The following is a 57,671-nucleotide window of genomic DNA, read 5'->3' on the forward strand; positions in this document are numbered from 1 at the left end:
ATCAAAGAAATCTTGATTTCATTACTTCCACTTTTAATGTCAGAGCTGATAGTCAATAGACCAGCCCCGGCATAAAAATCATGACGAGTCAGGCTCTGTGGTCTATTGATTACAGAAATGATCTTGCTATTGTGTGAGTGACTTTTTATTTGTTTAAAGCTCTTTAGTTTTCCATTAACCGATTTGCTTTCCGTCACTGTGGTAGTGGTGCTCTGAAAGATAGTAGCCTTGACTAAAAAACCACTTGCTTGAGCTTTTCTTTTCTCTTCCTCAATGTCAAATGCTTGTGCTTTAATAGCGCCGATGCTTGAAGAAAAAACAAAAAGAAATAAGAAGGCGGTTTTTAAACGAAGTTTTTTATTAATTAGTAACATGTTTCTCTCCTAAATCAGTTAATTGATACGAAAATATATCCTTCTGGATAAAAATTAATTTTTCTGAAGGGATGATTAGTTCACCTACATAATACTTTGACTTGAAAAATGAGAAATAGTTCAAAAGTACCAGGTCAGGGAATGATGCGAAGGGACGCCTAAAAAAATTGCCGACTGCCTGCTGGCGGTAAAAGGGCAAAAAATGAACGTTTTTTGCACAGAAATCTGGACTGATTTTCAGGTATATCCATGCTCTGTTTTGTACATATTTTAACCAAGCTGATGTTCAGCTAAGCGCCTGATTTTCTTTTAGATTAATCGGGAATCGGGGGTTGCATTTTTCAGCAGCGTTGATACTATACGCAGCAACTTCAGGCGGTTAGCTCAGCTGGTTAGAGCGTTACGTTGACATCGTAAAGGTCGCTGGTTCGACTCCAGTACCGCCTACCATATAAGTGATTGATCTCACCAACGAAAAGCCCATTTTTTACAGTGGGCTTTTTTTGCGTCGTAAAAAAACGATCAAATCTCCAAACCTTCCAAGCTCAGTTCAGCTTCTACAGACTCGTATCTGATCTCGTGTCCTTCCTGGTATTCCGTCGTCATTTTTCCAGTTGAGTGGCCCATGTACATCTGAACATAGCTACTTTCAGGTCCCTGTTTTTCTGCCGGTCCGACTCGGAAACCTGGAGAACGCCATGAACGAAGAAGTCCAATATCTTCATGCTCACCACGGGAGTTGGAAAACACGATTGGTGTTACAACTCCGATTAAATGGTTACGGCTATTCAATAACGACAAAAAATACCAGGGACCAAGGAACTGAAAGAGTTAACGCAAGTCAAACAAGCACAATCAGCCGATCAGGAATAAATATTATGAACAGAATCACAAGCTCTTCTAGCCAATATTACCAGCCCGCTACTGAATACATGCAAGAGGACGAATGTACTATTTGTAAATTCTGTTTTGCAGGAAAAAAAGTATCGGTTACCAAATGCAACCATTATTTTCATACATCTTGTCTGGAAACCTGGCTACAGCGTGGAGATCAATGTCCTTTGTGTAGAACTCCCCTCAAAGATAGGACAATCCAGCAAGAGGACTCACCTGTTGATGCCTTGATGGCAGCTTATAGCTTCACACCTATCCAGCATCCGGAGGACCCTGACACTGATCACTCGCAAGCGCTAAATGTGTTGATTGGAGCTGATAACTTTAGATTTAACAGGCACCCGGAGGACCCTGACCTTAATCGCTCGGAAGGGCTAAATATGTTGATTGAAATTGGCCGCAGCCTGGGGAATGGCGGTAGAACGCAGGCCAGCGGACTTTAAGCTTTGAGATAAGAGCTTGCTCCTGTTGTTGTATCTCCTACTCATATATACTTTGAGTCGAAAAATGATGACTAGTTCAAAAGTACCAGTTCAGAGAGTGTTGATGCCAAGGGACGTCTCAAAGAATTGCCAACGAGATTATAAATGAGTTGGTCAGATAGTCTGGAGTGACATAAGTTCAGAGTTCAGTGAGTTTTTGAATACATCGAAAAACATTTATTTTCCAATGAACTTTAAAGAGAAGTAATGCTCTGATGTTATAAATTGAATTTGAATTATCAGGTATATAATGTGGACAGAATACCGACAAATTGTTTAAGACAAGAAATTTTATCATTGATAACCTGTCAAGAGCTGCTGAATTTATGTTGAAAAATGGGATTCAAAACAAGGATCTTTTTGATAATGATGTCGTGTATTTTTTCAATCAGGGAGTTTTGAAATTCATAGACTTTAACAGTGCATGTTTTGACATTCCTGCCGAGAAAAATGAAATCATGAAAAATATCGGATTAATTGTTCTTTATTGTAAATTGAAAGAATCTCATGAGTGCAAAGAGAGTGTTACTTATAAATGCAAAGCCTGCTATCAGGTTGATGACAAGCTTAAAGATAAAGTTGAACTTGATAAAATCATAGATGAAACAATGCGGGGAAGCGGTTCTTTAAATACATTGATCAAAAGCTTAATAAAATTTGACCCTGCTTCCCCAATAGACCCTTCACAAGTATACAGCTCACTTGGATTAAAAGAGGCTCTCCCGCAATTGACTCGCACCTGACGACTGGTTCAGGTGCGCACGGCGGCCTCCAGAATATGGGAACGAATTGAGACAAGGTGAAAGTTCAGCACTATCACTCCGACAGCCTCTGACCCTGTTTTTTGTCGTCACTGATATGGAAGATATCAATCTTACCCTGAATAATGAAACCGGTGAGGTTTGGGTGGAAAAAGTTGGTAAAAAACTTCATTGCAAAGTATCAGACAATATGGCTCAGTTTCTAACAATGCTGAGCCTTGCAAAGCGGCCAGCGTGCAATAAGGTTTCTTGAGTTGCTCTGATGTCAGATACCGAAGGAATCCAGGACTGCTTCAATGTCTTTCAGTGTTTAAAAATACACTCTGCCCTGAACTTTTTTATATATTGACGGTCAAAGTTATTGAGTGAGTTTCATTAATTTTTAGAAAGTTCCATTAATTGTTAAAGGGGGAGTTATGTCTGATTCGAGATATTTTATGCGTGCTTGTTCTGCTCTTCTGTCTTTCTTGTTGCTGGTTATTTCGGGGTTGGTTCTGGCGGATGAAGCTGTTCAGGACTATCGCAGTCTGTTGGCGGAATATCATATAGAGATCAACGACGATCTGAGTTACACCCGTATTGTAACCTTTGAGTATCAGGTGTTGACTCCTGCAGGTGCTGAGGAGTTGCAGGAATACCACTACAGTTATTTTTCCGAGAATGAATCCCTGAAGGTTCTGGAAGCTTCGATTACCCATCCGGATGGTAAGGTGTTCCCTGTTGAAAAAGATAATATTTATGAACAGGATCTGGGAGGGCGTGATCAGGAGCGGCGTTCCAGGGAAGTCGTGGTGATTTTCTCCCGGTTGACACCAGGCAGCACCATGAAACTGAAGTTTGAGCATGTGGTGAACAAGGACAGCCCCATGGGCTTTAACATGGTGCTGCAACCCGAATTGGAACTGGAACAAAAGAAATTGGCAGCTACCATTGTGCTGCCTGAAAACAAACCCATGAAATGGGGGAGCAGAGGCAATTTCTCTGTTAAAGAGCTTTGGAAAGGCAAGCGTAAAGAGTTGACGGTCAGCCTTGAAAACTTCCCTTATCAGGAGATGGAGCCAAATATGGTCAGCCCGGATGATGTGCTGCCCATGTTTGCGATAACCTCTCTGAAAAGCTGGGAAGAGATCGGCCAGATATACTACGAAAGTAGTCTGAACAGACAGGCTGACAGTGAAGAAATCCGTCAGTTGGCTGAAGAGATCACCCGCGGAGCCAGGCATCCACGGGAGGAGGCAGAACTCATCTATAACTGGGTGGCCCAAAATATTAATTACCTGTCTCTGAGCTACAACCTTGAAGATACGCTGGTCCCTCACCCGGTGGAAGAGATTCTTCTTCATGGTTATGGCGACTGCAAAGATCAGGCTCTGTTGTTGCAGGCATTGTTAAAAGCCCGTGGTATAGAGTCAAAGTCGGCATTGGTCAGCTGGGATAACAGCTATAAGGATTGGCCGGTACCGACTTCCATGCAGTTTAATCATGCGCTGTTATACATTCCTGAAATGAACACCTGGCTCAATCCCGTTTCACCCCTGTCTCCATTCGGATCACTGGATTACAGTCTTTCGGGCAAGCGAGTGGTGCTGGCCAGCCCTGAAGGTGAAACTCAATTTCTTCCCGTCATGCAACCGGATCAGAACCGTTATTGGGTAAAAAACCAGTCGGTGCTGTCCGGGAATGGATTTTTGAGAGGAGAGAGTAAAGTCACCGGGACTGGAACCATCGGAGAAGAGATTCGCGAGCTGCTGGCAGCCAGTGGCAGCGGTGAATGGAAGGCCAGTAATCTGCTGGCGGACACCCTGATCGGCGGTTTTGGCTCTATCTCTCAGGGTGCGTCTGCTTATGATCTGAAAACACAGCCCGCCTATAAGGGTAAATGGCACAGCCCTCACGCTTTTGAACTGGGCAAGGAAGGATTTATCACCACTGCACCAGGGCTGGATTTTCAAGATGTGCTGGCGCTGAGAACCTATCTGGTGGATGGAGAGCGCAAGTACCCGTTTACGGTCGGACCCCGGCATTATCATTGGGAGCACCGAATGAAACTCCCCAAAAATTATAAAGTCACCCGGCTTCCGGAAAATTTGAAGGTGGATAATCAGGCCGGCACTTACAGCAGTCATTACAGGATGGAGGGTAATACTCTGGTTGTGAAGCGGCAGATCGTCATTAAGAAAAACCTCTATCAACCCGGTGAATACCCTGAATTCGAGCGGTTGGCCTACCTGGCTATTAATGATCGCCGTGCCGTCATTGCTTTGAAGCGACGCTGAGCTTCAATCATAAGGTGCTGTCAGGCTGTTGCTCTGGACTGGCATCAATAAATGCATTGAGTTCATTACAGTGCTGGTGGATCCTCTGGATTTTTGGATAATCCCTTAATGGCACGTTAAACCGCAAGGCATTGTAGACCTGAGGTATCAGACAGATGTCGGCCAGGGTAGGGGTGTCTCCGATACAGAAAGGGTCATCCCCCAATTGCTGCTCACAGGCATCAAAACCTGTTTTTATCCAGTGCTGGTACCATTGGTTTTTTTGCTCGTCACTGATTGCAAATTCTGACTTCAGATATTTTAGTGTTCTCAGATTATTCAGAGGATGGATATCGCAGCTGATGATATTGGCCAGACTTCGAATCCGGGCTTTCTGCCAGGCATCACCGGGAATAATGGCTGGTTCCGGACAGGTTTCTTCAAGCCATTCCATGATAGCCATGGACTGAATCAGCCTGTTATTGCCGACTTCCAGTGCCGGTACCAGTCCCTGGGGTTGAATGTTTTTATATTTATCCTTTGTCTGTTCTGACTTCAACAGGTTAACCGGAACCAGTTCGTAATCCACCCCTTTCAGGTTCAGGGCAATCCTGACCCGGTAAGCCGCTGAAGATCGGAAGTAGCTGTATAGCTTCATTGTGTTATCCCTTTGCTGGCAGAAGAGTGGCCGAGACTTCACCAAAGCCGATTCTGGCCGTGCCTTCTTTCTCGCACCAGCCTCTCATGATCACGGTATCTCCGTCCTGCAGGAACCTTCTTTGTTCACCATTGGTCAGGTTTATAGCCTCCTTACCACCCCGGGTCAGCTCCAGCAGTGAGCCTGCTTCCTCTGGCCTGGGGCCTGACTGGGTACCCGTTCCCAGCAAATCGCCGGATTGCAGGTTACAACCATTACTGGCGTGATGAGCCACCATCTGGCCCACACTCCAGTAAGAATGTTTGAAGCTGGATTGAGACAGCTTTTCCATGCTTTGTTGAGAACCTTTCATGGCGGGTGTTTGCAGGAGGACTTCCAGCTGAATGTCCAGAGCGCCCAGACGAGTGTTTTCTTCCGAGCTCAAATAAGGCAGAGGTTGTGGATCATCGGCAGGACGAAGATAACTGGTTCGATATGGAGCCAGTGCTTCCAGCGTCACGATCCAGGGCGAAATAGTGGAGGCAAAGCTTTTGGCCAGAAACGGTCCCAGGGGCTGGTATTCCCAGGCCTGAATGTCTCGTGCAGACCAATCATTGAGAAGACACAGGCCAAATACATGCTGATCGGTCTTATCCAACGCAATAGGGTCACCCAAAGGGTTGCCCTGACCGATGAAAATGCCCATTTCAAGCTCATAGTCCAGTCGTTTACAGGGACCAAAGGAAGGTTGTTCTGCGTCCGGTGCTTTGGTTTGACCAACCGGACGGTGAAAAGTTTGTCCTGAAACCCCAATGGATGAGGCCCTGCCGTGGTAGCCAATGGGCACCCACTTATAGTTGGGTAGCAGAGGATTGTCGGGTCTGAACAGTGAACCTACGGCTGTAGCGTGATAGATAGAGGAATAGAAGTCCGTGTAATCCCGAATCTGGCAGGGCAGGGCGAATTCGGCTTTGTTCATGGTGATCAGACAGGGCTTCAGTTGGCTCTCCAGTTCCGAGCCTGTTCTCAGTGCTCTGGACAGGCTGAGCCTGAGAGCGCTCCAGTATTCAAAGCCCAACTCCATCAGGGGCGTTAAATTTTCCTGGGCACAGGCTGTCAGTGCCACGGCTGCCTTGCCGTCAAATGGCTTCAGTGCGTCCGTTGCCTTCAGGTCCAGAATCTGGTTGCCAATGGCTACGCCACAGCGGAAAGGCTCACTGCCTGTGCGAAAAACAGCAAAAGGCAGATTCTGAATGGTAAAGTCGGCATCCAATTTGTTGGCACAAATTACCCAGCTGGTTAGATTAACGTCATGGGTCTCGTTCATTGAAATCATTGGTCATCCTGAATGCATCAAGAAGCAGGGTACCAGCAACTGCAAACAGCCTATCTGGCACGCGTGATTTTTGTTGTTAATGACTGTCTGACTTAAGGCTTCTGACTGGGATCAAAATGCTTCTTCAGGCCAGACCAGCATTTAAGATAGTCTTTTTGTCGCAGGTTGCTCTCCATGGCAAATTTTGAGGGTACGTAGACATATCGGGATTCAAACATGAACGCCAGAGTGTTTTCATAACGCACGGGCTTCAGCTCCGCTTCGCTGGCTTTCCTGAATACCTCCGCCTCGGGACCGTGGGGTGACATACAGTTATGCAGACTGCTGCCACCGGGTACAAACCCTTTTTCCTTGGCGTCGTAAACACCCTGAATCAGCCCCATAAACTCACTCATAATATTGCGGTGATACCAAGGGGGGCGGAAGGTGTTTTCAGCCACCATCCAGCGGGGAGGGAAGATGACAAAATCCAGGTTGGCTACGCCGGGTGAGTGAGATTGGGAGGTCAGAACCGTAAAGATAGAGGGGTCCGGATGGTCATAGCTCACCGTATTGATGACATTGAAACGGGACAGCTCGTATTTATAGGGTGCCGAAGTTCCCACCCAGGCAACGACATCCAGGGGTGAGTGATCGAGCTCACAGGCATAAAGGTGACCAGCAAATTTAGCGATCAGTTCGAAGTTACCTTCTTCGTCTTCATACCAGGCAACGGGGTATTGGAAATCCCGGTCATTGGCGAAGCCATTGGCGCCTGCCGGGCCGCGTTCCGGCAGTGTCAGAGGGGCTCCATAGTTTTCGCAGAGATAACCACTGGCCTGACTCTCCAGAAGATCCACTCTGAATTTCATACCTCGCGGAATCACGGCGATATCTCCCGGGCTAACCTGTAATCGACCCAGTTCGGTACAGATCATCAGAGCGCCTGACTGTGGCACAATCAGCAGCTCGCCATCGGCATTATAAAAAAAACGCTTTTCCATGCTCTGGTTAGCGGCGTACAGATGAATGGCACTACCGATCTGTGTAATGGCTTTACCATTAGCCGCAAGGGTAGTCAGACCACTGATAAAATCAGTCGGTTGTTTCGGAGCGGGCAGTGGGTCCCAACGAAGCGGACTTGGCACAGGCGGCAGGTCTGTCAGGGGGGCGGTTTCCAGCAGGGGATTGTTCTCCCAGGGCTGGAAGTCTCCCTGAACAACAGAGGGGCGGATTCGATAAGTCCAGGTCCGGCGGTTCTGGTGTTTGGGGGCTGTGAAGGCCGTGGAGGAAAACTGTTCACAATAGAGCCCGTAAGCCACCTTCTGAGGGTTGAAGCAGGCCTTGGGCAGGGCACCGGGTAATGCCTCTGTTTCGTGTTCGTTACCAAAGCCCGTCTGGTATTCAAGATCGTCAGGTAATGTCATCAAACTGAACCTATCGTTTTTCTTATTTCCAAGCCTAATTGCCGGGTAAGGATGAAAGCTGTTTGTCGAGGTCCTGAATTGTTTCCATTTTTAGCCAGTCCTGAGAGTTTGTCCATAAGGATTCTGGATTTTTAATCTCCCGGCGCTGCTGCGACAGTGTTAAATCCGGCTCCTTCAGGGCTCTCTCTTTATCACAAGTCCTGTGAGCTTTTCTCTCCACGGCTTACCTTCATGACGACAGAAGTCGTGTGTGCAACAGGTCAATTAAACAAGGTGTGCAAATAATCCAAAGGGGCATAGAGTTTCTGCCATTGGTTACGGACTGTTTCGGTGAAACTTTCTTCAAGTGAGTAACCATAAACAGCATTGTTTGAAACGCCATTGATCAGAGCGATTGTCAATGCAGGAACCAGGGTAAAAGCGACGTTTTTCAATAAATGGTTTGAGTCCAGGTTTGATTTTTGACTCGACAGAAGAAACATGACGACGGCCCCGACTGTACTTCCGCAATCACCTGAATGCGGGATACTGGTTTCAATTTTTCCTAGAGAGAAGGCCAGAGTATAGAATGCGATAACGGACAAGACTGGGTCAGAGATCCAGAAAGCTACTGCTCCGATGGCTCCGATTGTGGCAACGGCCCTTGTTCCGGCTAATTCTTTGGTTGCGGTCAAAGCTTTTGCTCCTGCTTCCACCTCGACTGCATGAGCATCGTCTGAATTATATGTTGACATATAGATTTTTGACATCACTGAATGTGCCATCAAGTTAGACAGCACATAAGCAAAGATTGCATTAAGAGTAGAGCCTCTGGCGGCCAACCGCTCATAAACTATTGCCCCGACCATCAAGCCTGTGATGGATTTCAAGATGGCATATTCAAGAAGGGTAATTTTTTCAGGCTTGATTGAACGAATGTCACGGTCCCTTAAATCCTTTATGGTCTCAGCTTCGGCTACTGTTCTTGCCATTACCTCATGGGTAAAGTATGCGATTGTTATGGGTATAAAATAAGGGTCGTCAGTCGTGTATGCTCTGAAACCAACGAATCCTGTTCCTACATATCGCAGCGGTTGCCACAGGGGCCGCCGAAGGGACCAGTACGGCGATACGTGTCCGACTAAAGCAACCTCAGTGGAGGTAATAACGGCTGCCAGTTGATTACAAAAAGATGATTTGACCTCTTGTAACTCATTTTGCTGTGTGCCAGACAGGCCAGATCGGCCTGTGAGGGTAGATACCAGCTCGGGTGATCTGCAGATGCCGTACCAGAATCCGTAATTGATCAAAGTGGAAACGGCCAGCCCGGAACTGCTACTGACCAGTTTCAGGCTATCTTCAACTAACGAAGCATTATTGTAATGGCTCAATAAGTTAAATTGTTCTTCTTTCGATAGATCTGAATGAGCGACTGAACCTATAGATAACAAGCACGACAACAGTGCTGATATCTTACACAGTGTTTCCATTGTTCATATCCTTAATTGGGGTAACTGATTTATTGTCAGGAAATGTCAGGCTGAACCTTTTCGTACCGGGAATTAGTACCAAACGAACTTTCTAACTCCCTATTGCGCTGAAGAATTGAGCCTTAATCCTGCTTTGGCGATCGTCGCCATAGCTAAGGCTAAGACTCCTCACGCCGCCTTGTTTTAAGGCTCAAATCTCCATGCTCATCACGGGAGCTAGCAGCCTGTCGGACTTAAGACTGTCCTACTGCGGTTGCAATAAATTGGTCTAAAAATCCCTGTTTCTTCGTCAAATAGCTCGCTATTCTCCTCAGAAACAGAGATTTTTATCCTCAATTTCTTGCAATCCTCGCTACGGACGCTTAAGTCCGACAGGCTGCTAGAAAGCACGATTGGTATAACTGCTTTTTTGTGGTTGTTTTTTGCAGTTGTGTATACCTGACCAGTTCACAGAGGAAGCTATCACCAGGCCCCAGCCCTCTGGACTTTGCTGTTTCCACGGGAGTTTATAGTTCAGCAGTGGAATTTTCGCCATTTATTAGATTCATCGAGTGAGTGTATAACCCCGTATTCTTAGAGGTCGCCGCAAAGCTTGAGGTTTCTCCATTTTTAGCCAGTCCTGAGACTTTATACCAATCGAGCTTTCTAACTCCCTGTTGCGCTGAAGATTTGAGCCTAAATCCTGCGTTGGCGATCGTCGCCTTGTCTTAAGGCTCAAATCTCCATGCTCATCATGGGAGTTAGAAAGCACGATGGGTATTATTCGTACAGATGACCAATTTTTCCTCTCCCGGAGATATTGCGGCAATGTTAATATCTCTCAGAACCTGATTGACCGAATAGACAACATTTGAGAACTGACTTGCCAAACACCCAGCCTGTACGCAAAGGCTTTCTTCTTAGCCGACATAGCCAGGACCGCAGAGGACAGACGGAAGTTGTTTTGTGGGTTGTCACTGATGACGGCCCTGCAAAGCTGGTGGTTGAAGGAGAGCGTCCCGTCTGTTTTGTTGTTTCCTCCGGGTTTGAGCCACTACAGAGTGAGTTTTTCAGGAGTTATCCAACAATCGAGGCAAAGCCGCTGCCTCTGAAGAACTTTCGCCATGAGCCAGTCACGGCCCTTTATAGTCAAAACCTGAACCAATCGTTTCAGATGCATGATTATTTTCGTACCAGGGGTGTAGAGTTGCTGGAAGCCGATGTCAGGCTGGCAGACCGGTTTCTGATGGAGCGTTTTGTTTACGGTGGCATGGCATTCACGGGTGATTTGGTGCAGAAGTCAGGCTATCAGGAATACCGCAAGGTGCGAATTCGTCCTGCTGAGTTTAATCCCGACTTCAAGGTGGTCTCCCTGGATATTGAATGTTCCGAGCGAGGTGAACTTTACTCCATTGGACTTTTGGCCGGGGACTTTCAACGGGTCATCATGGTGGGCGATCAGGAGCCGGTTGACTGGATACATTGGGTTGCTGGTGAGAGAGCACTTCTGGAGGCACTTGAAGAGACGCTCGGAACTCTGGACCCCGACATAGTGATTGGCTGGAATGTCATTAATTTTGATTTTCGGCTGCTGCTTAAACGGGCAGAACGCCATGGCATGTCGTTGAAACTGGGCCGGGGGCAACAGGCAGCCAGCTGGAGAAGTCGCAGGGGTGATAGTGGGCAGGGGTTTATTACCCTGCCGGGTCGAATGGTCATTGACGGCATTGAGGCATTAAAGGCAGCCACTTATCAGTTTGACAGCTTTAGTCTGGAGTTTGTGGCACAGACGCTTCTGGGCAAAGGTAAGGCGACAGAAGACGTAGATAACCGGATGGCTATCATTAATCATGACTTCCTCCATAACAAGGAAAAACTGGCCCGTTACAACCTGCAGGACTGCCGACTGGTTGCAGAGATTTTTCAACACACCAACATTCTTGATTACCTGAGATTACGCAGTCATCTGACCGGGCTGGAGCTTGATCGCATGGGTGGCTCAGTCCAGGCATTCACCAATCTTTATATGCCCCGTTTGCACAGGGCCGGTTATGTGGCTCCGAATTTACCGGAAGGCGGAGGGCTGGCCAGTCCGGGGGGGTATGTTATGGATTCCATTCCCGGACTCTATCGCAATGTCATCGTTCTGGATTTCAAGAGCCTTTATCCTTCGATCATCAGAACCTTCAAAATCGATCCACTGGGACTGGTGGAAGGTTTGCAGAAACCAGAAGGGGCGATTCCCGGTTTTCGTGGCGGCCTGTTCTCCCGTGACCGGCATTTTCTTCCAGATATCATTGCTTATTTCTGGGCCCAACGGGATGAAGCCAAGAAGCAAAAGGATGCTGCCCGCTCCCAGGCGCTGAAGATTATTATGAATTCCTTTTATGGCGTGCTGGGCTCAGGCGGATGTCGTTTCTACGATACCCGGCTGGCCAGCTCCATTACCCTGCGAGGGCATGAAATCATGCAGCAGACGGCCCGCTGGATAGAAGAGCAGGGCTATCAGGTGATTTATGGCGATACCGATTCTACGTTCGTGCTCCTGAATGAAGCCTATTCCGATGAACAGGCCAGGTCCACCGGGAAAGAACTGGAGCGGCTGATTAATGAACGCTGGACAGCCAAATTAGAAGAGGATTATCAACTGGACTCGGCACTGGAGCTTGAGTTTGAAACCTGTTACCGAAGGTTTCTGATGCCGACCATTCGTGGCGCGGATACCGGCAGTAAAAAACGCTACGCCGGCATTACAGCCACTGCCAGCGGGCAGCAACTGGTATTCAAGGGACTGGAAACGGTCCGTTCTGACTGGACGGCACTGGCAAAATATTTTCAAACAGAGCTGTTCTCGTTGGTGTTTAACGATCAATCTCCGGTAAACCTGGTCAGGGAGACTGTGCAGAAAACACTGGCCGGAGAGTGGGATGACAAACTGGTGTACCGAAAGCGACTGCGGCGTAATCTCAGGGACTATGTTAAACACATTCCTCCTCAGGTCAGGGCGGCCAGAAAAGCCGATGAGATCAATCAGTCACTGGGAAAACCATTAAAGTACCAGCGAAAAGGCTGGATTCAATACCTGATCACCGTCAACGGCCCTGAGCCGCTGGAATATCGCACCAGCCCCATTGATTATCAACATTACATCGACAAGCAGCTAAAGCCGGTGGCAGAGGGTGTTCTTCCGTTTATAAATCTTGATTTTAATACCTTGATTGACGAACAGATGGGACTGTTTTGACGGTTCAACCCGTCGTGCCAGACTGGGCCTTAACCATCATCACCCATAAGTACCTAACCAGTTGGTTTCGCATATTCTGGACGGCGGCTTTTTCCACCCTTCTGCGTTCCAACTCTGGTTGCGTAGCTATGGCTACGCGCCCGTCGTTGCGCCTTGAAGGATGAAAAAATCCACTCGCCAGAATATGCGAAACCAACTGGCCAGGTACTTAGGTCGTCGCTCGCCTAAACTGCCTGTCAGTTAAACAAGGTACACAAATAATCCAAAGGATTATGAAATTTCTTCCATTGGTTACGGACTGTTTCGGTGAAACTTTCTTCAAGTGAGTAGCCATAAACCGCATTGTTTGAAAAGCCATTGATCAAAGCGAGAGTCAATGCGGGAGCCAGAGTAAGAGCAACGTTTTTCAATAAATGACCTGAGTCCAGTGCTGAGCGTTGATGACTGAGAAGAGCCAAGACCAGGTTTCCGGCCATCAATCCTCCCACCATTCCATCAGTGATGTCCCTTCCTCTGGTACAAGGAGAAATCAAAATCGCGGTGTAAACTACCATGGCGATGCTCGGTAATAGATCTTTTGATATGTGCGCGGCCCTTACGCCTCCGGATATGGCTGTAGCCCATGATCCAGCCAAGGCTCCGACTCCTGTTCCAGCCAAGACATCTGCTCCTGCTTCTGCTTCTGTCCAGACGCTATCATCACAGTTTGAATTGTATCTTGAAAGAGGGCTTATTGCTGATAATCCCTCTACCAATGCGTGGGATATTATGTAACCAAAGATTGCTTTTGCGTGTGAGCCATCTCTGGCGATCATCATGTCATAGACTATCGACCCGACCGTCATGGCAGCGACTGATGACAACATGGAATATTCACTTTCAGCATAATCCAGAGGATGGGTTGTGCTTCTGTCCTGATACCTTGAGCTCCGGATAGCAGTGGCTCCGGCTACCGTTCTTGCTACTACCTCATGGGTAAAGTAACTCGCAGTCACTATGGGCATAAGATAAGGATTGCTGTTAGTGTATGCTGCATATCCACTGTAGGCTGTTCCGGCATATCGCAATGTCTGCCACCAGGGTTGCTTAAGTGGCCAGGATGATACGTGCCCGGCTAAAGCGACCTCGGTGGAAGTGATAACGGCTGCGAGTTGATTACAAAAAGATGATTTGACCTCTTGTAGCTCATTTTGCTCTGTGCACGACAGATCAAAGCGACCTGCAAGGGCAGAGACCACCTCGGGTGATTTGCAGATGCCGTACCAGAATCCATAATTGATCACGGTGGAAATGGCCAGGCCGGAGCTGCTGGTTGCCAGCTTCAGGCTGTCTTCAACCAACGATGTATTACTGTAGTGGCTCAATAATTTAAATTGTTCTTCTTTTGATAGGCCTGAATGAGCGACTGAACATAAAAATAATAAGCACGAGAAAAGCGCTGTTAGTTGACCGGATATTTTCATTATTGAAATCCATAATCAGGGTATCTGATTTGCTATAAAGCAAATGACCAGTCAAACCTTAACTGTCAGAATTAATCTGCTTGTTTTTTATAGCATCCATAATGAGGTTCAAGGGTGACAGATGCTTAATATACGGCCGCATTTGGCTGGTCTTTGCAGATACGAGAGCTCGTTCAGCATATACAGGAGGCTGCAGTGCCTGACCTTTTATTGTTTACGGGAGAATTTATAGTACAGCAAATGAACTTTCGCTATTCAGTAACGGTCATTGTTTGGCGATTCACGAAATAAACTAGTCTCTCGCATCTAACCTAACCATTTGTTAATTAAACAAGGTGTACAAATAATCCAAAGGAGCATGAAATTTCTTCCATTGGTTACGAGTTGTTTCGGTCAAAGTGTCCTCAAGTGAGTAACCGTAAACCGCATAGTTTGAAATGCCATTGATCAGGACGATTGTCAGTGCAGGATACAGGGTAATAGCAATGTTTCTTAATAAATGGTTTGAGTCCAGCTCTAAGCTTTGTTTAAACAGAATTATCAGGACTGTGAGTCCGGTTCCAGCTCCGGCCATAGCTCCAAGTAGGACTTCGTCTTCAACTCCGGATAAAAATTCAGTTTTACTGAGTGACAAGGTCATATAACCCACTACGACTGTGGACAATGTCAGGTCAAAGAATCCAGCATAGAAGGCTCCGGTCAAGGCTAGGGCCATTGATCCAGCCAAGGCGCCGGCTAAGGTTTCTGCGTCTGCTTCCAGCTCGAATGCATGGGCACCGCCTGAATTAGAAGCTGAAAAATGGCTTTCGGGTAGTAATAATTCTATCAATGCAGAAAACGCAAGATAAGCAGAGATGGCTTTACCCGTTGAAGAGCCTGCGGCGAGAAACTGGCGATAAAACATTGCTCCAAACATCACGCAGGTGATTGATTTCACTAAGGCATATTCACTGCAGGTATAATTTTCGGGTTGGATTGGAGGTCTGTCCAGGGTCCTTAAAGCCAGTGTAGTCGTAGCTCCGGCTACCGTTCTCGCCACTATTTCATGGGTAAAGTAAGTCGCAGTCATTATGGGTATAAAACGAGTGTCGCATTTTGTGTATGCTAAATAACCAGTGTATGCGGTTCCAACAAATCGCAGTGGCCGCCACCAGGGCCGCTTAAGGGGCCAAAGCGATACCTGACCTGCTAATGCAACCTCAGTGGAGGTGGTGACGGCTGCGAGTTGATGACAAAAAGAAGATTTGAGCTCCTGGAACTCATTTCGCTCTGGGAGATTCAGGCCAGGGCGACCCGTGAGGGAAGAGACCAGCTCAGGTGATTTGCACAAGATGCCGTACCATAATCCATAATTGATCACAGTGGAAATGGCCAGGCCGGAGCTGCTGGTTGCCAGCTTCAGGCTGTCTTCAAACAACGATGTATTACTGTAGTGGCTCAACAATTTAAATTGTTCTTCTTTTGATGTGCCTGAATGAGCGGCTGAACATAAAAATAACAAGCAAGAGAACAGCGTTGTTAGTTGACCGGATATTTTCATTATTGAAGTCCCTAATCAGGGTAAATGATTTGTGATAAGCAAATGACCAGTCAAACCTTAACTACCAGAATTAACCTGTTTCTTTTATAGCTTCCAGCATTAGGCTTAAGGGCGACAGATGCTTAATATATGCCGTCTTTTGGGTGGTCTTTGTTGTGTCTCGCCCTGTAACGTTTCGTGAAGATTTTATAGTGCAACGATTGAATTTTCGCCATTCACTAGCGGAAATTGTATCAGCGATACACGAGCTGAAATCTAACTGGCTGTCTCTCGCATCTAACTATTTGTCAATTAAACAAGGTGTACAGATAATCCAAAGGAGCATGAAACTTCTTCCATTGGTTACGGACTGTTTCGTTGAAACTTTCTTCAAGTGAGTAACCATAAATCGCATTGTTTGAAAAGCCATTGATCAGAGCGAGAGTCAATGCGGGAGCCAGAGTAAGAGCAACGTTTTTCAATAAATGACCTGAGTCCAGTGCTGAGCGTTGATGACTGAGAAGAGCCAAGACCAGGTTTCCGGCCATCAATCCTCCCACCATTCCAACAATGGTGTCCCTTCCTCTAGAATAAGGAGAAACCAAAATCGCGGTGTAAACTACTATGGCGGCGCTCGGTAATAGATCAGATGTGTGCGCGACCCTTACGCCTCCGGATATGGCTGTAGCCCATGATCCAGCCAAGGCTCCGACTCCTGTTCCAGCCAGGACATCTGCTCCTGCTTCTGTCCAAACGCTGGCAACACCGTTTGAATTGTATTTTGAAAGAGGGTTTATTGTTGATAATCCCTCTACCAATACGTGGGATATTATGTAAGCAAAGATTGCTTTTGCGCGTGAGACATCTCTGGCGATCATCATGTCATAGACTATCGACCCGACCATCATGCCAGCAACTGCTGACAACATGGAATATTCACTTTGTGCATAATCCAGAGGTTGGGTTGTGCTTCTGTCCTGATACCTCAAGCTCCGGATAGCAGTGGCTCCGGCTACCCTTCTTGCCACTACCTCATGGGTAAAGTAACCCGCAGCCACTATGGGTATAAGATAAGGATTGCGGTTAGTGTATGCTGCATAACCACTGTAGGCTGTTCCGGCATACCGCAATGTCTGCCACCAGGGATGCTTAAGGTGCCAGGGTGATAGGTGCCCGGCTAAAGCGACCTCGGTGGAAGTGATAACGGCTGCGAGTTGATTACAAAAAGATGATTTGACCTCTTGTAGCTCATTTTGCTCTGTGCCTGACAGATCAAAGCGACCTGCAAGGGCAGAGACCACCTCGGGTGATTTGCAGATGCCGTACCAGAATCCATAATTGATCACAGTGGAAATGGCCAGCCCGGAGCTGCTGGTTGCCAGTTTCAGACTGTCTTCAACTAACGATGTATTACTGTAGTGGCTCAGTAATTTAAATTGTTCTTCTCTTGATATACCTGAATGAGCGACTGAACATAAAAATAACAAGCACGAGAACAGCGTTGTTAGTTGACCGGAAGTTTTCATTATTGAAGTCCTTAATCAGGGTAAATGATTTGTGATAAGCAAATGACCAGTCAAACCTTAACTACCAGAATTAACCTGTTTCTTTTATAGCATCCGGTATCTTCCTGGCCCTTTGGGGCTTACACGGCATTAGTTGTTCACTATTCTTGTTTATTTTCGGCATTCACTAGGAGCCTGACCGAGAATAGACTACCCTACTGCGGCGGCAGCAAATTGGTCTGAAAATCCGCTTTTGTTCGTCAAATAGCTCGCTATTCTCCTCACAAAACCGAATTTTCATCCTCAATTTTCTGCCGTCCTCGCTACGGGCGCTATTCTCGGTCAGGCTCCTAGCGGAAATTGCTCAGCGACACACGAGCTAAAATCTAATTAGCTGTCTCTCGCATCTAACTATTTGTCAATTAAACAAGGTGTACAGATAATCCAAAGGAGCATGAAACTTCTTCCATTGTTTACGGACTGTTTCGGTGAAACTTTCTTCAAGTGAGTAACCATAAACACGATGGTTTGAAAAACCATTGATCGCAGCGATTGCCAGTGCAGGACCCAGAGGAGCGATGTTTTTCAATAAATGTTTTGGGTCCAGTTGTGAGTGTTGCAGCATCATAAGTCCAATGATTTGTGTTCCGGCTAGCAATCCGACGAAGGCTCCAACACAGACTTCCGGAACTATGGGGACGGCTGAGACCAGAGTGACAAGTGTGATTCCTTCGAAGATTAAATTTGAGCGCTCAGCAGACATCATTATGGCTGCGGCTATGGCTGCAGCTAATGATCCAGCTATGGCTCCGGCTTCGGCCAGGTCTTCTGCTCCTGCCTCGATTCTATCAGTATCGTCTGAATTAAGTGTTGAAAAAGAGCTTCTTGTAAATATTCTCTTTGTCAATTCAGACGATATCAGGTAAGCACCGATCGCTTGCGCCGTTGTAAAACCTCCGGCGAGCATAGCGTCGTAGACTACTACCCCGACCATCAGACCCGCCATTGATGACAACAAAGTATATTCACTACGGACATAATCCAAAGGTTGGCTCGTGCCTCTGTCCTGCTGCCTTAAAGCCTGGATGGCATAGGTTCCGGCTACCGTTCTTACAACGACCTCATGGGTAAAGTATGCCGCAGTGACAACGGGTATAAGAAAAGGGGGATTGCAGGTAGTGTATGTTTTGTAACCAACGTATGCAGTTCCCGGAAATCGCAGCGGCTGCCACCAATCCAGCGCAAGGGGCCAGGCCGATACGCGTCCGGCTAATGCAACCTCAGTGGAAGTGATAACGGCTGCAAGTTGATAACAAAAAAGTGATTTAAATTTTTGCAGCTCATTTTGCTCTGTACCAGACGGATCAGAGCGACCCGCAAGGGCAGAGACCAGCTCGGGTGATCTGCAGAGGCTGTACCAGAATCCGTAACTGATCACGGTGGAAACGGCCAGCCCGGAACCACTACTGAACAGTTTCAGGCTGTCTTCGACTAACGATGCATTATTATTGTAGTGGCTTAATAAGTTAAATTGCTCTTCTCTGGTTAAGCTTGAATGAGCGACCAAACACAAAGATAATAAGCACGAAAATAATGGTATTAGTCTAACGGACATTTTCATTCTTCGTGTCCATAATCAGGGTAAATGAAACTGATGTGTTGCGAGCATTTCCTGTTTTCTCAGGATCCTATTTATAGAACAGCAATGGAATTTTCGCCAACCATTGAGTGGTTCCCGGGTTCAGGAAATAAAGTGTCCAATGCAACTTGCTGATGGTAAAAGGTATGACAAAGATGGTGCGATTGACTTCACTCTGTCAATGAAACAAGGTGTACAAGTAATCCAAAGGAGCATGAAATTTCTTCCATTGGTTCTGGGCTGTTTCGGTGAAACTTTCTTCAAGTGAATAACCAAAAACAGCATGGTTTGAAACGCCATTGATCAGAGCGAGTGTTAATGCAGGAGCCAGGGTAACAGCGACGTTTCTCATTAAATGCCTTGAGTCCAGTTCCCGGCTTTGTTGCAATAGAAATTGCAAGAGTACGGCTCCGACTGTCATTCCGACTTCGGCTTTAAGTCCAATAAAACTGTCTATGTGTCCAATTTCAGATTCAGGACTGGCCAGGGTTATGGTAACAAGTGTGTTTACTTTCAAGAATAGATCTGATCTGCACCAAACAGCCATGGCTCCGCTTATGGCTACAGCCATTGTTCCCGCTATGGCCCCGGTTCCGGCCGCTGCCATGGTTACTGCTTCTTCCACAACTGCATGACCACTGCCTGAGTCAAGAACTAAAAGAGAGCTTAATGTTGATATTGTCTTCATCATTGAAGCAGATATCATGTAAGCAAAGGCTGCTTTCACAGGTGATAATCCTATGTCGAGCATCTTTTTATAGACTATTGCCCCGACCATTAGGCCAGCGATTGATGACAACAATTTATATTCAATACGGGCATAATTTAGCGATTGTGTTGTGCCTGTGTCCTGATTCCTTAAAGTTCGGATGGTAAGGGCTCTGGCTAAGGTTCTGGCCATTACCTCATGGGTAAAGTAAGCCGAAGTCACTATCGCAACACGATAAGGATCCTGGTTAGTGTATGTTTGATAACCAACGTATGCTGTTCCTACAAACCGCAGTGGCTGCCACCATGGCAGCTCAAGGGGCCAGGGCGATATGTGCCCGGCTAAGGCAACCTCAGTGGAGGTGATAATGGCTGCAAGCTGGTTACAAAAAGATGATCTGACCTCTTGTAACTCATTTTCGTCAGAGCCTGACAGGCCAAAGCGACCCGTAAGGGGAGATATCAGCTCGGGTGATTTGCAGATGCTGTACCAGAATCCATAATTGATAACAGTAGAAACTGCGAGCCTGGAACTGCTGGTCACCAGTTCCAGGCTATCTTCAACTAAGGATGCATTATTGTAGTGGCTCAACAAGTTAAATTGTTCTTCTTTTGATCTGCCTGAATGAGCGACTGAACATAAAAATAATAAGCACGAGAAGAGTATTGTTAGTTTACCGAATGTCTTCATTATTGAAGTCCTTAATTGGAGTAACTGATTTGTTATAAGACCAGTCAAAGCTTAACTGTCCGAATTAATCTGTTTCTTTTATAGCATCCATTATGAGGTTCAGGGGCGACAGATCTATGTATACACCGCGCTTTAGAGAGGAATATTAATAAAAGTGGTTGAGTGTTTTTGTTGGTTCGTTATTCAAAGAGAAAAGTTAAACTCAACCCGCTGCTTCCCGAAGCATTCAAAGCAACTTGAGCAGGTTCAGAACCTGCTCACTCCTGTTGAATCTTTTTACACTTTGTTGTTTTTAAACAGGATTACAAAGTTGTTGCCAATGACTTTAACCGTTGGCTATCTCTCGCTTCAACTATCTGTTAATTAAAAAAGCTGTACAAATAATCCAGGGGAGCATAAAATTTCTGCAATTGGCTACGGGCTGTTTCGGATAAACTTTCTTCAAGTGGGTAACCATAAACGACATTGTTTGAAACGCCATTGATCAGAGCGATAGCCAATGCAGGAGCCAGGGAAATCGCAAGATTGCTTAATAAATGCCTTGAATCCAGTTTTGACCTTTGCAGCTTCTGAAGTTCAATGATTCCCGTTGAGACTGCTGTCCCGGTTACCAACCCGGCCAAGATTTTGTAATCAGCTGCAATTCCCCACATCGGAAAAGCCGTGGCCACGATGGCAAGAGTGATGAACTGATTAAGTGCGCTCCCAACCCACATCATTCCGGACATGGTTGTGGCAAATGACCCAGCTAAGACTGCGTTTCCAGCCAGGCTTTCTGCTTCTGCCCCTGTCCCGACAAAATCAAAAGAGCCTGAATTGAGTGCTGAAAAAGAGCTAATGGCTAATATTTTCAGTGTCAATGTAGCGGAGATAATGCAGGCAAAAGCAGCTTTTACCGCTGAAACATCTTTGGCAAGCATCTGTTCGTAAACGATAGTACCGACCATCAATCCAGCGAGTGTTGACAACATGGAATATTCCCTGCGAGCATAATCCAAAGGCCAGACTGTTCCCTGATTCCTTAAAGTTTGGATAGCAGCGGCTCCTGCTACTGTTCTCATCACTACCTCGTTGGTAAAGAAAGCCAAAGTTGTTAAAGGTACATGATAAGGCTCCTGTTGAGTGTATGCTTTATATCCAATGTAGGCCGTTCCCATGTATCGCAGCGGTTGCCACCAGGGCTGCTCATGGGGCCAGAGCGAAAGTTGTCCGGCTAAAGCAATCTCAGCAGAGGTAATAACGGTTGCGAGTTGATTGCAAAAAGATGATTTGATTTCTTGTAACTCAATTTCTTCTGTGCCGGACAGGCCAAAGCGACCTGCAACGGCAGAGACCAGCTCGGGTGATTTGCAGATGCTGTACCAGAATCCGTGATTGATCACGGTGGAAACGGCTACCTTGGAAGTGCTGCCAACCAATTTCAGGCTGTCCTCTACTAATGATGTATTGTCGTAATGGCTCAATAAGTTGAATTTTTCTTCTTTCGATATGTCTGAATGAGCTCCCGGGCATATAAATAATAAGCACGAGAATAGCGGTATTAGTTTAGTGAATGTTTTCATTATTGATGTCCTTAATTAAATTTTCTGGTTTGTTATAAGCTAATGACACGTCAAAAAATACCTGACAGAATTAATCAGTTTCTTAAATTAAATCCAGCATGAGATTCTTGAGTGACAGATGCTCTCTATATGCCCTCCTTTGGCTGACCTTAATAGTTGTAAGAACTTGTTTGTCATACAAATGAACCAGTGTTGCTGTTACTGACTCTTTGGGCTTTTCTGTCTGGATAGTTCTTTATAGTACAGCATTGGAGTTGTCTCCACTCATTATCATAATTAATTCTTCTGGTGTCTGACCTGAAAGAAATATTCACCCGGAACCAAAAAAAGTTTTTTCAGAAATAAGTGGGCGTGCGTATTAGTCAAAGCCGCCAGGGCGCTTTTATTGAATCGCTCAAACGAAGAAAAGTCAGCTGACTTTTAAAGTCATTCAGACGCAATGCGAGGAGTTCATAGTAACTCAAAAAGTTTCAGAGTCTGCTTATTCTACTCGTAAGACAGTCTGCCGGGTTGATCCAGTTATTGTCAATTAAATATGGTGTACAAATAATCTAAAGGGTCATAAAGTTTCTGCAATTGATTACGGGCTGTTTCGGATAAACTTTCTTCAAGTGGGTAACCATAAACTGCATGGTTTGAAAGGCCATTAATCAGAGCGATTGACAGTGCAGGTGCCAGGATAACAGCGGCGTATCTCGATAAATGCCTTGAGTTCAGTTCCCGGCCCTGTTTCCAGAGAAACACCTCGAAAATGGGCCCGACGAAGCTTCCGGCTATGGCGCTAAAATAGACTCTGTATCCAACTTTAGGTATAGAGCGAGTGAAGGTGCTAACTGCGGTTACAGTCAAGACAACATTTGATCTGCTCCTAACATGGCCGGTTAAGATTGCGGCTGTGGCCATTGACCCAGCTAAGGCCCCGGCCCCGGCTAAGGCTGCTGTTCCTGTATCGTTTTTATTGCCAACGCCTGAATTTAACGCTGAAAAAGAGCTAAATGATGATATTGTCTCTGCCAATATAGAAGATAACACGAAAGCAAAGATTGCATTCGCAGGTGTATAACCTCTATCGATTGCCTTGTCATAGGCTATCATGCCAACGATCGTGCCAGCGATTGATGACAACATGGTATATTCACTACGGGCATAATCCAAAGATTGGATTGTATCATTGCCCTGAGACCTTAAACCCCTGATAGCATGGGCTCCGGCAAATGTTCTTGTTATTATCTCATTGGTAAAGTATGCGAAGGGTGTTATGGCCGCAAGATGAGGTACCTCTTCAGTGCCTGCTTTATAAACACTGTATGCTGTTCCTGCAAATCGCATTGGCTGCCACCAGGGCGGCTCAACGGGCCAGGGCGATATGTGTCCGGCTAAAGCAACCTCAGCAGAAGTCATAAGCGCTGCGAGTTGCTTACAAAAAGATGATCTGATCTCTTGTAACTCATTTTCTTGTGGGCCTGACAGGCCAAAGCGACCCGCAAGGGCAATGACCACCTCAGGTGATCTGCAGATGCCGTACCAGAATCCATAATTGATCGCGGTAGAAACTGCCAGCCCGGAACCGCTGGTTACCAGTTTCAGACCGTCTTCAACTAAAGATGCGTTATTGTAGTGGCTCAATAAGTTGAATTGTTCTTCTCTCGATACGTCTGAATGAGCGGCTGAACTTATAAATAATAAGCATGAGCATAGCGATATGAGTTTAATGGTTGTTTTCATTGTTTATGTCCTTATTAAGTGTGACTGATTTGTTATTAGTAAATGACCAGTCAAACCTTAAATACCAGAAGCATCCTGTTTCTTTAATTACATCCGGTATAAGGGTTATAAGTGGCAGATGCTTTATATTCACCCTCCTATGGCTGAACTTTCCAGTTAAGAAACCTGTTTGGCACATGCAGGAGCCTGCCATGCGTTCTCAGCACTATGGGCTTTACTAATTCAACAGGGATTTATAGTACAATAATGGATCTTTCGCCATTTATTGTCAGGAGTTGACTGTTCTGCCAATGCCCATTGATAGTCTCCCGAATCAGCTATCTGTCAGTTAAACAAGGTGTGCAGATAACGCAAAGGAGCATGAAATTTCTGCCATTGGTTTCGGATAGTTTCTGTCAAACTTTCTTCAAGCGTGTAACCATAAAGAATATTCTTTGAAAAACCATTCATCAGAGCGATTCCCAATGCAGGAGATATGGTAACAGCAATGTTTCTCCATAAATGGTTTGAGTCCAGAACGAAGCTTTGTATCACCAGAAGCTGCTTGTATCCGGTTCCGGCTATGATTCCGGCAAGCACTGCGTCTTTGGCTATGAATTGAAACTTGGTCATAGATATGAACAGCTTGGCGAATGTGATTAGGGACGCGTACACATCTGATGACAACCCAACAGTTGCGACTCCGGTTATGCCTGTGGCTAGTGAACCCGTTATGGCTCCAATTCCGGCTATGGCTTTTGCTTCTGCCTCGACTGAATCAACAGCGCCTGAATTATGTGCTGAAGAAGAGCCTATTGCTAATACTTGCTCTATCAATAAAGCCGATATCAGGTATGCAGAGATTGCATCTAAAGTTGTAGCTCCTCTGCTGACCATCCTGTTATAAGCTGCTGTCCCGACCATCGTGCCTGCCATTGTTGACAAGAAGGAATATTCACTACGGGCATAATCTAAAGGTTCGATTTTGCCTCTATCCTGATACCTTAAAGCACGTGCAGCGTAGATTGCGGCTACCGTTCTTGCCATTACCTCATGGGTTAAGTAAGCAGCAGTCGTTGTGAGCCCATAATATGGATCCTGGTCAGTGTACACCAGATAAGCGCTGTATGCTGTTGCTACAAACCGCAGCGGCTGCCACCAGGGTGTCTCAGGCGGCCAGAGCGATACGTGTCCTGCTAATGCAATCTCAGTGGAAGTGACAACGGCTGCGAGTTGATTGCAAAAGGAGGATTTGAACTCCAGTTGCTCATTTTGCTCTGTGCCTGACAGATCGGAGCGACCCACAAGGGCAGAGATCACTTCGGGTGATCTGCAGATGCTGTACCATAATCCATAATTGATCACGGTGGAAATCACCAGCCCGGAACTGCTGGTTGCCAGTTTCAGGCCATCTTCAACTGACGTTGTATTGCTGTAGTGGCTCAATAAGTTTAATTGTTCTTGTTTTGATATGCCCGAATAGGCGATTGAACATAAAAATTGCAAGCACAAAAACAGTGGTAGTGATTTACCGGATGCTTTCATTATTTACGCCCTTAATTCGGGTAGTCGGTTTTGATATAAACAAAATACCAGACTGACCCTACCTATCGTGAGTACACGGTTACTTTGATTACATCCAGCATAAGTACCTAACCAGTTGGTTTCGCATATTCTGGACGGCGGCTTTTTCCACCCTTCTGCGTTCCAACTCTGGTTGCGTAGCTATGGCTACGCGCCCGTCGTCGCGCCTTGTAGGATGAAAAAATCCACTCGCCAGAATATGCGAAACCAACTGGCCAGGTACTTAAGGTTCATGGGCGACAGATGCTTTATATGTCCCCCTGGTTTGGCTTATATTTCTGTTGCGAAAAGCTGATCGGTATGCACTAGGAGCCTGACCGAGAATAGACTGCCCTACTGCGGCGGCAGCAAATTGGTCTGAAAATCCGCTTTTGTTCGTCAAATAGCTCGCTATTCTCCTCACAAAACCGAATTTTCATCCTCAATTTTCTGCCGTCCTCGCTACGGGCGCTATTCTCGGTCAGGCTCCTAGCAGCCTGTAATGCGCCAGCTTTTGGCCACTTCTGTTTTTCAGAAGGATTTATAGTACAGCAATGTCATTTTCTCCATTCATTGGCATGAGGCTGAGTTGCTCAAGCATAGAAAAAAGTCAGCTGACATGTAACTTTGCGAAGCGTTCAGAGCAGCTCGAACATATGCAGAACCTGCTGATTGCGGGCAAACCTTTTTACGCTATTCTCGCTGTCAAACAGGATGACAAAGTTAGTGTCGTTGACTTCAATGACTTTACCCTTCCCGAAAATGCTGTGTTTCAACCTCCGGTTAAGTTGCCATGGGGCATTTTCCGGTACTTCCCTGCGTAAGATGTTTTGTCGTGCTGACAGATAGGCCGGACTGTGAGACGAAGCGGAAGGCTTTGAGCGATGCTTTTCTGCCAGTGAAGGGATGGTTTCAATCCTTTGTGCCAGGTTCGGCTTTATTGCCTGAAAGTATCGACGTGCTGCTTTACTCAGGCCATTTTTCTTGAGTTGGTTGACCAGTTCATCCTCTGAGGCCTGGTTGAGTGACTGGCAAACGGATTTGACGTGAGGGACCTGCATCTCTTTCAGGAACTGGCTGATCTGTTGTGAGCCGTTATCCATCCAGCTTTTGGCTTTGGGCTGGAGAGATCCGTTGCTGGTAAACAGGTAGAGTTTTTCTCTGGCACGAGTCATGGCTACGTAGAGCAGTCGACGTTCACTTTCCAGATCTTCGCTGCTGCCCGGGGTCAGTTCATCTTCTCTTTTGAACGGCCAGTATTTTGAGGTCAGTCCCGGAATCAATACTGTCGACCATTCCAGCCCTTTAGCCCGGTGGCAGGAGCTGATCACGATCTGTTCGGTTCCGTGAGCGGTCTGTTGTCCCGAGGTTCTGGATGGTGTTTTCTGTTTGGATCTCAATTCATCCAGATGCAGGCAGCTTTCCCCGACGGTCAGGTTCATTTTTCTCAGATAGCTGAGGAATCCATCGATGGCCAGCAGTTGCTCTTCCGTTCTCTGATCATTAAGGCTCATGGATTGCAGGCTTTCCCTGAGCTCTGTGCGTTGAATGTAGCCTTGCAGTAATTCAGCAGCAGGTTGCTGATCGGATGTCTTTTCCAACAACTGTAATATCTCACCCCTGTCGTAAAGCTTCTGACCCTGATAATCACTGATTCCTGAAACTTTGCCGGCTAGCTGACCCAATTCTTTTCCCCATTGCTGATCCTGTTCCTGAAGGCGGGCAACCAGTTGTTTTAACAGGGCTGCTTTAACGCCCAGGTGAGGGAGGGTAAACAGCGAAGTCAATATCTCGGAACGAACGGCAGGGTTCAGGTGCTGCAACTCGCCTGAGGCCATTCTGAGGGCTGCGATCAAGGCTGATATTTCAGGACGGTCAAACAGGGAAGGGCCTTCACACTGGTAAGACAGACCGTTTGCCAGCAGTCTCAGCTCCAATGGGACGGATTGTGCCCAGACCCTCAAAAGCACAGCAATCCGGGAGTCGGAGTTGGAAATATGTTGCTGGATAGTGGCCAATACCCGTTCGGTATCTTCGCCTGCCCCTTGCGAGATTGAGATACTCGAATCCGGGTTGTCCGGGTGGGCAATACAGATCACATCTTTTCTGTTTTTGTTACGACTGATCAAGTGACTGGCTGCCATGGCGATCTCGTGGCCATAGCGAAAAGTATGAGGCAGAGTCAACTCGTGAACGGCATCGGTGCTGGCGTAATCCGCTTCGAAATGCCGGAGAATATTATGGATATTGGCTCCGGCAAATTCATAAATGGTTTGATCAGGATCGCCCACGGCAATCATTTTTGCCCGTTCACCAGCGATGATACGGGTCAACCGGTGTTGCAGGGTCGAAGTGTCTTGATATTCATCTACTATGATTCGATCTATTTTGTTGGTGATGCGGGGGATGACATCCGGGTTGGCTTCTATCAAACAGACTGTGTCGTATAACATATCCGTGAAGGTTATTCTCCGATGCTGGTGGCGCCACTGTTCAAAGGCCTCAAAGAGTTCCACCAGAAATCGAAAATAATCAGGATAGTCTGCCTGTTCCAGAACTTCGCAGGGGGCGTTAAGACTGGCTTTAACGTTATCGATAAAACTGCTGGCCACTTCAATGTAACGGGCGCTGTCTGCTTTGATCCGGTCTTGCAGTACGTCAGGTGCCAGTGCCAGCAGCAGTTCCCGGACTTTCAGTTCGATCTCTTTCTCTGTCAGGGGGCGGTGATTGTAGGTTGCTCTCAATCCCCAGCCTTCCAGCGACTTCAGAAGTTTCAGGCCTGTTGAGTGATAGGTCCGGACTATCGGAAGTGTCGGCCACTGTCGACAGCGCTTTCGAAGCTTGCGGGTAAAGTCCAGCTGGGCTGATTTGTTAAACATCATGACCATGATGCGTCGGGGAGGAACCCCCTGGTTCAGCAACTCATGAATGAGAAAGGAGAGGGTGGTGGTCTTACCTGAACCGGCCACGGCTATGCAAAGGGCATGTCCATTTACATGCCGGGTTACCCTCTGTTGAGGGCCGGTCAGTTCCATACAATCAATACGCCAGTGGGGATCTATCGGACAGAGTAATCATAGTATCAGATAATGGTCTCAGGAGTGCATACTTATGAATACTTTATCGAACCAGATTTTCTACAGGCTTCACACCTTTCAAAACTGAAGATCAAAACGCAGGTCTAATCCCGAGGCTTCAAAGTCGCCATCGCCGATTCCGTCATAATAGGCTGAACAATAAAAACTGACACCGTTGCTGCTGTAGAGGTTAATGCCGGTCTTGAGCATTGCTCTAAAACCCTCACCAGCCAGGCCGGATGAACCGGACGGAACTGGTGCAGAGTTTTTTTGTTTGAAGGTCCAGATTCCCTCAAACGTGAGAAAGGGTGACAGACGAGTGTCCGTGGACATTTTGAAGTCTTTTCTGACCGTTGGTCCAAAATGAAAAACGCCGGTTTCGACTTCAACCGAAGAAATGGCTACGTTCAACGAATCCAGATAGTCATCACTTTTTTCCTTGTAGTAGGACAGTCTTGCCTCTGGCGTGATTCGAGTTTCCTGTATCTGCCAGGTTCCGATCAGCGCAGCAGTTGCGAGCCAGCGTTCAGAATCAAACGAATCCCGATAGGTGCCAAAGGGTGAAATCCTGTTCTCTACTTTACCCCAACCAGCACGGGCATCGACATAGAAATTGTCTGACAGCTCTGTGGTCAAATACGGAGAGACCAGAAACCCAACACCTTCTGCTTCACTACCAGGGACTAAATACTCTAAGTCCGTCCAGTCACCCTGAACGGAAAGACCAACAAGAAGCTTTGGCTGGAACAAATAATCCATACCAATATGAAGAACTCCGAAACTGCCATCACCTTCTTTGTAATTGAACCTGCTGATTTGTCCCTCGGTCCAAACGTCGAACTTAAAAGGGATCTCAGAGTTGGCTGCAAGCATAATCTGTTTGCCAACTGCGGTTGGGAATTGTGGTCGAGGGTCTGGATTTTCGAGAGAGCGATGAAGGTCATCCAGAGACAGCCCTGTTTTTGAAACTGAGGACGATCTACCGACCCGCTGGTCAGACCCTAATGTCGCGATCAATACATCGATATTTGCAAGAACCTGCTGAAGATTAGCGTGTAAACCAGGTGAGTACGCATGCGAATGCGCATTGCTTCTGCTGTAGGCAAAACTGACCCGATCTGCTCCGAGGCACGCTGAGAATGGCAAGCTCCCGGCATTGAATGCAACGCCGAAACCTTCGATGCCAGAAGTTCCTGGCATGCTATTTTCCAGTCTGTTGATGCGCCGGACGACATCGGGTTGGTGTTGCAGGATCAGCCTGGACCGTGCCTCCAGAAATTGCTCTATCTGATGCGTTGTGGCGCGCCGCGAGTCCTTCATATCAATCGTGCAAACAATCGATTCCGCAGAGGTAAGCAAGAGCGTACCAGTTTGTTTTTGTACGTCCAGAACGCCTGAGGGATTGTCGCATGTAGCACCTTCTACCCCGATACCATCCGGTGCCGAAAAGTTTATGGGATAACTGCCGGGAGGCAAAGGAATGGCTCCGGAACTGCCCGATCCGGATTTGACCGGAATGGCAGTGTTCAAGTCAGGAGCTGACGACCGAATAAAGAAAGTACCGTCGACGTCAGACCGGATCACAAGTGTTACCGAGCCAAGTGGTGAAGCCGAGACGATTACATCAAAGCTACAGGTCGCGACGTTACCCGCATGATCTGTTGCAGTATCCGTAAGGGTCGTTACTCCCAATGGAAAAGCGCTTCCGCTGTTTAAGCCGACAGTAGGGCTCGATGTTTGTGTTGGTGTCACCGGGCCATCTTCATCGTCTGTTGCAGTGGGTGAGGTAAATGTTACGACGGCTGAGGTCTCACCTGCTGGGGCGGTTTTGTATATGTTTGAAGGAACCCCCGAAAAAACGGGTGCGGTCTTGTCAACATGTGGTGAAGTCGTAACGACCACACCAAAACTGTAGGCCGCTATGTTACCCGTCCGATCTGTCGCGGTATACGTAAGGGTCGTTACACCCAGTGGAAAGGCGCTTCCGCTGTTCAATCCGGGAGTAGGGCTGGAGGTTAGTGTTGGTGTCACAGGGCCATCGGTATTGTCTGTTGCAGTGGGTGACGCAAACGTAACGACGTATGACGTCTGTCCCGCCGGAGCGGTTACGTAAATGTCAGAGGGAACTCCCGAAAAAACCGGCGCAGTAATGTCAAATCTGCCACCATTTGCGACAAATGGCGTTATCTCCTCCGAGCCAGAAGGGACCGAGAAATTCAAGTTGACAATTTGTCCGTTGTCCTGAGTGTAGTCGTGATTGATAGTGCAAGAGCCGAGGTCTGGATTGCATTCGTAAAAGAAGCCCGGTCTGAAATGGGTAGGTGCGACGCAACCTTGTCCCGCGCAGCTGCCTGAATAGTCGGAGATATTAAAATTGGGCACACCTGCTTCACCAAAGCCGATAAAAACCCGCTTGCTTTGCAAACGATTGATGACAGAAAACCCGTTGTTCGGATGTGCAGCCCCATTGAAAATGCAACTACTGGGTGATGTCGTGTAATCTCCTTCGGCCAGATCACCAAAGGAAGGTAGTCTTGGACAGGCTACCTGGGCCGTCGAAATCCGGGGTTCTAATAATCCAATTAAGGTGAGAAAGGCGAGAACCAGAAAGCGTTCTGAACAGTATCCCATGATGAGATCCAATTCTTAAGAAATCATTTAGTGGACAGAATCAAGTTGTCTTTCATTACATCAGAATATCATCAACATCAGATTCTAGTCAGAGAGCAGATTTGTAGCAATTTTGCAGGTTGCCGGAGTCGTCGGCAGATTGAGTGAAATCTTTGTATCCGTTTACAGGCGAATTCTACGGGACATAGGGTGTGTCATTATTATGTTTTTATTCGGTAATTACTTTCTATTAAAGCCAATAAATATATAAGTATAATGCCCCAAAAATCCGTTTTAAGGTGACCATCCCCGTGCAACACATGCTTATAAGTCTCTTGGGAATCGCAGTCCTATTGGGTATTGCAATATTATTATCGGACAACCGCAGAGCGATAAAGTTGCGAACCGTGGGTGGGGCATTTGCTATTCAGGCGGGTATCGGCGCATTCGTTCTTTATATCCCTGCCGGACAATACATTCTGGAAGCCATTACCAACGGCGTTAATGCTGTTATGGGATATGCTAACAGTGGTATTGGTTTCCTGTTTGGAGGACTGGCCAGCTTCAAGCTTGGCTTTATCTTCTTTGTCCATGTTCTCTCTGTCATTATCTTCTTTGCTGCTCTGGTGGCAGTGCTGTATTACCTGGGGATCATGCAGCTTGTCATCAAACTGTTTGGCGGCGCTCTGCACAAATTACTGGGCACCAGTCGCACAGAATCGCTCTCAGCTGCTGCTAACGTTTTTGTTGGTCAGACTGAAGCACCTCTGATGGTTCGTCCTTTCATCAGCCGTATGACTCAGTCCGAACTGTTTGCCGTTATGGTGGGCGGTCTGGCGTCTGTTGCCGGTGCAGTTATGGTGGGTTACGCCAGTATGGGGGTTGAGCTTAAGTACCTGATTGCTGCCAGTTTCATGGCGGCTCCGGGTGGCCTTTTGATGGCAAAAATTATCAAGCCTGAGACCGAGACACCTTATGATGACGTAGACGACATTGACGAGGAGGGCTCTGAAGAAAAGCCAGCTAATATTTTTGATGCTGCTGCTTCGGGTGCTGCCAGTGGTCTCAAACTGGCTGCCATGATTGGTGCCATGTTGCTGGCTTTCATCTCCCTGATTGCCATGCTTAACGGTTTGCTGGGTTGGGCTGGTGGCTGGTTGGGTTATCCTGACCTGACCATAGAACTGATCCTGGGTTATGCCTTCTCTCCTCTGGCTTACCTGATCGGCGTACCCTGGTCTGAAGCTCTGACTGCAGGCAGCTTCCTGGGTCAGAAAGTGATCGTTAACGAGTTTGTTGCTTTCAGCAGTCTGGCTAACTACGTCGATGCTGAAGCGGCAGCCAAGGCCGGTGTTGCCTTGTTGTCTGATCGTTCTCAGGCAATTCTGACCTTTGCCCTCTGTGGCTTCGCCAACATTTCATCCATTGCTATTCTGCTGGGTGGTCTGGGCTCTATGGCGCCTGACCGTCGTCAGGACATCGCCCGCTTTGGTCTGAAAGCGGTGGTAGCGGGTACACTCTCTAACCTGATGAGTGCCACTATTGCCGGTCTGTTCCTGGCCTTGGCCGTTTGAAGTCCGTTATTGGGTGAGTCGTAGTCAACGGCTCATTCAATTCTTCCTGACTGACTCCGCTATTTTCTATATTTTCTCTTCTATTGATTGGGTTTTCAGGGCTAACATTCAGCTATTTCAAATGGGCTACAAGACCCCCTCTGCTTCTCAGACCATGACGATTCTCCATCTGCTGTCGGGCCTAACCTGCTGGACCAGGTGCAGTCCGGAACGGGAAGGGCAAAGAATCCTGTTTGCCAATAAAGCAGAAATTGATGCCGAATCAATAGGTCGCATCGAAATCTATGACAGTGACTCGACTGTGGATATACCTGAGGGTGTGCCGCGCGAGAAAAGGCAGGGCAAGAAAAAGTCGGGTGAGAAAAAGCAGAAAGCCGGGGGACGCATGAAAAGAAGGAGTGATCACTACCTGTGCCCTTGCTCGATGAAACTACGAAACTTCTACCTTGAAATGTTCTGTTTTGTAGAGGTTTTTTTCAAAGGAAGATATATCCGGGGGTTTGCGTTTTCCCAGTCTGGAGCTATAACGACAGTTGCGCCATCTAGTTCGTAAGTTTCTTGTTTCAAGCAACTAGCAACTGTTGAGGGAAACGCTATGTCTGCAAGCCATTCCCCGGGTGTCGGTGAGCCATGTGCGGTAAGAGGCTCGGTCCTGTCCTACCGGGACGACCCCTTCCAGTCGCCGCTGGAAGAGTGTGTCGTCCACGAGCCCGACGGTGTGATAGTGATGCAGGACGGAAAGATCTCAGCTTTTGGTCCTGCTGATCAGGTCCTGCCCTCTTTGCCCGAGGGCATAGAAGTCACTAACTACAGAGATTCCCTGATTGTTCCCGGTTTCATTGACTGCCACGTGCACTACCCGCAGACGGAAATCATTGGTGCGTATGGCAAGCAGTTGCTCGACTGGCTGAATAAATACACCTTTGTTGCCGAGCAAAACTTCAGGGACAAGGCGCATGCCCTGGAAGTCGCGAAAGTGTTCCTGCAAGAGGGTTTGCGCAGTGGCACGACCACTTCCTGTGTCTTCTGCACCGTAGACCCGGTGTCGGTGGATGCTTTCTTCGAGGAATCCGAGAAGCTGGGAATGCGCAATATCGCAGGTAAGGTTTTGATGGACCGCAACGCGCCCCCGGAACTGATGGACACGGCGCAGAACGGCTACGACCAGACCAAGGAACTGATTGCCCGATGGCATAACAGGGGGCGCAGCCTCTACTGTGTTACGCCGCGTTTCGCTCCAACCAGTACTCCTGAGCAGATGGAGATGACCGGGGCTGTATGGAAAGAGCACCCCGGTACTTATTTGCAAAGCCATGTGTCGGAGAATCTGGGCGAGATTGAGTGGGTCAGGGAACTGTACCCAGCGCGTACCGGGTATCTGGACGTATACCACTATTACGGGCAGCTGGGTGAGCGCAGCATTCTTGGCCACGGTGTCCATTTGACTGAAGAGGAATTTCAGATCCTGCACGATACCGGAACGGCGATTTCCCACTGCCCAACTTCCAACCTGTTCCTGGGCAGTGGCCTGTTCAGCGTGGAAACTGCCATGGACAGCAAGCGGCCGATTCGGGTCGGTTTGGCAACCGACCTCGGTGCTGGCACCAATTTCTCCCAGTTAGTCACCATGAACGAGGCTTACAAGGTCGCGCAAATGGGTGGTTATTCCCTGAGTGCCCATCACGCTTATTACCTGGCAACCCGTGGCGCTGCCAATGCCCTGTACCTTGATGACAAGATCGGCAGCATTGCGGTCGGGATGGAGGCAGACATTGCGGTGTTGGATCTAAAGGCAACCCCGTTGATGGATTATCGCCTGAAGTACGCAAACGACCTGGACGAGGTTTTGTTTGTGCTCATGACACTGGGCGATGATCGTACTGCACGTGCGACCTACGTCAACGGCAATTGCGTGTACCAGCGAGTAGCCAGTGAGACACAAGCATGACATGAAATGAAATAGCTCTCCATCAAACCTGGCCAGACAGGAGTATCAGCATGAGTAGGCAAAGCACCCTGGGTGGCGGACAGGCCTGGATCAACTGGCTACTGGCAACCGCTTTTGTCGTTTTTGTTTTCACCTTCCAGACGGGCTATGCCATCACCAGCGTGGGCATGCAGGAAGATCTTTCGCTGACGGTGGCCCAGGTGGGTTTGATTGGCTCTATCTATACCTGGGCATTTGCCGTGGTGCAGTTCTCCAGTGGCTCTATCCTGGATCGCTTCGGCATTCGCTGGGTCTTGCCCATCGCAGCGGGCTTTGTCTCGGTCGGGGGGTTAATTTTTGCCAATGCGGATGGCCCCAAAGTATTGGTATTGGGGCAGGTGTTGATGGCCTTGGGTGCATCCTTCGGCTTTGTCGGGGCCGGCTTTACCGGAGGGAGCTGGTTCGGTGCTGCCAAGTACGGAATTATGTTCTGCTGGGTACAGTTTGTGGCGTCCGCCGCAGCAATTATTGGCCAGCGTGTGCTGGGCAGCCTGGTACAGGAATTACCCTGGAACACCGTATTGAATGGCCTTGCACTGGGCGGAACAGCTCTGACGGCAGTTATGTTTATCGTGATGCGAGATCCGACACGGAAGGACCAGCACCTCATTCCCTGGGAGGGGGGACGTAAATTCCTGCACGATGTGGTGCATGCGATCAACGAGGTGGCATCCATCCCGGACAGTTGGATCAACGCTCTCATTGGTGGTGCGACTTTCGGTACCATGCTGTCTATGGGGGTGGTTTGGGGTCCCAAGTACCTGATGGTCGCGGGTATGGGGCAGACTGACGCGTTTTTCACCAGCTCAATGATGTGGGGTGGACTCGCACTGGGCGCGCCGGTTTGGGGTTGGCTCTCAGACACTTTCCGTAGCCGCAGGAAAACCATGTTCATTGGCTGCTTTCTCCAGCTACTCACCATTCTATTCATTCTGTTAAATCCCTCCATGTCACCGCAACAAGCGAATATCTTCTTCTTCGCCTGGGGATGGATGGCTGGTGCGTCCATGCTGAACTTTCCGATTGCTGCGGAGTTGGTGGAGCCACACCTCATTGGCACCTCGGCCGCCGTTGTGAATGCGGTGCAGTTCATTGTGGGCGGTATCATCATGGCAATTCCTGGTCGGGTCCTGTCGGGCTCAGGGCTGGTGGCGCGGATAGCTGATATAGAAGGAGATGCCGCGCAAACCGTCGTCAACTATCAATGGGCCCTGGTGTGTATTCCGCTAATCCTGGCTCTGGCGTGTTTCCTATTCCTGTTCCTGCGAGAGACTTACCCCCACGAAAGCCAGGCCTAGTCAGGGTGTTTAATGCCAGAGCGGCCGTTACGGTAGATTATTCAATGAACAAAAGAATCAGCAATTGCGTTGCGATTAACCTGTTGAGTTTTAACCTGTCGCAGGGGGGGGGCAAAGTCCGGATATTTGATTACCAGTCCAATGAAGTGCAACACCACTTCGTTCGCTATGAGATACCGTTTCTGAATGAGCCCAAGGACGAGAACGGCTATGTGTGAACCAGCGTAAAGACGGCTGGCTAGCTATGAACTTTTTTATCCGTTGACTGTCCAAGGACATAGTTTTTCAAGAATGTTATGTTGTTATGAGTTACGGATTAGCACTAACAAACTTTGCTCCGGCCAGTTTGGGCGCTTCGGGCAGAGAGGGATTGCAGCCATCACAGTATGGTACCTCAGGTGCAAAGACCCATGAGGCAACAACAAAGAGTTCATCTACCTTAGACCCGAATGCTGCATTTTTCACAAAAAGCGCACTGTCTCAGAATGATATGGGTACTCTGACATACTTTTTTTTAGACATCCCTTGTCGTAGAGTAATGAGTTCTCTATCAGACAGGGGAAAGCCGGGCGGAATACTTTAATCAGATTCAGGAAGTTTGCTCAATTCCTGTCTGATAAGTGATGCAGAATCGGTAGTGGAACTTTGGGCGATCGCTTTATCCAATCATAATTAACGGGTGTGTTCATGCAGGAACGAGGGCAAGTTGCAGCCTGGGGTATCATTACCACGGTGCTCCTGATTCATTTAACCATGGCATCCGGAGTGCCACTGGGTGTTGATGAAGCTCACTATGCACTTTATGCCCTTCATCCGGCCCTGAGTTATTTTGATCATCCACCTATGGTGGGCTGGTTACAACTTCTGGTAGCACCGCTGGGGTACGATGAATTTACAGTCAGGCTTGTCCCTGCGATTCTTTATGCGTTAAGCAGTTATCTGGCATTCAGGGTCAGCAGGATACTTTTTCCTGATGGTCCGGTCTGGATCGGACTGGTGGCAGTCTTTCTGATCAATACGGCACCTATTCTGCAGCTGATGGGGTGGGGGCTGGTACCTGATCTGCCCCTGATGGTCTTTGGTCTCTTGTCGCTGGAATTGATTTACCGCATCCACCATGACAATTGTTTACCTTATTGGCTGGCTCTGGGTATCGTCTTTGGTTTGGCGGGGTTGAGCAAATATACGGCGGTATTCCTGCCCCTGGGCATGATACTTTTCATGATTCAGTATCAGGGACTGAGATGGCTTCGACAGGCCGGTCCATGGTTGGCAGCTTCGATAGCACTGGTGTTGATTTCTCCTGTACTCCTCTGGAATGCTGACAACGATTGGGCATCTCTGGCTTACCAGTTTAATCGTGGTGTCGGGGTTGAGGAGTGGTCATTAAAAGAGGCTCTGGTCATGCAATTGGCGCAAATGCTTCTCTATTCCTTACTGGCTTATGTTGCCGCCATAGCGGCGATTTTTTCACTGATCAGGAAACGAATCCCGGAGCGCCACAGGGCATCTTCCTGGCTGATTATCTGGAGTGCTGTGCCGTTACTGGCTGTGACCAGCTGGTCTGCCGGTGATGGCACAGTGTTGCCTAACTGGCCAGCCCTGGGTTGGACACTACTGGCGCCTTTGTCGGCCTATTGGATCTGCCATGGCTGGTCCCGTTTGTGGGTGAAAGGTCTGGTTGTTTTTTCTTCCATCCTGTCACTGGGACTGATTGGCTTTGTGTTTTTCTTTCTGGCCTTTATGCCTCTTTCTACTTTCCCTTTCATGACCTCAGCCATCAAAGACCTGGTGGGTTGGAAAGCAGCGGCTGAACAGGCGCAGTTATTGAAGCAGAAGTGGCAGAAAGAAGCAGGAATAGAATCGGTTCTGATGGTGGATAACTGGACCAAGGCCAGTCGCATAGCCTGGTATGCCTACCCTGAACCCGTGCAACTGCTGACCGATCGATTAACCCAGTTTGATTTCTGGCACGGCAAACCAGAATCCGGTAGTTATGGTCTGCTGGTACGCGATAAGAAATCAGCCCCTGAGAGTGGCCGCCTTAAAATACAGAACTTTTCCTGCATACTGGTCGATGAGACAGAATCCGGGCTGGACACTATTACGGTTAATCGATTCCAGTTTTATCGGTGTCAGGCCGCTCAGTAACTGAGGTTTTATTTAAAGCCTCATCCCTGGTCTATTGATGGGGTTTTTGTGCTTTTCTGTACGGCTTGCCTTTAACATTGATTTCATCAGTTTTTTTATTCTGTCTTTGCATATTCTTCTGTTTGCTGTAACTTGGTTTTTAGTGTTGGATAAATTCATCTGTTCATGATGAATCATCATTTTTATCGCTGAAAGCTGTTTTGACAGGGTTTCGAGGTTATATAAGGAATGTCCGATTTGCTCGGAGTCGATTCTGGCCGGTCTCGCTCAACAATCTATAAAGCCAGCTGCTTTCTGTTTCCCTTCGTGGCGCTGTTTTCAGTCACAGCGGTCAATCATTCAGTTTTTTATCAGGTCAATGACTGGGGTGTTGAGTCGCCCGCTGCTGTTTTCTGGGTGTTATTAACCAACCTGGGGGATGGCTTTTTCCTGTTTCCTCTGGCTATGTTGTTGTTTTATAAAAAGCCGGACAAACAGCTGGCGATTATTTTTACCATGTTGGTGGGTGACTTTTTATTGAGTGGTGGTAAAGCTCTTCTTCCCTTCTCACGTCCGGTCGGCGAGCTGGGGCTTGAAGCCGTTAATGTCCTGGGGCCTGTTTTAAAAACAGATACCATGCCTTCGGGGCATACCGGTACGGTTTTTCTTTTGGTTGGACTTTCGTTTCTTTATTTGAATTCACTCACTCAATACCTGCTTCTTTCGATTGCAATTCTTTCTGCAATCTCACGCATTGTTGTCGGGGCTCATTGGCCGTTTGATATTTTTCTGGGCGCCTGGGTGGGTATTCTTGCTGCTGTGACAGGGGACTTCCTCGCCAGTAAAGTGGCATCTGGCCTTAAGAGTCGGATGGTCTTTATTCTTCTGGGTTTGTTGTGCGTGGCTGTATTGCCATTCTACGACAATGGATTCCGCTCTTATAAAGTGATTATGTATTTACAATTTGTACTTGCGTTGCTGGCTCTGGTTTTATCCGCTCACTGTATGTTCTCTCTTTATCAGGACGAGCTGGAAGCTCGCATGAAACAATCAGGAACCCTGTTGAACAAGCTATTTATGACAGGGCAGAGACTGACCAAGTTCGGCATGGTAGGAACCAGTGGATTCTTGGTGGATATGGGTTTTTACACTCTCTCAGTGCAGTGGCTGGGAGTGCCTCACTTGCTGGCAAGAGGTGGTTCCTATTGGGTCGCTGCCAGCTGGAACTGGTTCTGGAATCGTACTTTTACTTTTTCCCATGTCCCCAAAGAGAAAAAACTGAAACAGTGGAGTAAATATCTGACTATGTGTATGGTCAGTTTTATCCCCAACTGGGGAACTTATTATTTATTAACGTCCTTTGTACCTTTCTTTACGGAATACAAACAGCTGGCACTGATATCCGGTGTTTTGGCGGGCATGTTATTTAATTTCACCATAGCAACGGTATTTGTTTTTTCAGGACAAAAGTCCAATGTAGCTAAGGGGGCCAACCTGTGAAAGTAGATACTATGCGATGGGTTGATCATTATGTGGGTGTTCCACTCTGTCTTCTTTTAAAACTGGTTTTCTGGCCTTTTGACTGGATTCATAAGGGGCAGAAGAGGGTTTCTAACAATGTACTGTTGATTGAGTTGTCTGAAATGGGCAGTGCTATTCTGGCTGACCCTTCCATGCGCTGGCTGAAGGGACAGGGCAAAACCCTGCATTTTGTCATTTTTGAGAAAAATGCTACCAGCCTGCAGTTATTAAATACCATTCATCGGGACAATATTTTCCTGATTAAACCGGATAATTTATTCAGCCTGGCAATCAGTAGCCTTAAATTCCTGATCTGGTGTCGGAAAAAGAAAATTGATACGGTGATTGATCTGGAGTTGTTCTCACGTTTTACAGCCATTCTGAGTCGACTCTGCGGTGCCAGCAATCGGACAGGTTTTGATCGGGTTCATGAAGAGGGTCTGTACCGGGGTAATTACTTAACTAACCCGGTGATGTATAACCCATACAGCCATATTTCGAAAAACTTTATGACTCTGGTGAGGGCTTCTCAAAATACACCTTATCAGCCTTATCAGAAAGAGCTATTTGATGAGTCAATTCAACTGGCCAGAGCAGAAGTAAGCAGTGATCTGAGATCATCGGTGATCACCAAGCTGAAATCGCTTTATGTCGGTTTTGAACCGGGTGTTCAGCGTCTGGTGCTTGTGAACCCTAATGCCAGTGACCTGCTCCCCCAGAGACGATGGATGAAAGATCGTTACGTTGACGTTATTCGGACTTTGCTGGCCGAGTACTCAGATATTCTGGTGGTCATTACCGGTGCTCCGGCAGAACGTCCAGAAGCTGAAATTCTCAGACAGCGGGTGAAACATGAACGCTGTCTCAACAGTGCCGGTGCTTTTGAGTTTAAAGAGCTGGTTCCCCTTTACTCTCTCTCTGAACTGATGTTGTCCAATGATTCCGGACCTCCTCATTTTGCTTCCGTCACAGAACTGAAAACCTTCGTGATATTCGGCCCGGAAACACCCGCACTTTACGGTGCCCTCGGGAATTCAACTCCGATCTATGCCGGATTGCCCTGTTCGCCCTGTGTCAGTGCCGCGAATCACAGGAAGACCAGTTGCAACGATAACCAGTGTCTGAAAGCCATTGACTCCCGACAAGTACTGGATTTACTCAGGCCAGTGCTGGATAACAGCCTGATCTTGAAAGCAGGTTAGGGTTCGGGAGAAAGGATTCTCTAATTGCAACCGGTCATTACCAGAGCATGTGTTACACTAAATTTTAATAAAGTATCTTTTTCGATTATCGACGAGAGTTCAAGGATGAACCTGACAACAAGGATTCTTCGCTCACGCAAGGAAAAGCGTTATTCCCAACAAGTTTTGGCTGATCTGATCGGTGTCTCCCGAAGTGCTCTGGCTCAATGGGAAACCGAAATGAGCAGTCCCAGTCTTGAAAATCTCCGCAAAATGGCTGAGCTTCTGGAAGTTTCATTTGAATGGTTGGCGACAGGCAGGGGGAATCAGTACCTGACTTCACCTGCAGATACCATCTGCGACACTCAAGTCGATGATGAGATCATTCGCAGCCTGAACAGAATGAACCTGAAGAAAAAGCGGGCCATTCTTAATGTCATGAGAGCCATGGGGTGATCGGCTTCAGAAGCTCATATTCTCACTTCATATGCTCGGAGGTGAGTTGTTAAAAAGTTAATTTTATTTCCGTTTTTTGCCGTTGCAGCCACAGGTGCAAATGCCAAAGTGACATTTGAAGGCTCATTGGGTGTCTTAAGTGGAGAGGCGACCGAGTTAGTCTATATCGACGGGGAACGAGCCAGCCAACTCGATTGGGAAACTTACAATGCCCCTGTTATCAAGCTAGGTGCAATTTGGGATTTAGACCCAAGATGGACATTTAATGCAGACTACTGGATGACACTGACGCACGGCAATGGCTATTTGACAGATAGGGACTGGGAGTCAGGAATAGCTGAACCATCTGACATATCAAAACACCCTCACACAAAAACAACCAAGGCCTCTGCAATAGATCTAAGTGCTTCTTATTGGCTGCTTTCAAAAAGCGATTATAAAGTAGGCGTTACTGGCGGCCTGTTTGGTCAAAAAATGCACTATGAGGCACGTGGAGGTTCATATAATTACGATTTCGGTGAGGATGTAGGTACTATACCTCATGACACTCTTGGAGTTTCATACCAGCAAATATTTTTAACGTTATATCTGGGGTTGAGTGGAGACTACAGAGTCGGAAAATCTCAGTATGGTGCCCAAATAAAATGGAGCCCTCTGGTTAAAGCTGAAGATTTCGATACGCACCATCTTATAGATACGACTTATGACGGCAAAGGTAGTGGCCATTCAACTTACGCCTCTTTATCGTTTAATTACGCCTATCAACTAAGTCCGAGGATGAAAATTTACAGTGAATATACTTTCACAAAATTTTCTGAGAAAAACATTAATCTCAAGATCGATGATGGTTCTGAAACATTCTATTTGAAAGACGGAGGCGGAGCAGCCAACGAAAGTTCATTAATATCGGTTGGACTAAAGTACAGCTTCTGATAGCTTGTATACTTGCTTGATAAAAGGCGCTGAAAAGCGCCTTTTCAATAACCATGCATCAAACAACTATTTTTGGCTGCAATGAAAGAGGCTCACTGAAGACCTGTCAGAACAAAAGCCTTATTGGCATTGTCCAGACAGGTCCTCTCCATTTTGCTTTGATCGAGCCGGTTTGGGTAGTGACGCGGTAGACAACTTTGTGTTGTCTGGTTATTTCACCACTTCCCGCAGTTTGTTTCCCGGTTTGAATTGCGGCAATTTACAGGCGGGTATATGAATTTCCTGGCCTGTTTGCGGGTTCCTTCCCTTGCGCGCCGCTCGATCCACCACTGAAAAAGTTCCAAACCCGATCAGCTGCACAATATCCCCTTTTGCAAGGGTATCCTGGGTATTTTGAATGAAGGCATTGACGGCCTGCTCCGCCTTGTTCTTTGAAAGGTTGGATTGCTCTGCGACCTTTTCAACAAGTTCTTTCTTGTTCATAGCGCGTCTCGACAATGATTACCTGTGGGTGAGAAGGAATACCCACCCGGAGCAACTCTGGATGGGCGACGGGCATCTCTGGTATCAGACGTACTCAGGATGAAGGATAGAGGCCATATTGCTGTTCCTCATAATTCACAACCAGAAGCGGCTGATGTGTGGGGTCCGGATAGTTGATGGTGCAAGCCGGATCATCGACGGACCGACAATTGCAATGGCTGTCGCTGGTATCCTGTTTATGGCGGATGAATATCTGGTCAATCAGATCTTTTCTGCCTGCTTGCTTCAGGGTACAGAGCAGGGCAGGCAGTTCCGGGGCGCTGACATAATTTGCGTAATCAATAGTGGTGGTCAGGGCAGGGCTTTGCAGAAGTTCGTGAGCCGTGTGCAGCCTTATGGGGAATACAGGCTGGTGACTGGTGGAAATATCCGACAGTTCCCTCTGAAAAACGGGTCTGGTTCGATCAACGACGATCTGAGCTCCGAACTGTCTGGCAGACATTCCAGTGTCAGGGTCTTCAACCCCATGTGTTGTGATAGGGGTTACTACTGAATCTTCGTTGGCCATCAGTTTCCTCAGCAAATTCAATGCGGCGTTTTACAAAATTGGAAGCCGCCTAATCAGGAATTAAGACCGATGGATTCCAGTTTTGGTCACAGGCTGTCTGTTCTTGGTCAGTTTCCTACTATTCAGGCTTCTCTCAGAGCAGAACGACGGATCGGCTTAAGCAAGTAATCCGGAACCGATATTCTTCTGTGGAAGTGCCAACGCTGGTCTGCATTCCAGAAATAATCGGTAACGGGTTCTCGGAAGTGCCCGGATGGTTTTTTTTCGTTCTAACCCGAACAATATAGAAGCTCTTGCCGTTTTCGTCCCGAATCGTGTCGGCACTGACGTGTTCCACTGTGCTTTGGAGGCTACCATAAATGACAAAAATATAGGCAGTCACCTTGACAATGGCATTGAGCCAAGCCTGATAAGAGCAATGTATCCGGGGCCTATCCGTACCTTAATCCTATGAAGCTACTTTCTCGCTGCCTGACGGGCCTGACAGAAAGTAGCACTCAGGAATCTGGTCAGGCTTCCAGCTCACGCTCCAGCGGCAGCATGTGGTGTCTGGATTGAACCGCAAGCAGGTCACAGTCGATATTGCTGGCCAACTTCTCAGCCGTATTGCCCAGGGTCAGTCCACTGAGGCCTGAACGGGCATTGGTGCCCATGATCAGCAGTGATACCGCCAGCTCACGGGTCAGGTCCGGAATCATGGTCTCCGCTGGTGCAGTGATCAGGTGGATAGCGTCCTCGGTAATCCCGTAATCTTTGGCAAAATGCTGACAATTCTGAAGGTAACGCTCCTCATTGGTCTGACCGTCACCCTTGTCGGATACTGCCAGCATTATGGTGGGGTAGGCAGAAGCCAGATGCAGCTGTGCATCAAAATAGTCTCTGACCACTCTGGCATTTTCCATGATGGCCTTATTCAGCTGTTGATGGTCGGCATCTCCGGGATCGGCCTTAATGGCCGCGAGCATAGGCTCATTTTCCCACGGACGATCATGACGAACCAGAAGGACCGGAACCCGGCTTTTTCTCAGTAAAGCCCAATCTGTAGGCGTAGAGAAAGGCTTTTCCATAAAGCTTTCCTGCCGGAAATCCTTGATAACCAGATGACTGCGTTCCATCTGTCTGACATGGATAATGGTGTCGAGAAGGTTATTTCGCCACGACTCCTGACTGGTGACTTCTATACCGTCGGCCTCGACATTTTTGCTAAGTGTAGAGAGTACCTCAGCAGACGTTGCGTCAGGTTTGGGGTTCGGAGCCAGAATATGAAGACTGCAATGGGCTGCCCTGGCCAGTTGGGTGGCTCGATTGAGTGCGACATGACGGGCTTTGCGAGTATCAACAATAACGAGTATTCGTTGTATTCCTTGCATGGCCTGCTCCTTTATACCTTAAGAATTTCTATAACCCTGAGGGGGTCTAACTCTAACTGTTTTTTTTATAGACTAATGGGATCGAACTGAATAGCCCGATGAGGAAAAATGATCTGCATTAATATCGTTAACTTGTTAATCAGAAATTTGTGACGATGGCTCTATTAACAGGCATCAACCCATGACAGCATTCAGCTTTAAAGGTAAGGTAGTGCCGGAATTTTTACCCTTATTCAAACTTAATCAGGGTCGTTTACCAGGACCTGGTTGTTTGGATTTTGTTGCTAAGAGACATAGAAATAATGAGTGACCAGAGCCTGACCGAACTTTTTCCTGAACTGGATGCTTTTTTACCCTGTGTGACGCCAGATGAATGGATTGCAGAAGCGCTGAAAAATCAGGATATTCTGCTGATTGATCACGCTAATTGTGAAAAAAAAGCGGCTTCCACTGCCTTGAACCTGATGTATCGCTACACCGGGCATTTTCAGTTGCTCAACAAAATGTCGCGCCTGGCTCGTGAGGAGTTGAGGCATTTTGAACAAGTTCTGGCCATTATCAAAAAACGGGATATTCCTTATGGAACCCTGTCAGCTTCACGTTATGCCGGAGCGCTAAGAAAGCACGTAAGAACCTGGGAGCCCGCTCGAATGGTGGACACCTTGATTATTGGTGCTTACATTGAAGCCCGCTCCTGTGAACGATTTCACAAGCTGGCCCCATATCTTGATGATGAGCTGAAGAAGTTTTACCTGTCACTGCTCAAGTCGGAAGGTCGACATTTCAAAGATTACCTGACTCTGGCAGAAAGTCTTTCAGAAGAATCCATAGAAGAGCGAGTGGCTTTTTTTGCCAAAGTAGAACGGGAAGCCATTGAGTCCGCTGATGAAACCTTCCGTTTTCACAGTGGCGTTCCGGCCACTGCCTGAAATGTAGCCAATCAGGGAATGGTAGATCAGCTTCGTAGTCTATAATCGAATACTTAGTGGGTTTACCCTGTGCTGTAAATTTTTTATTTATCTCAATAGCTGTTGCGTAAAGTGCTTTCAACTGACTCTATTCTTACGGCTTCTCATCTCTGATTTCCCACCTTCATTCTGATTCAGTTTGACTGGGATACTGGTTTTCGGGAGATATGCAATGCCCCTGCTGAAAAGAAAATCACTGCTGCTGATCGTTTTTTTTTCTGGAGCTGGACAGTTATTTTCCAGTTCTTCTCTATCGATTCTTGACCCAGAGGGTCCGTCGAATAGTTTCAATGCTCTGATACGAGAGGTCAGGCCAAACTTCTGGGGGAACTGGGATCTGGATCTTGCCATTAAGCCGGGTGCGATCGGTGTGATTGATACTGATACTGGAACATTTCATTCTGCAGGGCAGCAGATTTCCAAAATCTCTGTGGCTTCCGGTGACATTTCTGAACAGCTGAAAATATCGACTTCTCATGTTAAAGGCCCTCAGGTAGCCTCATTTCCAATGAATGATCAGTCATCAAAAGCGAGCGTAAATACGGACCTTAAATGGCAGTTCAGCAAACGGGGAGCGATGATGGCTCAATGGGATCTGGTAAAGGAGGATAGTTTGAAGGAGCCATTTCGGGTTATCAATGAGAATATGGATTTCTTGAAATCAGTCGCTGCAGATATGGAGATGTATGATCCTGGAGCCGATGCCATTTCCCAGGGGTTTGGAGTGGTAACCAGTGTGCTTCTGGCAAAAAGCGGGATGAATGTTGCGTCACTCTCAGACTCTTCCCAGTGGAGTATTACCGGCAAGGCCAGCAATTTACAGAGCATGCTGGGGCATGGTTCTGCAAAGGCATCATACTCCAGCGCCGGGGGTGATACTGATGTAATCAGCACTATCTGGCCCAGTCAACCAAACACCACAACTGAAGATCTTGTTCCTGTTGCATACACCTTTGCGTCGATTAGTGGCAAGCAGGTCATTCCTTACTGGATGGAAGAGATTGAAGCTTTTCAAATCATCTTCGAAAACAAGGGGAGTTACTTTATCAAGGCAACCTTAAAGTTCCAGACTCCGGAAGGTGAGAAGGAGCTGCATCAGGATATTGTTGGTTTTATGACCAGAACTATGGAGGGTATTCCATTGAATGCAACAGAACTGGCCCTGAAAATGGAGTTTGTTGATGCAATACCCAGCACCACAGAATTCTATCATTGGGATACGCCGCTGGGCAGGTGGTCTTCAGGGAAAAGACATGTCGAGATTAACGGGTGGTGGCCATGGCAGCCTTCATTTGTTGTTCGGGAGGATCATATGACTACAACGTCAATGGGAATCCTGAAGGACGAATGATAATCCATAAGAAGCCATCATCGCTATTGGAAGATGGATAGATAGCAGTAGGTGCCGGGTCGGTATTATCTCAACTTACAGGAGTGGCTCGATACAGAAAGCGTCCATTTTCAGTCCTGATTCGTCACAGGTCAGCACCCAACCCTGCCGGTCCCAATCGCCAAGTACAATCCGTTTTCCGGTACCTGAAGCCAGTTCGACTTCATGGGTATCCGGGCGATGAGTGTGACCATGAATCAGCGTTTTGACTTGATACTTGTCCATTACCCGAACCACCTCCTCCGGAGTGACATCCATGATGGCCAGAGACTTCGTGGATTTGGCTTTTTTGCTGTTGCTGCGTAATTTTTGAGCCAGTTTTTTCCGGTAACTCCGTGGAGTGAGGCGAAGTATGCCCAGAACCAGAGGGTTGCGGATAATCTTGCGGTAGCGAAGGTATTGCGTGTCACCCGTGCAGAGCAGGTCACCGTGCATCAGCAGAACCGTCTCGCCATTCAGGTCAATGACGCAGGGGTCATTGAGCCAGGTGGCTCCGGTCATTCTCAGGAAATCCTTGCCGATGGCAAAGTCACGATTACCTGCCATCACAAACAGTGGCTTGCCTGAATCAGAGTAGGCTTTGAGTTGACGGGCTATGTCATGATGAAAGGGTTCCATGGCGTCGTCGCCCACCCAGTATTCAAAGAAATCGCCCAGAATGTAAAGAGCATCTGATTGAGAAGCCTGCTCCTGCATGAAAGAAGTGAACGCCCGGACAATGTCCGGGCGTTCGGGTGTCAGATGCAGGTCAGAAATGAACTGTATGTTCATTCAATCGGCTTCCTATTCGACGACAGCAGACTCAATCAACACGTCATCTTCAGGAACATCCTGATGACCGGCCCGGAAGGTGGTTTTAGCCGCCTTGATCTTGTTCACAATATCCATACCTTCAGTGACCTGACCAAATACGCAATAGCCCCAGCCATCCGGCGTCTTGGAGGTGTGGTTAAGGAAATGGTTGTCAGAAACATTGATAAAGAATTGCGATGAAGCTGAATGTGGGTCCATCGTCCTGGCCATGGCAATAGTGCCAATGGTGTTTTTCAGGCCGTTGTCTGCTTCGTTTTCGATAGGTGTCTGTGTCTCTTTTTGAAGCATACCTGGCTCAAAACCACCGCCCTGGATCATAAAACCATCAATGACCCTGTGGAAGATGGTACCGTCAAAGTGGCCACTCTTTACATATTCCAGAAAGTTAGCCACAGTTTTGGGGGCTTTTTCAGCGTCCAGTTCCAGTTTGATATCGCCAAAATTGGTGTGCAGTACAACCATAGGGTTACCGTAATCTCTGTTCAGATGATCCGCGAACGGAAAACCTCCAATTCTAGGTGGTTATGAGACAGGTGTAAAAGGTCAGAGTGGAATAAACAGCGATGGGTGACTTAATCAAGCTGCTTGAGATGCAGGAAACTATTTACAGAAACCGCAAGCCAAAAGTCGGTCTGACCTGTACCCTTCGACGGGAAAATGTTAGTCTCAGGCGTTAACCAAACAGCCATGGGCGATTGAAAAGTCTATTATCGCTCTGGATGGCAAAAGATTTTTTTACGGTAAAATAATGCATTCCCTCTAGAGCATGGGCGGGTCAGATCCTGAACGGTCTGATGTCTCCGGGCTTCTGTATCAGAGAGGGCTTTCTCTTCCAAGACGCTGGTTGCAATGAGCACAACAGACACTTCATCCAACAAACCATCAAAATCCGGTAATTTCCTTGAGCAGATCATTGAAAAGGATCTGGCTGCAGGTCTGGTTCAATCGGTTCAGACCCGATTTCCGCCGGAGCCCAACGGCTTTCTGCATATTGGACACGCCACCTCCATCTGTCTGAACTTTGGATTGGCTGAGCAATTCAATGGCCAATGTAACCTGAGGTTTGATGATACGAATCCCGAAAAAGAGGAGCAGATGTATGTCGATGCCATTCAGGAAGATGTTCGCTGGTTGGGTTTCAAGTGGAGCGGAGAGGTTCGCTATGCTTCCAGCTACTTTGATCAGTTTTACGAATGGGCTCTCTACCTGATCAAAGAAGGAAAGGCCTATGTGGATCATCAGGACGCCGAGTCCATGGCTAAAAACCGGGGTGACTTTAATACCCCTGGCGTTGAAACGGAATGCCGCAAGCGGTCTGTAGAAGAGAATCTGGCAGAGTTTGAAAAGATGCGTGCCGGTGAGTATGAAGAAGGTCAGTGCAGCCTGAGGGCCAGGATTGATCTACAGAACCCCAACATGAATATGCGTGATCCGATTCTTTACCGTATCCGCAAGGTGCCTCACCACCAGACGGGTGATAAGTGGTGTATCTATCCAAGCTATGACTTTGCCCATGGTCAGGAAGATGCCATTGAAGGGGTAACGCACTCGATCTGTACACTGGAATTTCAGGACCACCGTCCGTTATACGACTGGTTTATCGAGAACCTGCCGGTGCCATCAAGGCCGAGACAATTCGAGTTTGCCAGAACGAACCTGAACTACACCGTCACCAGCAAGCGAAAACTGAAGCGACTGGTGGATGAAGGTATCGTAGAAGGGTGGGACGACCCCCGTATGCCTACCGTGTCCGGTATGCGTCGGCGTGGGTACACACCGGCTTCTATTCGCAAATTCTCCGATATGGTGGGCGTCAGTCGTTCCGATGGTATTGCTGATGTTTCCATGCTGGAGCATGCGATCCGTGACGATCTGAACAACAACGCAGCACGTGCCATGGCGGTTATCAATCCGCTGAAAGTCGTGATTACCAACCTGCCTGAAGGCGAGGTACAGGAAATGACCGCAGCGGCACACCCTAACAAGCCTGAGTTGGGTGAGCGTAAACTGCCGTTTACACGTGAACTGTATATTGATCGTTCAGATTTTACTGAAGACACCACTCTGTCACGCAAAAAATTCAAGCGACTGGTGTCGGGTGAGTACGTGCGCCTGCGCAGTGCCTATGTCATCAAATCAGACCAGGTAATTAAAGATGAGCAGGGCAAAATCACTGAGATTCACTGCAGCTATGTACCCGGTACAGTGGGAGAAAACCCTCCTGAAGGTATTAAACCTCGTGGTGTGATTCATTGGGTGTCAGCGAGCCATGGCAAGCAGGCAGAAATCCGTAAGTACGATCGCCTGTTTAATAACCCTGCTCCAGACAAGGGTGATGAAGACTTTATGGCTCATGTGAATCCGTCTTCCCTGGAGGTGGTGACAGGCTGGGTTGAACCCTCTCTGGTAGAAGCGAAACCGGAACAGGGCTTTCAGTTCGAGAGGGAAGGGTATTTTGTCGCCGATCGACGTGAACACTGTTCTGAAAAACCCGTGTTCAATATGACGATTGGTCTCAAGGATACCTGGGCCAGTAAAGTCTGACGAGTGGAATCAAGCTCTCCCATTTCAGGGAGAGCATACAGCCTGGATCATCGGGCTACAGGACAAAGAACGTGTTGCAGATATACAACTCCCTGACCAGAACCAAAGAAGCCTTTAAACCACTGAATGAAAATCATGTGCGGATGTACGTCTGTGGTATGACAGTTTATGACCTGTGCCATATTGGTCATGCCAGAACGGTTACGGCTTTTGATGTGGTCTCCCGTTACCTGAGAGCTAAAGGCTACAACCTGACTTACATTCGCAATATCACTGATATTGATGACAAGATCATTCGTCGCGCCACTGATAATGGTGAAACTATTGACGTGCTGACAGATCGTATGATCGCCGCCATGCGTGAAGACTTTAAACGTCTCGGCAATCTGGAGCCTGATCAGGAACCCAGGGCGACCGAGCACGTGGAAGGTATGATCGAAATGATCAGTGACCTGGTTGAGAAAGGCTTTGCCTATGCACCGGGCAATGGCGACGTTTACTTCCGGGTTCGCAAATTCGATGGCTATGGCAAGCTTTCTGGAAAAATTCTGGAAGAACTGGAAGCCGGTGCCCGTATCGAAGTCGATGAGCAGAAAGAAGACCCTATGGACTTTGTGCTCTGGAAGGGAGCTAAAGAAGGTGAGCCAAGCTGGCCTTCACCTTGGGGCAATGGCCGTCCTGGCTGGCATATAGAGTGCTCGGTTATGGGTAAGCGCTGCCTGGGAGAAACCTTTGATATTCACGGCGGCGGTTCAGATCTCAAGTTCCCTCATCATGAAAACGAGATTGCTCAGAGTGAAGCGGCCAACGGTCAGACCTTTGTGAATACCTGGATGCACTCAGGTGCCATTCGCATTGATAATGTGAAAATGTCCAAGAGTCTGGGTAACTTCTTTACGATTCGTGAAGTGCTGGATAAGTACCCGGACGAAGTCGTGCGTTACTTCCTGATTTCCAGTCATTACCGCAGTCCGGTTAATTATTCGGAAGATAGTCTGAAAGAGGCGTCTATTCGCCTTGAGCGTCTATACACTGCACTGAAAGGACTGGATGTGGCTGGTGTCACTGCGGCTGAAGGCACTCGTTTTGAAGAAAAGTTCATGGCTTCCATGGATGACGACTTTAATACACCGGAAGCATTGGCGTCCCTGTTTGAGCTGGTACGTGAGCTGAATACCATTCGTGCCGAAGATGAGCAGAAAGCCATGCCGCTGGCAGCTTTGCTGGTCAAACTGGGTGGCATCCTGGGTATTCTGCAAGGTGATGCCGAGTCTTTCCTGAAGTCCGGAGCCGATGTCGATGAAGCCTGGATTGAAGCAATGATTCAGAAGCGCAAAGATGCCAAGAAGGCTCGTGACTTTGCTGAAGCGGATCGTATCCGTGAGGAGCTGGCCAGTCAGGGTATTATCCTGCAGGACAGTAGGGAAGGAACCACTTGGCGTATTGAGCGCTGATAGATTTTTCAGGACCTGGAGTCTTCAGGTCCTGCCAAACCTCAAGAATTTTTACTCCTGTTGCCAAAAATTAAGCCCTAATACCTGCCCTTCAATGAGAAATACTGGCACAATGTCGCTCAATAGAACCTGTTTACTCATCCAACCAGAATGCCATTGAGCCAAGGGATATGTGCTTGTCTGCTGTTTCGGCAGATTTAACTCTCAGGGCGGTAGCGTGCTTTTTGTATTTTGCGACAAGGGTTTTTTACTGTATGAGCACACGGGTTCGTCATATCAATGTAGATCCGGTTGTCTTTTTGCTAAAGAAACCGTCAGCTTGATTTTAAAGCTATAGCCCCTCACTCTCAGAGTTTTGTCTGCTTCAGTCATAAAAGCAGATGGCATGGTAAACTCAATAACTGTTATTTTGTACAGTATTATTGAAGAAAATACCAGAAAGCAAATAACTCACTTGCGGCCTATTCGGGACGGTAGGTAGAATAGCTCGTAGTATGTTGATAATTAATGACTTTTTGACGGATTGAAAAAACGGGATATATCTCGAGTGCGTTGATTTTCTCTGATTTGGGGGGATATGGCGCGTGTGAGTGTAATATCTGATATCACTCGTTTGAGTTTTAATAGCTGTTAGGTTTCTCTACCAACCCAATGCCCCGCTGCAAATCCAAGGACGCTTATAAATATTCCTATAAATGTAGAAAAAGAAAGACTGTTATGGAACAAACTATTTTTGACACATTTATTATTGCCGGAACTGCTATTTTTTGTATGTTCGCTGGGGCTATCTTTCAAAGGAGGATTTCCTAAGATTTGCTTTTTCAGCAAGCTAAAGCAGACTTCACGGCCCCTTTCGTCGATGCACTTATTAAGCTCTATTCCAGAGAGTCTGATTTCCCCGATACTGGTGCTTTGGAAATCCTCCAGGCTGCTTATCCCTTGCAGTTTGCGGCTTATCTCAAACTGAGAGCAGTTGGTAGTAAGCGTCAGGTACGAATAATAGATTGCGCTTGGGAGCAATACGTAGGTAAAAAGGATTACCAACTTTTGCAAGAGGCTGAAATGTACCGTTTTTCTCATGTGCTTAATCTCGATAGTGATGAAGATCAAAGGTTGCTCGCAATTAAGCACATCAATAAGCTGTTACGAGCCATCGAAACCTAACAAAAGCATCGTGTCGGACACACTACGTGCGCCGCACATGCAGGCGTTATGCGCTACTACAAAGGCTAAGAACATAGGAGGAATTAGAGTAAGACTAAAAATTTTTCTAAATAACAGATAAAAAATCACATTTATCAAACGGTTTTAATAATTTAATCTCAGAAAATAAAATCTAATAAGTACTAAAATGAAAAAAATATTACTGACTAGCTCGATTTCAATTGTACTAGTAGGGTGCGGTTCTCCAATAGATACGGTGCAAGAACATTATTTGCAGCTTGATAAAACGCTTACGATTGAACAGGCGTTTAATAATCGAGAGGTTTGTGAGGATTATTCGTGGAATGATACTGAGGATAGTAAGGGTAGAGAGATAGTTGAATATAAATGTTTTATTAAGGATTCTGGAAAGATAATATCAAAATTCATTGATTATAAGAAAGCTTTCATAGCTGATGCTGATGAAGGTAAGGCGAAAGATGAATATCAGAAAAAATTCAATGAAAGCAATAAACCTGTAGATGCATATGAAGTAATTCGTTTTACACTCAATAATGAAGAAATCCCAGTCATTCTATATACAGGTGTCGTTATTACTGGGTCTCATGATGAAAACTATAAAGAGATTAAAGTAAACGAAGAAAGGTTAATAAAATCAGCTTATGATAATAAAGTAAAATCGTTTAAAGATCATCCATTTGGAACGTCTATCATGGCCTCTTCTGATATGGTTTTTCACAAATTCCTTCTGACTAATTATGAGAAGCTTTAAATTAGCTATTGTTTTTCATTCAATATTGAGGGAGCGCGCATAACAAAAATTTCCAGGGGACTGCGCCTGCGGCGCAGCCCCTGAAATTGGCGTTATGTGCCAAATCAAGTTAAGTTACTATGAATGAGATCCACTTTCTTAACATAGATCTAGATATCGAATCGTCGATTGATATATCTCCCATCATCGAGGAATGGGGGGAGCGTGTTTGCGTGTTTCGTAATGAAGAGATTGATGGTATTTATTATGGATCCTTTGAAACAGCCTGTAGCGGGATCGATGAGATAATTGCTGAGTATGTTTCTTTAATTGATGGTTTGTCCAAATCATCAAGAGATATCTGGGACAAAGCACTAAGGAGAGATTTTGACTTTGGCTATGAAAGTGGGACTACACCAAATAACTTTCATTCAAGAATAGAGTCAGATGCAATAAAAAAATTGGCTGGGGTCGGCGGTAGTGTTGTTGTTACTATTTATCCAGTACCCGGCACATAACAAGTGCAGGCAACGGACCGCCAATTTTGTCTGCCGATGCTGCAGGCGTTAGCCGACAGCAGTGTGCAAGTTTTTTCTATTTTTTTAGTGGACGAGTCACGAACCAAAATCCATGCTAGCAACCAGCCTGTTCAAATCCAGTTCTGAGTAGTTCTCAGCAGTGCATGTCTTTGGGTTCTGTGTCAGTCGCTATGAAATCTGCGTTGTCTTGTTGGGCATGTCAGCGTGGGTTCACGGTGTTTATGAGTATTTGGTCCGGCGCACTAAACCAGTTAAAAGTTGTATCAGCATTGGCGTTACCTGCAAGTTTTCCAGCGGTAACTTTTATGCTCTTCAATCGGTGCTGCAGGTGCAGGTTTTACTGAAGCTCCTCTGCAATAATCAACATTGTCCCAGGCGGCAGGGCTGCCGGGCTAACAAATACAGGCAAAGGGATGGCTCACTGTGTTCGCCACCCTTGCTGCCAGCGTTAGGTGCCACTAAAAACTACACCGGAGCGTTCGCCGTAATAATGAGTGAGATCTATTTATGATTGGTCAGTGCTTATGCAATGAAGTTAAGTTTAAGTTGTCCTGTGAAACTCCAAACTTCTACCAATGCCACTGTAGTTTATGCCGCAAGGTAACAGGCTCTTCGGCTAATGCAGGGACTCTCATCAGCAAAGAATATTTTGAATGGGTTCAAGGCCAGAATAATATTTCATCGTTTGTTAAAGACTCAGGCTACCGTGTAGATTTCTGCAAGTCATGTGGAAGCCCAGTTCCAAACCCTTTAAGTAATACTGAGCTTGTATGGGTTCCTGTAGGTCTTCTCGAAGACCCCGATGGTAAAGTGGTAATCCATTTACATACATCTTCTAAAGCAGGCTGGGATGTTTTGCCACAAGGCTCATGCCAACATAAAACCATGCCAAGTTTGCATGAATTACAAAGCAGCTTGTGCAAAAGCACCTAACAAATTGTTGGTGTCGCCGCTGTAGGGGCTGGGACGCCGCTTTGCGGCGCCCCACGGCATGGCGTTAGCCGGCAGCAGTATGAAAGTTTTTTCTATTTTTCCGGCTCTTCAGGGATATCTGTGGGTAAAAATGAGTCAATTTGAAAGGTAGAAGCACCAGCGGCTGATTTTTGATAGGTTTTTTGTTAGCCGACAAAATAACCACAAAAAACACCGCTGATGCTAATAAAAACTATCCTCAATAAAGTTCATAAACTCAAGTCATTTGTTTATCAGGATGTGAAACTTGGCTTCTACCAAGGCTCTGAAGTATTCAATGTAGCCGTTGTTCCACGAAAGAATAGTCACGCTATCTGCTCAGGATGCCAGAAACCTGCTCCGGGCTACGATCATCTTGCTGAGCGTCGTTTCGAGTTTGTTCCTCTCTGGGGAATCAGAGTTTTCTTGCTCTATAGAATGCGCCGGGTGGAATGTAAGACGTGCGGCGAAAAGGTTGAGCAAGTCCCATGGGCTGAAGGTAAGAAGGAGCTGACCAAAGCCTATATGCAATTTCTGGCAAACTGGGCCAGAAAGCTGTCTTGGAAAGAGGTTGCCAGTACTTTCAATACCTCATGGGAGAAAGTATTTCATGCTGTGGAGTACATGGTTGAGTGGGGCAAAGCGCATCGTTCACTCGACAATATCAAGGCCATTGGCGTTGATGAAGTGGCTTACCAGGTCGGACATAAATACCTGACAGTGGTTTATCAGATTGATCGCAGTTGCACCCGGCTATTATGGGTTGGTCAGGATCGTACTGAAGCCACAATTAGAAACTTTTTCTTCTTTTTTGGCCCTGAGCGTAGTCAGCAACTGAAGTATGTCTGCTCTGACATGTGGAAGCCCTATGTAAAGGCGATCGCCGAGTTTGCCAATCAGGCGCTGCATATTCTGGATCGATTTCACATTGTGGCCATGCTGAACAAGGCCATCGATGAGGTCAGGGCATCAGAACACAAACAGCTTCAGGCTGATGGTTATGAGCCTGTTTTGAAAAAAACCCGTTGATGTCTGCTGAAACGGAAGGAAAACCTGACCGAGAAAGAAGAGATCAAGTTAAATAGAGTGCTTCAGTATAATCTCAAAAGTGTCAGGGCCTATCTGCTCAGAGAAGAGTTTCAAGTGTTCTGGAGTTACATATCACCACACTGGGCAGGAAAGTATCTGGACCGGTGGTGTACAAGAGTCATGCGGTCAAAGATAGAACCGATGAAGAAAGTAGCTAAAACTGTTCGGCAACACAGACCACTGATCCTGAATTGGTTCAGGGCAAAAAAAGCATTTTCCAGCGGAATTGTGGAAGGTCTGAACACCAAGATAAAACTCACTACGAGAAAATCGTATGGTTTCAGAACCTATAGATGTGCAGAAATCGCTTTATATCACGCACTGGGCAACCTGCCCGAACCAGAAATGCCCCACAGATTTTGCTGACGAAGCATTTTTCCAATAGATGAATCACGAACCAAAATCTACGCCAGCAACCAGTCTGGTCAATTCCAGTTCTGATTAGTTCTCAGTAATGCATGTCTGTAGATTCTGTGTCAGTCGATGAAAAATCTGCGGTGTCTTGTTGGGCATGTCAGCGTGGGTTCACGGTGTTTATGAGTATTTGGTCCGGCGCACTAAACCAGTTAAAAGTTGTATCAGCATTGGCGTTGCCTGCAAGTTTTCCAGCGGTAACTTTTATGCACTTCAATCGGTGCAGCAGGTGCAGGTTTTACTGAAGCTCCTCTGCAATAATCAACATCGTCCCAGGCGGCAGGACTGCCGGGCTAACAAATACAGGCAAAGGGATGGCTCACTGCGTTCGCCACCCTTGCTGCCAGCGTTAGGGCGCTACACCAGCTCAAGAACTAGTAAATACATTAAAACCAGTGTATATTCATCCAGTTAAATAGGAGGGTGTGCATTAGTGGTCGAACGAAGAAACAGAAGCAGTTTAAATGTTTTTGAACGGGCTGGAGCGTTCCTTGATGGAGCATTTTATAGCCTTGCGACCCCTATTGGTGCCTTTATCATGACATTGGGAGGCGCATTCCTTGGCTCTTATGACCACAGTAAGGCATGGGCTGTTGTGGACTCTAGTGCTAGTTTTATAGCGTATCTACTGACGAACCCTTACGCAGCTTTTGTCGTTGGTTTTCCTCTAACGGTGTTCGGTGCCAAAGGTGTGTACGATGAAAAGAAACAACTGACCAAAGAAAACGATCAGTTGCGCCAAGAAAATATTAAGGTAAAAGATCTTGAGGCTGAATTGGAAGCCTCTCAAGAGGATGGACAAAGCCTTCGCTCTGATATTTACCGTGTCCATCAAGACCTTGTTGGAACATGGTTAAAAGGTGTGTCTAAACAAATTAACTTGGACTCCTATTCTAGGGTTTCAATTTACTATGAAAACCGAGAAAGCTTTTATCTGTTATCAAGGTATTCAATAAATCCTAAGCTTGCTAAAGTGCATAAACCAAAGTTTGGACTAAACGAGGGTGTTATTAGTCAGGCTTGGCAGCATGGCGAGCACTCTGAAGATAATAGCCCTGAGTTTGCTTCAGACAAAGATGGATACTTTGAGTATATGATGCATATTCTGGTCAGCTTGAACACCCATTCTGGTTCATTTGAACACCCTGGATCTCCTACGCATCACCCAGTCTGATTTTTAGTCCAAGTGTTCAAGTGTTTCCAGTTTTCCCAGCT

General features: G+C 47.1%; 45 protein-coding genes, 1 tRNA gene and 1 pseudogene (2 of these 47 cut by a window edge). 26 read left to right on the forward strand and 21 right to left on the reverse strand.

The window, feature by feature from the left end; genetic code table 11:
* Positions 1–374, reverse strand: partial view of a hypothetical protein gene (locus ACO6V5_RS05165; RefSeq protein WP_422138143.1) — the 5' portion only. Its footprint begins 376 nt before the window's first position; only the first 374 of its 750 coding nucleotides appear in the window; it begins with the start codon at positions 372–374; its stop codon lies off the left edge, out of view.
* 373 nt (positions 375–747) lie between these two features.
* On the opposite strand from ACO6V5_RS05165, the gene ACO6V5_RS05170 reads away from it, so the two are divergent.
* From ACO6V5_RS05170 to ACO6V5_RS05190, 5 genes are all read left to right on the forward strand, one after another.
* Positions 748–824 (forward strand) — tRNA-Val (locus ACO6V5_RS05170).
* A 248-nt stretch (positions 825–1,072) separates the two neighbouring features.
* Positions 1,073–1,711 carry an RING finger domain-containing protein gene (locus ACO6V5_RS05175; RefSeq protein ID WP_422134016.1) on the forward strand — a complete coding sequence of 213 codons (639 nt, stop codon included), beginning with the start codon at positions 1,073–1,075 and terminating at the stop codon, positions 1,709–1,711.
* A gap of 311 nt (positions 1,712–2,022) precedes the next feature.
* Positions 2,023–2,493 (forward strand): hypothetical protein, encoded by a 471-nt coding sequence (locus tag ACO6V5_RS05180; RefSeq protein WP_422411142.1) that lies wholly within the window; start codon positions 2,023–2,025, stop codon positions 2,491–2,493.
* 46 nt (positions 2,494–2,539) lie between these two features.
* Positions 2,540–2,764 (forward strand): SecY-interacting protein Syd, encoded by a 225-nt coding sequence (locus ACO6V5_RS05185; protein WP_422134014.1) that lies wholly within the window; start codon positions 2,540–2,542, stop codon positions 2,762–2,764.
* A gap of 163 nt (positions 2,765–2,927) precedes the next feature.
* Positions 2,928–4,787 (forward strand): DUF3857 domain-containing protein, encoded by a 1,860-nt coding sequence (locus ACO6V5_RS05190; protein ID WP_422138142.1) that lies wholly within the window; start codon positions 2,928–2,930, stop codon positions 4,785–4,787.
* A gap of 7 nt (positions 4,788–4,794) precedes the next feature.
* Here the strand turns inward: ACO6V5_RS05190 and maiA are convergent, their stop codons facing one another.
* From maiA to ACO6V5_RS05210, 4 genes are all read right to left on the reverse strand, one after another.
* Entirely contained in the window at positions 4,795–5,424 is a 630-nt protein-coding gene (gene maiA / locus ACO6V5_RS05195; protein ID WP_422134012.1) for a maleylacetoacetate isomerase, read from the reverse strand.
* A gap of 4 nt (positions 5,425–5,428) precedes the next feature.
* Positions 5,429–6,739, reverse strand: coding sequence for a fumarylacetoacetase (gene fahA / locus ACO6V5_RS05200; RefSeq protein ID WP_422134011.1), 1,311 nt, complete (start codon positions 6,737–6,739; stop codon positions 5,429–5,431).
* 92 nt (positions 6,740–6,831) lie between these two features.
* Positions 6,832–8,145: a homogentisate 1,2-dioxygenase gene (hmgA, locus tag ACO6V5_RS05205; RefSeq protein ID WP_422134010.1), complete on the reverse strand. Its 1,314-nt coding sequence runs from the start codon at positions 8,143–8,145 to the stop codon at positions 6,832–6,834.
* Between the two features lie 260 nt (positions 8,146–8,405).
* Positions 8,406–9,614: a hypothetical protein gene (locus ACO6V5_RS05210; RefSeq protein WP_422138140.1), complete on the reverse strand. Its 1,209-nt coding sequence runs from the start codon at positions 9,612–9,614 to the stop codon at positions 8,406–8,408.
* 862 nt (positions 9,615–10,476) lie between these two features.
* On the opposite strand from ACO6V5_RS05210, the gene ACO6V5_RS05215 reads away from it, so the two are divergent.
* Complete coding sequence (locus ACO6V5_RS05215; RefSeq protein ID WP_422411146.1) at positions 10,477–12,837, forward strand: DNA polymerase II; 2,361 nt, start codon at positions 10,477–10,479, stop codon at positions 12,835–12,837.
* Between the two features lie 236 nt (positions 12,838–13,073).
* Here the strand turns inward: ACO6V5_RS05215 and ACO6V5_RS05220 are convergent, their stop codons facing one another.
* From ACO6V5_RS05220 to ACO6V5_RS05265, 10 genes are all read right to left on the reverse strand, one after another.
* Positions 13,074–14,201 carry a hypothetical protein gene (locus tag ACO6V5_RS05220; protein WP_422134007.1) on the reverse strand — a complete coding sequence of 376 codons (1,128 nt, stop codon included), beginning with the start codon at positions 14,199–14,201 and terminating at the stop codon, positions 13,074–13,076.
* A gap of 421 nt (positions 14,202–14,622) precedes the next feature.
* Positions 14,623–15,801 (reverse strand): hypothetical protein, encoded by a 1,179-nt coding sequence (locus ACO6V5_RS05225; protein ID WP_422134006.1) that lies wholly within the window; start codon positions 15,799–15,801, stop codon positions 14,623–14,625.
* Positions 15,802–16,127: 326 nt separating this feature from the next.
* Positions 16,128–17,345 carry a hypothetical protein gene (locus tag ACO6V5_RS05230; RefSeq protein WP_422411150.1) on the reverse strand — a complete coding sequence of 406 codons (1,218 nt, stop codon included), beginning with the start codon at positions 17,343–17,345 and terminating at the stop codon, positions 16,128–16,130.
* 397 nt (positions 17,346–17,742) lie between these two features.
* Positions 17,743–18,897 carry a hypothetical protein gene (locus tag ACO6V5_RS05235; RefSeq protein WP_422441846.1) on the reverse strand — a complete coding sequence of 385 codons (1,155 nt, stop codon included), beginning with the start codon at positions 18,895–18,897 and terminating at the stop codon, positions 17,743–17,745.
* Positions 18,898–19,141: 244 nt separating this feature from the next.
* Entirely contained in the window at positions 19,142–20,266 is a 1,125-nt protein-coding gene (locus ACO6V5_RS05240) for a hypothetical protein (RefSeq protein WP_422441844.1), read from the reverse strand.
* 455 nt (positions 20,267–20,721) lie between these two features.
* Positions 20,722–21,825 (reverse strand): hypothetical protein, encoded by a 1,104-nt coding sequence (locus ACO6V5_RS05245; protein WP_422411156.1) that lies wholly within the window; start codon positions 21,823–21,825, stop codon positions 20,722–20,724.
* A 624-nt stretch (positions 21,826–22,449) separates the two neighbouring features.
* Positions 22,450–23,325, reverse strand: a complete 876-nt coding sequence (locus ACO6V5_RS05250) for a hypothetical protein (protein ID WP_422134001.1) — start codon at positions 23,323–23,325, stop codon at positions 22,450–22,452.
* 648 nt (positions 23,326–23,973) lie between these two features.
* On the reverse strand, positions 23,974–25,074 hold the full coding sequence (locus ACO6V5_RS05255; protein WP_422134000.1) for a hypothetical protein: 1,101 nt from the start codon (positions 25,072–25,074) through the stop codon (positions 23,974–23,976).
* 755 nt (positions 25,075–25,829) lie between these two features.
* Entirely contained in the window at positions 25,830–28,226 is a 2,397-nt protein-coding gene (locus tag ACO6V5_RS05260) for an ATP-dependent helicase (protein ID WP_422133999.1), read from the reverse strand.
* Between the two features lie 120 nt (positions 28,227–28,346).
* A complete protein-coding gene (locus ACO6V5_RS05265) occupies positions 28,347–30,899 on the reverse strand; it encodes an HYR domain-containing protein (protein WP_422411674.1) in 2,553 nt (850 codons plus the stop codon).
* A 299-nt stretch (positions 30,900–31,198) separates the two neighbouring features.
* On the opposite strand from ACO6V5_RS05265, the gene ACO6V5_RS05270 reads away from it, so the two are divergent.
* The 10 genes from ACO6V5_RS05270 (at position 31,199) to ACO6V5_RS05315 (ending at position 41,958) form a co-directional block, all read left to right on the forward strand.
* Positions 31,199–32,452, forward strand: a complete 1,254-nt coding sequence (locus ACO6V5_RS05270) for a NupC/NupG family nucleoside CNT transporter (protein ID WP_422411695.1) — start codon at positions 31,199–31,201, stop codon at positions 32,450–32,452.
* 121 nt (positions 32,453–32,573) lie between these two features.
* Positions 32,574–33,005 (forward strand): DbpA RNA binding domain-containing protein, encoded by a 432-nt coding sequence (locus tag ACO6V5_RS05275; RefSeq protein ID WP_422138130.1) that lies wholly within the window; start codon positions 32,574–32,576, stop codon positions 33,003–33,005.
* A 42-nt stretch (positions 33,006–33,047) separates the two neighbouring features.
* On the forward strand, positions 33,048–34,400 hold the full coding sequence (gene guaD, locus ACO6V5_RS05280; protein ID WP_422133996.1) for a guanine deaminase: 1,353 nt from the start codon (positions 33,048–33,050) through the stop codon (positions 34,398–34,400).
* A gap of 50 nt (positions 34,401–34,450) precedes the next feature.
* Positions 34,451–35,737 (forward strand): MFS transporter, encoded by a 1,287-nt coding sequence (locus ACO6V5_RS05285; protein ID WP_422133995.1) that lies wholly within the window; start codon positions 34,451–34,453, stop codon positions 35,735–35,737.
* Between the two features lie 44 nt (positions 35,738–35,781).
* Positions 35,782–35,955: a hypothetical protein gene (locus ACO6V5_RS05290; RefSeq protein WP_422411677.1), complete on the forward strand. Its 174-nt coding sequence runs from the start codon at positions 35,782–35,784 to the stop codon at positions 35,953–35,955.
* A gap of 469 nt (positions 35,956–36,424) precedes the next feature.
* A complete protein-coding gene (locus ACO6V5_RS05295) occupies positions 36,425–37,888 on the forward strand; it encodes a glycosyltransferase family 39 protein (RefSeq protein WP_422411679.1) in 1,464 nt (487 codons plus the stop codon).
* Between the two features lie 228 nt (positions 37,889–38,116).
* Positions 38,117–39,367 carry a GtrA family protein gene (locus ACO6V5_RS05300; RefSeq protein ID WP_422133993.1) on the forward strand — a complete coding sequence of 417 codons (1,251 nt, stop codon included), beginning with the start codon at positions 38,117–38,119 and terminating at the stop codon, positions 39,365–39,367.
* A complete protein-coding gene (locus tag ACO6V5_RS05305; RefSeq protein WP_422411681.1) occupies positions 39,364–40,590 on the forward strand; it encodes a glycosyltransferase family 9 protein in 1,227 nt (408 codons plus the stop codon). The genes ACO6V5_RS05300 and ACO6V5_RS05305 overlap by 4 nt, the downstream gene beginning before the upstream one ends.
* Positions 40,591–40,695: 105 nt before the next feature.
* Complete coding sequence (locus tag ACO6V5_RS05310; RefSeq protein WP_422133991.1) at positions 40,696–41,025, forward strand: helix-turn-helix domain-containing protein; 330 nt, start codon at positions 40,696–40,698, stop codon at positions 41,023–41,025.
* A gap of 108 nt (positions 41,026–41,133) precedes the next feature.
* Positions 41,134–41,958 carry an omptin family outer membrane protease gene (locus ACO6V5_RS05315; RefSeq protein WP_422411683.1) on the forward strand — a complete coding sequence of 275 codons (825 nt, stop codon included), beginning with the start codon at positions 41,134–41,136 and terminating at the stop codon, positions 41,956–41,958.
* A 210-nt stretch (positions 41,959–42,168) separates the two neighbouring features.
* Here the strand turns inward: ACO6V5_RS05315 and ACO6V5_RS05320 are convergent, their stop codons facing one another.
* The 3 genes from ACO6V5_RS05320 to ACO6V5_RS05330 form a co-directional block, all read right to left on the reverse strand.
* Complete coding sequence (locus tag ACO6V5_RS05320) at positions 42,169–42,441, reverse strand: HU family DNA-binding protein (RefSeq protein WP_257254590.1); 273 nt, start codon at positions 42,439–42,441, stop codon at positions 42,169–42,171.
* A 94-nt stretch (positions 42,442–42,535) separates the two neighbouring features.
* Positions 42,536–43,009, reverse strand: coding sequence for a hypothetical protein (locus ACO6V5_RS05325; protein WP_422133989.1), 474 nt, complete (start codon positions 43,007–43,009; stop codon positions 42,536–42,538).
* Positions 43,010–43,518: 509 nt separating this feature from the next.
* The gene (locus tag ACO6V5_RS05330; RefSeq protein WP_422138124.1) at positions 43,519–44,379 is read right to left on the reverse strand and encodes a universal stress protein; all 861 of its coding nucleotides are present in this window, start codon (positions 44,377–44,379) and stop codon (positions 43,519–43,521) included.
* Positions 44,380–44,681: 302 nt separating this feature from the next.
* Between ACO6V5_RS05330 and ACO6V5_RS05335 the strand changes: the two genes are divergently transcribed.
* Positions 44,682–45,308 carry a tRNA-(ms[2]io[6]A)-hydroxylase gene (locus ACO6V5_RS05335; protein ID WP_422133987.1) on the forward strand — a complete coding sequence of 209 codons (627 nt, stop codon included), beginning with the start codon at positions 44,682–44,684 and terminating at the stop codon, positions 45,306–45,308.
* 211 nt (positions 45,309–45,519) lie between these two features.
* Positions 45,520–46,698 (forward strand): hypothetical protein, encoded by a 1,179-nt coding sequence (locus ACO6V5_RS05340; protein ID WP_422138123.1) that lies wholly within the window; start codon positions 45,520–45,522, stop codon positions 46,696–46,698.
* Between the two features lie 75 nt (positions 46,699–46,773).
* On the opposite strand, the gene ACO6V5_RS05345 is transcribed toward ACO6V5_RS05340, so the two are convergent.
* Together ACO6V5_RS05345 and ACO6V5_RS05350 are read right to left on the reverse strand one after the other, a co-directional pair.
* Entirely contained in the window at positions 46,774–47,508 is a 735-nt protein-coding gene (locus ACO6V5_RS05345; protein ID WP_422133985.1) for a UDP-2,3-diacylglucosamine diphosphatase, read from the reverse strand.
* A gap of 12 nt (positions 47,509–47,520) precedes the next feature.
* Positions 47,521–48,012, reverse strand: a complete 492-nt coding sequence (locus ACO6V5_RS05350) for a peptidylprolyl isomerase (protein ID WP_422133984.1) — start codon at positions 48,010–48,012, stop codon at positions 47,521–47,523.
* Between the two features lie 387 nt (positions 48,013–48,399).
* Here ACO6V5_RS05350 and ACO6V5_RS05355 point away from each other — a divergent pair, with 387 nt between their 5' ends.
* The 8 genes and pseudogenes from ACO6V5_RS05355 to ACO6V5_RS05390 all read left to right on the forward strand — a co-directional run bounded on the left by ACO6V5_RS05355 (position 48,400) and on the right by ACO6V5_RS05390 (position 57,630).
* Positions 48,400–50,094: a glutamine--tRNA ligase/YqeY domain fusion protein gene (locus ACO6V5_RS05355; protein ID WP_422133983.1), complete on the forward strand. Its 1,695-nt coding sequence runs from the start codon at positions 48,400–48,402 to the stop codon at positions 50,092–50,094.
* A gap of 74 nt (positions 50,095–50,168) precedes the next feature.
* Entirely contained in the window at positions 50,169–51,548 is a 1,380-nt protein-coding gene (cysS, locus tag ACO6V5_RS05360) for a cysteine--tRNA ligase (RefSeq protein ID WP_422411697.1), read from the forward strand.
* 813 nt (positions 51,549–52,361) lie between these two features.
* Positions 52,362–52,712, forward strand: coding sequence for a hypothetical protein (locus ACO6V5_RS05365; protein WP_422411688.1), 351 nt, complete (start codon positions 52,362–52,364; stop codon positions 52,710–52,712).
* Between the two features lie 187 nt (positions 52,713–52,899).
* Entirely contained in the window at positions 52,900–53,484 is a 585-nt protein-coding gene (locus ACO6V5_RS05370; protein WP_422411690.1) for a hypothetical protein, read from the forward strand.
* Positions 53,485–53,603: 119 nt separating this feature from the next.
* Positions 53,604–53,981 carry a hypothetical protein gene (locus tag ACO6V5_RS05375; protein WP_422138118.1) on the forward strand — a complete coding sequence of 126 codons (378 nt, stop codon included), beginning with the start codon at positions 53,604–53,606 and terminating at the stop codon, positions 53,979–53,981.
* 528 nt (positions 53,982–54,509) lie between these two features.
* Positions 54,510–54,935 (forward strand): GFA family protein, encoded by a 426-nt coding sequence (locus tag ACO6V5_RS05380; RefSeq protein ID WP_422138117.1) that lies wholly within the window; start codon positions 54,510–54,512, stop codon positions 54,933–54,935.
* Positions 54,936–55,154: 219 nt separating this feature from the next.
* Positions 55,155–56,408: pseudogene (locus tag ACO6V5_RS05385) on the forward strand (ISL3 family transposase).
* Positions 56,409–56,889: 481 nt separating this feature from the next.
* Positions 56,890–57,630, forward strand: coding sequence for a hypothetical protein (locus tag ACO6V5_RS05390; RefSeq protein WP_422411693.1), 741 nt, complete (start codon positions 56,890–56,892; stop codon positions 57,628–57,630).
* 3 nt (positions 57,631–57,633) lie between these two features.
* On the opposite strand, the gene istB is transcribed toward ACO6V5_RS05390, so the two are convergent.
* Positions 57,634–57,671, reverse strand: the 3' portion of a protein-coding gene (gene istB / locus ACO6V5_RS05395) for an IS21-like element helper ATPase IstB (RefSeq protein ID WP_422414320.1). It continues 721 nt past the right edge of the window; 38 of the gene's 759 nt are visible here — the last part of the coding sequence; the start codon falls outside the window, past its right edge; it ends in the stop codon at positions 57,634–57,636.

The organism is Endozoicomonas sp. ALD068 (assembly GCF_049310145.1).
Classification (GTDB): domain Bacteria; phylum Pseudomonadota; class Gammaproteobacteria; order Pseudomonadales; family Endozoicomonadaceae; genus Endozoicomonas_A.

Excerpts from the sequence above, each read along its gene's own strand:
- ACO6V5_RS05210 (WP_422138140.1), bottom strand. The coding sequence starts at position 9,614 with ATGGAAACACTGTGTAAGATATCAGCACTGTTGTCGTGCTTGTTATCT.
- ACO6V5_RS05370 (WP_422411690.1), top strand. The coding sequence starts at position 52,900 with ATGAAAAAAATATTACTGACTAGCTCGATTTCAATTGTACTAGTAGGG.
- ACO6V5_RS05330 (WP_422138124.1), bottom strand. The coding sequence starts at position 44,379 with ATGCAAGGAATACAACGAATACTCGTTATTGTTGATACTCGCAAAGCC.
- ACO6V5_RS05300 (WP_422133993.1), top strand. The coding sequence starts at position 38,117 with ATGTCCGATTTGCTCGGAGTCGATTCTGGCCGGTCTCGCTCAACAATC.
- ACO6V5_RS05260 (WP_422133999.1), bottom strand. The coding sequence starts at position 28,226 with ATGGAACTGACCGGCCCTCAACAGAGGGTAACCCGGCATGTAAATGGA.
- ACO6V5_RS05285 (WP_422133995.1), top strand. The coding sequence starts at position 34,451 with ATGAGTAGGCAAAGCACCCTGGGTGGCGGACAGGCCTGGATCAACTGG.
- ACO6V5_RS05275 (WP_422138130.1), top strand. The coding sequence starts at position 32,574 with ATGGGCTACAAGACCCCCTCTGCTTCTCAGACCATGACGATTCTCCAT.
- ACO6V5_RS05380 (WP_422138117.1), top strand. The coding sequence starts at position 54,510 with ATGATTGGTCAGTGCTTATGCAATGAAGTTAAGTTTAAGTTGTCCTGT.
- maiA (WP_422134012.1), bottom strand. The coding sequence starts at position 5,424 with ATGAAGCTATACAGCTACTTCCGATCTTCAGCGGCTTACCGGGTCAGG.
- ACO6V5_RS05320 (WP_257254590.1), bottom strand. The coding sequence starts at position 42,441 with ATGAACAAGAAAGAACTTGTTGAAAAGGTCGCAGAGCAATCCAACCTT.
- ACO6V5_RS05310 (WP_422133991.1), top strand. The coding sequence starts at position 40,696 with ATGAACCTGACAACAAGGATTCTTCGCTCACGCAAGGAAAAGCGTTAT.
- hmgA (WP_422134010.1), bottom strand. The coding sequence starts at position 8,145 with ATGACATTACCTGACGATCTTGAATACCAGACGGGCTTTGGTAACGAA.
- ACO6V5_RS05355 (WP_422133983.1), top strand. The coding sequence starts at position 48,400 with ATGAGCACAACAGACACTTCATCCAACAAACCATCAAAATCCGGTAAT.
- ACO6V5_RS05345 (WP_422133985.1), bottom strand. The coding sequence starts at position 47,508 with ATGAACATACAGTTCATTTCTGACCTGCATCTGACACCCGAACGCCCG.
- ACO6V5_RS05250 (WP_422134001.1), bottom strand. The coding sequence starts at position 23,325 with ATGACTTCTGCTGAGGTTGCTTTAGCCGGACACATATCGCCCTGGCCC.
- ACO6V5_RS05175 (WP_422134016.1), top strand. The coding sequence starts at position 1,073 with ATGAACGAAGAAGTCCAATATCTTCATGCTCACCACGGGAGTTGGAAA.
- ACO6V5_RS05335 (WP_422133987.1), top strand. The coding sequence starts at position 44,682 with ATGAGTGACCAGAGCCTGACCGAACTTTTTCCTGAACTGGATGCTTTT.
- fahA (WP_422134011.1), bottom strand. The coding sequence starts at position 6,739 with ATGATTTCAATGAACGAGACCCATGACGTTAATCTAACCAGCTGGGTA.
- ACO6V5_RS05375 (WP_422138118.1), top strand. The coding sequence starts at position 53,604 with ATGAATGAGATCCACTTTCTTAACATAGATCTAGATATCGAATCGTCG.
- ACO6V5_RS05295 (WP_422411679.1), top strand. The coding sequence starts at position 36,425 with ATGCAGGAACGAGGGCAAGTTGCAGCCTGGGGTATCATTACCACGGTG.
- ACO6V5_RS05290 (WP_422411677.1), top strand. The coding sequence starts at position 35,782 with ATGAACAAAAGAATCAGCAATTGCGTTGCGATTAACCTGTTGAGTTTT.
- ACO6V5_RS05350 (WP_422133984.1), bottom strand. The coding sequence starts at position 48,012 with ATGGTTGTACTGCACACCAATTTTGGCGATATCAAACTGGAACTGGAC.
- guaD (WP_422133996.1), top strand. The coding sequence starts at position 33,048 with ATGTCTGCAAGCCATTCCCCGGGTGTCGGTGAGCCATGTGCGGTAAGA.
- ACO6V5_RS05270 (WP_422411695.1), top strand. The coding sequence starts at position 31,199 with ATGCTTATAAGTCTCTTGGGAATCGCAGTCCTATTGGGTATTGCAATA.
- ACO6V5_RS05190 (WP_422138142.1), top strand. The coding sequence starts at position 2,928 with ATGTCTGATTCGAGATATTTTATGCGTGCTTGTTCTGCTCTTCTGTCT.
- ACO6V5_RS05265 (WP_422411674.1), bottom strand. The coding sequence starts at position 30,899 with ATGGGATACTGTTCAGAACGCTTTCTGGTTCTCGCCTTTCTCACCTTA.
- ACO6V5_RS05230 (WP_422411150.1), bottom strand. The coding sequence starts at position 17,345 with ATGAAAACTTCCGGTCAACTAACAACGCTGTTCTCGTGCTTGTTATTT.
- ACO6V5_RS05340 (WP_422138123.1), top strand. The coding sequence starts at position 45,520 with ATGCCCCTGCTGAAAAGAAAATCACTGCTGCTGATCGTTTTTTTTTCT.
- ACO6V5_RS05325 (WP_422133989.1), bottom strand. The coding sequence starts at position 43,009 with ATGGCCAACGAAGATTCAGTAGTAACCCCTATCACAACACATGGGGTT.